Origin of the sequence: Ferrovibrio sp. (genome assembly GCF_025869515.1) — a bacterium.
Taxonomy (GTDB): Bacteria; Pseudomonadota; Alphaproteobacteria; order Ferrovibrionales; family Ferrovibrionaceae; genus Ferrovibrio.
Window position 1 is genome coordinate 2758 of record NZ_JAOZVR010000085.1, and the last position, 49909, is coordinate 52666.

Consider the following 49909-nt stretch of genomic DNA (forward strand, 5'->3'; position numbering starts at 1 on the left):
GTGCAAAAGCTGTTCGCTGGCCAGCGTCGTGCTGCCGGCCGCACCGTCGGTGATCGCTGATGGCGCCTATCACGACTATCAGCCGGCCCGTGTCCTTGTGCCGGCCGGCATCACACCCGCCCAGCCGAACGAACCCCCCCGCCTCTGACGTGCAACTCCCCTGCGGCTGCTGACACAACCGTCAGTCGTCGCACCGTCGTATTGCACAACGTGGCGAGGATGGTTCCATGGTTTCGAGCTTTCACAGAGCAGCGATAGCGCTGCTGATCGCGGCCCTGCCGCTGACGGCGCGGGCGGTTGACCCGGCCGATCCCGCGGTTTCGGTGCCGCAGCCGGAGTATCGCTCGGCCTTTTCCGGTTACCGCAAGGCTGGTTTCGACGAAAAGCGCGACTGGCGCGAGGCTAACGACACCGTGCGCGCGCTCGGCGGCCATGCCGGTGCCCTGAAAGACGGCCCGGCCGCAGAGGCTGCGCCGGCCGCGCCGTCGATGCCCGGTCCAATGATGCCCGGCCCGATGATGCATGGCCCGCATGGCCACGGTCCCGGAGGGCAGCGGCAATGATCCGTCTCAAGCAGAGCGCGGCGCTGCTCGCGCTGGCCGCCGTCACCGCCGCCTGTGCCGGACCGGTGGCCGAGCGCGCCTTCAACGATGTGGCCACCACCGCCGAGCAGCGCATCGGCCAGCGGCCGGCCTGGATCAAGAGCGAGGAGGACGAACGCGCGGTGCGCGACACGCTCGATCGCCTGCTGGCCCGGCCGCTCAGCGCCGACGATGCCGTGCAGATGGCGCTGCTCAACAACCGGCGCCTGCAGGGCAGCTTTGCCGACCTCGGGATCGGCGCTGCCGATCTGACCTCATCCTGGCGGCCGGGCAATCCGGGTCTCAGCTATGCCCGGCTGCGCCGCGGCGACGAAACCGAAATCGAACGCGGCATCAGCATCGATGCCTTCAGCCTGCTGCTGCTGCCGTTTGCCGCCGGCATCGAGGAGCGTCGCTTCGAAGCGACCAAGCTGCGTATCGCGACGGACATCCTGCAGCTCGCCGCACAGACGCGCAAAGCCTGGTACGAGGCGGTGGCGGCCGAACAGACGGCAGTCTATGTCGGCCAGATTCGCGATGCGGCCGACTCCCAGGCCGAGCTGGCGCGGCGCATGAAGCAGGTCGGCAATGCCAGCACGCTCAAGTTTCTGCGCGAACAGATTTTCTATGCCGATGCCACGGCGCGGCTGGCGAAAAGCCGGGTCATGGCGGTGGCGGCGCGCGAGCGCCTCACCCGGCTGATGGGCCTGTGGGGCAAAGACACGGCGTTCCGGCTGCCCGATCGTCTGCCCGAGATACCGCCGGCGCCGCGCAGCGTCGAGAATATCGAGGCGCAGGCGATTGCCGGGCGGCTGGATGTGCAGATGGCACAAGCCGATCTCGTTGCCACCCGCAGGGCCTATGGCCTGACCAATGCCACGCGGTTCATCAACGTGCTGGAGGTGGGATACCGCCGCAACAGCGAAACCGGCAGGCCGGACCAGAGAGGCTACGAGATTTCGCTGGAGGTGCCGCTGTTCGATTTCGGCGACGCCAAGGCGACGCGCGCCGAGCACAGCTACCTGCAGGCGGTCAACGCCCTGGCCGATACCGCCGTGCAGGCGCGCTCGGCGGCGCGCGAAAGCTATCTGGCCTACCGTGCCGCCTACGACCTGTCGCGGCATTACCAGGTCGAGATCATCCCGCTACGCCAGAAGGCCAGCGAGGAGATGGTGCTGCGCTACAACGGCATGCTGATCAGCACGTTTGAGCTGCTGGCCGATGCGCGCGAGCAGATCGCCGATGTCTCGGCCGCGCTGGAAGCCCAGCGCGATTTCTGGCTCGCCGATACCGATCTCAGCTTCGTCACCATCGCGCCGGTCGACAGCGGCGGCACGTCAGGCAGCAGCAACGGCCTGCTGCCCCGCCGTTCGTCTTTGGCCGCGCATTAAGGAGAGCAGCCATGTTTACCAGACGCAACCTGATTGCCGCCGCATCCGGCGTTGCCGCCGCCACCGTCGCCCGTTCCGCGCTCGCAGCCCTGCCCGAACCGGCCACCTCGCCCGGTCCGAAGATGGTGCCGCCGCCGCTGCCCGGCAGCGGCCGGCCGTTCCATCCGGTGGTGACGCTGAACGGCTGGTCGGCGCCCTGGCGCATCAACGGGCAATGGAAGGAATTCCATCTGGTGGCCGAACCGGTGGTGCGCGAAATCGCGCCCGGGATGAAGGCCAATCTCTGGGGCTATAACGGCAGCAGCCCGGGCCCCACCATCGAGGCGGTGGAAGGCGACTTCGTGCGCCTCTTCGTCACCAACCGGCTGCCCGAACACACCACCATTCACTGGCACGGCATGCTGCTGCCCAGCGGCATGGACGGCGTCGGCGGCCTGACCCAGCCACAGATCAGGCCGGGCGAAACCTATGTCTACGAATTCCAGCTGCGCAAATCCGGCACCTTCATGTATCACCCGCATGCCGACGAGATGGTGCAGATGGCGATGGGCATGATGGGTCTGTTCATCGTGCATCCGCGCGATCCGGAGCAGTATCGCGTCGATCGTGATTTCGCCTTCCTGATCAACGCCTATGACATCGACCCGGGCGCGGCGACACCGAAAGTGGCCGAGATGCTGAACTTTAATCTGTGGACCTGGAACAGCCGGGCCTTTCCCGGCATCGATACCCTGCCGGTGCGGCTCGGCGACCGCGTGCGCATCCGTTTCGGCAACCTGACCATGACCAACCACCCGATCCATCTGCATGGCCACGACTTCGCCGTCACCTGCACCGATGGCGGCTGGGTGCCGCCCTCGGCGCGCTGGCCGGAAGTCACCATCGATGCGCCGGTCGGCGCCATGCGGGCCTTCGAATTCGATGCCAATGCACCGGGCGACTGGGCGTTTCACTGTCACAAGTCGCATCACACGATGAATGCCATGGGCCATGACGTGCCGACCATGATCGGCGTCGACCATCGCGGCGTCACGCCGCGGCTGGTCTCGCTGATCCCCGATTACATGACCATGGGCGAACGCGGCATGGCCGATATGGGCGAGATGGAAATGCCGCTGCCCGACAACACGCTGCCGATGATGACCGGCCAGGGCCCGTTCGGCCCTATCGAAATGGGCGGCATGTTCACCGTGGTGAAGGTGCGCGAAGGCCTGGCGCGCGGCGATTACCGCGATCCCGGCTGGTACAGGCATCCGCCCGGTACCGTGGCCTATCGGGTCGACACGGCGGCGGCTACGCCGTCACCGGCGGTCAAGCCGGCGGCCAAGACTCCCCCGATCTCATCCGAACACAAGCATTGAGGAACAGAGCGATGGCTTCCGTATTTCTGAACACAGCCCTTGCCGTCGCCGCGATTGCCGGCCTGCCGCTGGCCGCACTCGCGCATGGTCCGGAACAGCATTCGCCGATCGGCGAACCCGGCACTGCAACGGCCGTATCGCGCACCGTCGCCATCACCATGAACGACCAGATGCGGTTCGTGCCGTCCAACATTGCGGTGAAGCGCGGCGAAACCGTGCGCTTCGTGGTGAAGAACGCCGGCGGGGTGCCGCACGAATTCATGCTGGGCGAGATCAAGGCGCTGAAGGAACATGCCGAGGTGATGCGCCAGCATCCGACCATGGAACATGACGAACCCAATGCGATTACGGTACAGCCCGCCGGGACCGGCGAGCTGATCTGGCGCTTCACCACCGCCGGCCGGGTCGATTTCGCCTGCCTGGTCCCCGGTCATTTCGAACAGGGCATGAAGGGCGGCATCCAGGTCGGGAGGTAGCAACGATGATCAGGACGACGATGGCGGCCGGTCTGTTGATCATGCTGGGTGCGGTCGGCGCGCTGGCGCAGACCGGCAGCACCGAAGGCGAAATCCGCAGGGTCGACAGGGAAACCGGCAAGATCACCCTGCGTCATGGCCCGATTGCCGGCGACCTGGAGATGCCGGCCATGAGCATGGTGTTCCAGGTCAAGGACCCGGCGCTGCTCGACAAATTGCAGCCCGGCGACCGCGTGACGGCCACGATCCTCAAGGAAAACGGCGTCTTCTATCTCCAGTCGGCGGAGAAGCAACAGCGCTGAAAAAGAAAAACGGGATGGCAGTTATCCTGCCATCCCGTTTCATGTAGCTGCGGCTGATTACCGGTCGAGGAAGCCGCGCACCAGCGCCACCGTCGCCTTCGGATTCTCTTCCATGATCCAGTGGCCCGACTCCGGCACCACGCCTTCAGTGACATTGTCGGCGGCGGCGCGCATCACCACGGCCATGGTCAGGCCGAAGCTCTTTTCGCCACCCAGCGCCAGCACCGGCATTTTCAGCTTGCCGCCGGCCGCCAGCATCGCCTTGTTGTCGATCGCATCCTGGTCGAAGGCGGCGAACTGCGCGAAGCCGGAATGCATCGCGCCGGGCATGGCATAAAGCTTTGCATAATGCCGGCGCGAGCTTTCACTGAAGCGCTTTGGGTTGGCCGAGAATTCATTCCAGAAGCGATCGAGATAGATGCGCTCGCGGCCCTTCACCAGACGTTCCATGTCCGGCCCGCCGAAGCGGAAATGCCACAGCAGGGGATGCTTGAGGATTTCGTCCCACGGACCGATGCCCGGCACCGGCGCATCGATCAGCACGAATTTCCTCACGCGGTCGGGGTACTGCGCGGCGAAGGCATAGCCCACCATGTTGCCGATATCATGCGTGATCAGATCGGCATTGGTGATCTTGAGTGTATCCAGCACGCCGGCCACGTCATGGGCCTGGGTCTTCTTGTCGAAGCCGGTCCGGGGCTTGGCCGAGAGGCCGAGGCCGCGCAGGTCGGGCACCACCACGGTGTGATCACGCGCCAGCTCAACGGCCAGCGGCACCCACATGTCGCCGGTCTCGCCATAGCCGTGCAGCAGCACGGCCGCCGGGCCCTTGCCGCCGACACGCACATGGATCGTCGTGCCGTTGGTGGCGATGGACTGGGTCTTGAAGCTTTTTGGATAGGTGACGGCCTGATCCGATGCAGCAAGCGCCGGCATGGCGATGGTGCTGATGGCGGAAAGTGCCAGCGCACCGGTCAGCAGGCTGCGACGCGGAAGAGAGGGGATCATGATCTGGAATCCTTCTGTATGAGAGATCGGGCTCAGAGGTTGCTCATGCCGCCATCGATGATGAGCTCGCTGCCTACCGTGAAGGCGGATTCATCGGAGGCGAGAAAGACCACCGCCTTGGCGATCTCGGACGGCTGGCCGAAGCGCTTGGCGGGAATCTGGTCCATGATGCCGCTGGCCATCGCCTTCAGATCGGCTTCCGACAGGCCCAGCTTGCCATAGAGCGGCGTCGAGATGGGGCCGGGGCTGACGGCATTCACGCGGATGCCGCGGCCGATCAGTTCACCCGACAGCGTGCGCGCCAGCGAGATCAGGCCCGCTTTGCTGGCGGCATAGACGCTGGAATTCGGCATGCCGATGCGCGCATTGATCGAGGTGTTGAGCACCACCGAGGCCGGATTGCTGAAGACCGGCAGCAGGGCCTGCACCAGGAAGAACGGGCCTTTCAGGTTGACGGCTACCGAGCGGTCGAAACCCGCCTCGTCCCAGGCCTCCACCGGGCGGAAGTCGGCCACGCCGGCATTGACGAACAGGATGTCGAGCTTGCCGAAGGCCTGCTGCACCTGGCGGGCGATGTCCTGCTGGCCGGCGATATTGCCGGCATCGGCCTGCAGGATCAGCACCCCGGGGCCGAGGGCGGCGCGGGCGGCTTCGATGGTGGCCGGGTTGGTGCCGGTGACGGCGACGCGGGCGCCCTCGGCGACGAACTGGCGGGCGGTCTCCAGGCCGATGCCGCTGGTGCCACCGGTGATAAGCGCAGTCTTGTTGGTCAGGCGGGTCATGATGGGTTCCTTCGGGGGTGTGTTTGGCCTGGTCCGAAGGTGATCCAGTCTGTGAAGAATGGAAATTATTGATATTGAATATTATCCATGCATTTATGCATGGATGAGCGGGCCGGCACTGGAATGGAGCGATCTGCGGGTTTTCCTGGCGATTGCCCGCGAGGGCACGCTGGGGGCGGCGGCGCGCAAGATCGGCCAGACCCAGCCCACCATGGGGCGTCGCCTGCGCGCGCTGGAAGCCGCGCTCGGCCATGTGCTGTTCCAGCGCACCGCCGCCGGCTTCGTGCTGACCGATGAAGGCGGCACGCTGCTCAGGCATGCCGAACGCATCGAGGCGGAAACACTCGCCGCGCAGCGCCAGCTGGCCGCCGGTGTGCACGACATCGATGGCCTGCTGCGCATCTCCACGCTGGATTGGTTTGCCATCTACATGCTGGCACCGGTGCTGTCGGCATTCGGCCTGCAGTATCCGAAGGCGGGCGTGGAACTGCTGACCGATGCGCGGCTCTACAGCCTGCCGCGCCGCGAAGCCGACATGGTGATTCGCATGCGGCCGTTCGACGAGCCCGAAGTGATCGGCCGGCGTCTGGTCACGGTGCCTTATGCACTCTATGCGCCGATCGGCAGCCCGGTGCCGGTCTTCGGCGACGGTGCGGGCCTGCGGGTCGTCACCATGCACGAAGCCTATGCCGGCCGTCCCGATGTGCTGTGGCTGCAGCGCGCGCTGCCCCATGCGACAGCTGGCTTCAGCAGCAACAATCTCGCCGTGCAGGCCCAGATGTGCGCCTGGGGCGCGGGCTATACCGTGCTGCCGCGGCCGGTCGGCGATGCCACGCCGGGCATTGCCGCAATTGATCTGGGTGAACCTTTGCCGGGCCGTGAGCAATATATCGGCTATCACCGCGACCTGCGCCGGCTGCCGCGTCTGCGGGCGCTGATGGACATGATCGTCGAGCGGCTGGCGGACTGAAGATATTACAGCGGCAGGACATTGCTTGCCGCGCGGGCAGATCGCCGCCCGCTTTTCAGTCCCGAGGATGGATTTTCGGCAGGTGTGGCCGAACAACAGCCGCATTTCTGCGATTTCGGGCCGAGGGCCAGCCGGGCTGCCTCTGGCATGCATCCTGCTAAGACTCCGGCATCCTGCCACCCGTAGGCAGGCCCGCTCCGGAGTCCGCGTATCATGTCTGAGTCAGCTTCCGTCGCCGCCGGCTACGTGCCTGCCACGTCATCCGGACAGGCCGTCACCCTGCCGGCGCGGCCCGAGCCGCTGCGGATCAAGCCGGGTGAAACGGCGCTGATCATTGTCGACATGCAGAATGCCTATGCCTCGCCCGGCGGCTATCTCGATCGCGCCGGTTTCGATATCGCCGGCACCGGCGCGGTGATCGAACAGATCGCCCGCACGGCGGCGGCGGCGCGCGCCGCCGGCATTCCGGTGATCTATTTCCAGAATGGCTGGGACAGGAATTACATCGAGGCTGGCGGCCCCGGCTCGCCGAACTGGCACAAATCGAATGCGCTGAAAACCATGCGGCGCCAGCCGGAACTGGCCGGGCAGCTGCTGGCGAAGGGCGGCTGGGATTATGCGCTGGTCGATGCCCTGGCGCCGCAGCCCGGCGACCTGGTGGTGCCGAAGCCGCGCTACAGCGGATTCTTCAACACCAATATCGACAGCCTGCTGCGCGCACGCGGCATCCGCACGCTGGTCTTCACCGGCATCGCCACCAATGTCTGCGTTGAATCCTCGCTGCGCGACGCCTTCCATCTGGAATATTTCGGCGTCGTGCTGGCCGATGCCACCCATGCGGCCGGCCCCGACTTCATACAGGCCGCGTCGCTCTACAATATCGAGACCTTCTTCGGCTGGGTGTCCACGGTGGCCGATTTCTGCGGCACCGTGGCGCAGAGCCCGCCGGCGCAATCCTGACGCCGCTTTCCCGCGCAAACATTTCCGGAGTTGCTTCATGCCGATGATGGCCATCATTCCGCCCGGTTCGGGCAAACCGCTCGCGCCCTACTCGCCCGGTGCACTGGCCGATGGCGTGCTCTATGTTTCCGGCACCCTGCCGTTCGACAAGGACAACACTGTCCTGCATGTCGGCGATGCCGCGGCGCAGACCCGCCTGGTGCTGGACACGATCAGAACGGTGGTGGAAGCCGCCGGCGGCAGCATGGCCGACATCACCTTCAATTCCATCTTCATCACCGACTGGGCCAACTATGCGGCCGTCAACGCCGTCTATGCCGAGTATTTTCCCGGCGACAAGCCGGCGCGCTACTGCATCCAGTGCGGCCTGGTCAAACCCGATGCGCTGATCGAGATCGCCAGCATCGCCCATATCGGCAGCAAGGGCTGACGCGCCGTGCAGTATGATGTCCATGGCCGCAAGGATGCGGCGGCTGCCACCGTTCTGCTGTCGGCCGGTCTCGGCGGTCTCGGCAGTTTCTGGACGCCGCAGCTGGCCGCGCTGGCCGAACAGTTCCGCGTCGTGCTCTACGATCATCGCGGCACCGGCCGCAATGCAGGCCTGCTGCCGGAAGATCACGATATCGCCGCCATGGCCGATGATGTGGTGCAGATTCTCGACGATCTCGGTGTTGCCCGCGTCCATATGGTCGGCCACGCGCTCGGCGGCCTGATCGGCCTCGAACTGGCCTTGCGCGCGCCGGCGCGGCTCGACCGCCTGGTGCTGGTGAATGCCTGGGCCAGGGCGGCGGCGCATACGGCGCGCTGTTTCGCCCTGCGCCGCCAGCTGCTGCTGCATGTCGGCGTCGATGCCTATCTGGAAGCGCAGCCGATCTTCCTCTATCCCGCCGCATGGCTGGCGCAGCGCAATGCGCAGCTGGCAGAGGAGGCGGTGCGGGCGCGGCAGCATTTCCAGGGCAGTGCCAATCTGCTCCGGCGCATCGACGCGCTGCTGGCCTACGATATCAGCGACCGGCTCGACCAGATTGCGCATCCCACCCTGGTGGCGGCCTCGCGCGACGACATTCTGGTGCCCTGGACCGCCTCGCAGACGCTGGCGGCGGGGCTGCCGCAGGCGCGGTTCTGGCTCACCGCCGAGGGCGGCCATGCCTGCACCGTCGCCGATCCGGCGCCGTTCAACCGACGGCTGGTCGAATTCCTCACCGCTGCCTAGCGGCGGCAGAAGGGTCTCGCGGAACTTTTCCGCGGCAGCACGGTTGTCATCTGGTCATACACCGCATGCGGGGATGGCCATCATGAAAACCGATCTGTTGCTCTGCACCGGTCTGGCCATGGTTTTGCTGGCTTTGCCGTCGATTCTGCATGCCGGCGAGGATGGGTCGGGCGGTCGCGCGCCGCTGGCGCTGGGCCAGCCGATGGCAGATTGCGCGCCGCGCGAGCAGGCCGGCGCGAGTACCGAACCGGTCGACCTGCCGGGAAAGGAAGCTATCGCCGCCCCAAAATCGCCGGCCGCCGGCACCGGGCCGGCGCCGCACCGCCTTTCGACGGCAACGCTGCTGACTTTCGCGCTGATCGCTTCGCCCGGTACCGGCCTGCCGCAGACCGGCAGCAACGCGAACGGCCGCTGACCCGGCCCCCCGCCACTGCCGCTTGACCGCAGCCTTAATCTGCTGTGTGCGGCGACGCAACTTGGCTATGGTTTCGACGGTTCCTTCGATTTCGCTTTGGGGTTCTTGTCTTCGGGCTTCGGCACCCGGAAGAGGCCGGGCAGGCAGGACTGAAATTTAAAGGGCGACAGCTCCAGGGGGCGGCTTGCGATGGTCTGCCCGGCGGCATCCAGCAGCACGATGGCCGTTACCTTGGTCCTGCGTATTTGACGCGCCGACATCGGATTGCTGTCTTCCAGATCGATGTAGCTGAATGAAGCGTCGTCATATTTCAGCCCCTCGCTCTTGATCAGGGCCGAGCCTTTCGGCGGCAGAAGCGCCTCACTCCTTGTGTCATCGCCCAGGGTCGCAATCTGCGTCAGAAATCCGAATCGCTCCACGCTTCCTGTCGCAAGGGGAATTTTAAGCGTATCGACAGTGAGATGAACGTATATCCTCTGTTGCTTGCGCAGGAGCAGCGGCCGGTCGGATTCGTTCTGGGCAATGGCCATCACACGGCACTCGCCTGTGATTTTCATGATCGTATCATTGTCCAGACTGCCAAAAGGTCGCGGCTTGCCTGAAGCTGTAACAAACTTGTCCATGCCGTCAACAAAATCGACGGTGCTCAAAATGGTTTCATGTTCCTGCAGAAGCCTTGGCGTGACGATGCCGATACCGCTGCCGAGCACTGTGATGATGAAGGCTGTTGTGGTCGCGCGCGTGGCACTGCGCAGGGATGGGTTGGATATCGCCCCGGGCATCGCGTCGGGTGCTGCGCTGAGCCTGTATACGGACAGCGGCAGCCACAGGAACAGGCCGAAGAGTCCGGCGCCGGCGACACAGGCCATAACGAATGCCAGGATGTAGAGCAGCGGCGCGTCCAGCAGCGCATACAGGCTGAAGAATTCGATGCTCCAGGCATCGAGAAGTGTCTGAATTCTGAAGACGAGGCCGAATACTGCATTGAGGCTGGCTGTCAGGTTTGCACCGATGGCGATGGCGATGCTGACAAAAATGGTGGCGTAGATGATCATCGTGGCCAGAGAAACGATGACCAGGCCGTCATGTAGTGCGTCCATGCTCTTTTCAGTATCGAGATTAAGCCATGCCTCCAGCAATGCGGTTCCGACCACCGCGCCGATCAGCGACCCGATGACCACGGGATCGGTGATCACACCCTTGATCAGCTGTTGCGCGATCTTGGCGGTCCGTTCGGCGGCCTCGGCATCCCTGTCCGGTGTATCGAAGCTGATGTTGGTGACCTCCCATTCCAGCAGATACCCGCCCACCCACTGGTTCAGCGTGTAGATGAACAGCGTCAGGCCCAACAGGAAATACAGCCGCGTCTCGATGAAGCTCTCGCTCTTCGCCGGCGTGCGTTGCGCCTGGGCCATTGCGGGCCATGTGCGCGGCGCGCGGACCGGCACGGCGATGTAGAACAGGATGGCGCCAATGAAGCGCACGATGTCCTGGAACGTCTCGTCCAGCGCCTTCTTGATGTCCATCGGATCCCCCGTTACCCCGACGGGCGCCGCATCCGTTGGCGGTGCCCGGCCCGCGCCGATCCTATGGCAGGGCTTTGCCGGCGGCGACGGGAAGTTTTGTGCGACGGCAGGAATGCAGGAATCTACATAACATCGTAGGTAAGGCCATGAACGCAGACGCGCAAAAACGCAAACAGGCGCGGCTTGCGCCGCGCCTGCGTCTGCTGCGATGAGGCAGTTAGCAACTTCAGTTTCCGGTGAGCTTGTCGCGGATCCGGTCGTGCTGCTCGGCCAGCTCCGGCGTCACCGCCTCGCCGAAATCGGCCATTTCGAACAGCGGGCGGATTTCGAGTTCGCTCGGGCCCGGCATCGGATTGGGGCAGCGCCTGGCCCAGGCCACCGCCTCAGCCATGTCCTTGACCTGCCAGACCCAGAAGCCGGCGATCAGTTCCTTGGTCTCGGCAAACGGCCCGTCGATGACGGTGCGCTTCGGCCCGTCGAAGGCGATGCGTTTGCCCTTCGATGACGGATGCAGGCCATCGCCGGCCAGCATGATGCCGGCATTGACCAGCTCTTCGTTAAACTTGCCCATGGCTTCGAACAGCTCGGTCGTGGGCAGGATGCCCGCTTCGCTGTCCTTGGTCGCCTTCACGATCACCATTACACGCATTGTCTGTCTCCTCTGCTCCGCGGCCTGTGCCGCCTGTCCCTCAAGGACGCCGGTGCGGCGGTGGAACCGACAGCGCGGAAAAATAAAAAACGAAGCTAGGCCGCCACCAGTGCCTCCAGCTTGTCCAGGCTGGTGCTCCAGCCATGCTGCATGCCGCCATGGCGTGCCGCTTCCCATTCGGGCGCGAGCTGCACCAGGGTGGATTCCAGCCGCAGTTTCGTCCTGCCGTCGGGCGTCGCCTCGAAGGTGATGATGTGAAAGCCCTCGACCAGATAGCGGCCGGTATCGTCCTTGACCCAGGTGGTGCAGACGATCTTCGCGGGCGCGTCGATCACATGATAGGTGCCGCCCATCGGCTGCACATGGCCATCAGGCGCCCGCATATGCACCAGCCAGGCGCCGCCTGGCCGCGCATCCAGTTCGCAGACCGGCGCGGTATAGCCTTCCGGTCCCCACCACTGCGCCATCTGCTGCGGATCGATCCAGGCGCGGAAGACGCGCTCGCGCGGCGCGTTGAACACGCGGTTCAGCACCAGATCGGGGGCCTGGTCGGGTTTCGGCATCGTCGACATCGGCGGTCTCCTCTCGCGCTTACGGCTGCTCGGCCATGGCCTTCAGGTCGGCCAGGCCGGCTTCGAAATCGCCGCCGACCATGCGGTCGAAATTGAAGACCAGATGCACGATCTTGAACATCAGGGTCAGCGGGCCGGTCATCGCCCAGGTCACGGTGGTGCTGTCGCCCTGCGGCGCGAGCGTGAAATCGGCCCGGCTGGTGCTTTCGAAGGGTTTGAGGAAATCGAGCCGCACCGCCACTTTGGCATGCGGCACGCTCTCGACGATCTCCAGACTGCCGGCCCCGATATTTTTGTCGCCATCCCAGGCATAGCGCGCGCCCTTGCCGGCGGCTGGGCCGCTGTAGCGGCGCTGCATGTCCGGGTCCTTCTTCTCGAAGGGCGACCAGCCGCGCCAGGCCTGCAGGTCGTTGATCAGCAGGAAAATCTTTTCCGGCGGCGCCTGGATCGTGGTCGCGCGCTGCACGCGGAAGGTATCGGGTCGCGTGCTGGCATAGGCCAGCAGGCCGAGGATGGCGACAACGACGATGGCGGCGGCGATGGCAAGGATTTTCAGCATGACAGGGTCTTTCGAGGATGGTGAGGGCAGAAGAGAAGCGGGCGGTTAGACGACACGGTGTTTCCGGGTGTCAGAGTCCAGGTGGTCGGGTGTCCTTGTGCCGGCCGCCGGGCCCTGCGCCAGGTGCAGGCGGTCCAGATAGACGTGCAGGCTTTGCAGGGTTTCGTCCCAGAAGCGGCGGTAGTCCTCCAGCCAGACGGCCAGGGCGCGCAGCGCCGCCGGCTCCAGCCGGCAGTCGCGCCATTGCGCCCGCCGGTGCCGCGACACCAGCCCGGCGCGTTCCAGCACGGTCAGATGTTTCGATATGGCCGGCAGGCTGAGGCCGAGCGGTGCCGCCAGCTGCCCGACCGGCTGCGGGCCGCGGACCAGCGCGGCCAGGATGGCGCGCCGCGTCGGATCTGCCAGTGCCGCCAGCGTGGCACTGAGAGGATCGGGGGCGGCGGGGTGACGGGTCGCGGCCATCCTGTAATTACCCTATCAGTTAAATAACTGTTGGGTTAAATATAGGCAGGGCCGCTCGCGGTCAAGCCGTCATTGATGACTTGATTTCCGCTTGGCATCGGCAATGAAATGTACTATATATGTTCCTGTTTCAAAACTGCCGCTGCGGCTCGTTTTGCGCTGCTGGACGGGCATGACTTTCAGCGCCAATCCGGGCTGAAACGCGCTTTTGACCCTGGCTTATGGCCAGAATAGAGGGGCTTGCAGGCATGAAATCGGCTATAAATGCCGGATAAGGCCCGGAATCAGGGGCCGGAATCCGCATTTAAGCCTGTTTTTGTTGAAAATGACCTGATTCAGGCCCGAGTTCCCGGCAAAACCGGGTCAAAACCGCGTTTGCAGCAAAAGTGCATCGGCCTGTAAACCCTGCCTTACGGCGCCCGATGGAGCGTGTTCGACCTGACTCGGCACCCAATGGGTCTGACTCCGCATCGAATGGGCCCGAATGAACAGCGAATGGACCTGACTCGACCGCGAACGGACCCAATCGGACCCTCAGGTCATCGGCACCATGATGTGTTTCGCATACCCCGGTCGCTGGCTGAGCCGGTCATGCCAGGCGGCTAGATGCGGCAGGGCGGGCCGGGTGATCGGGAACAACAGCCAGCGCTGCAGCTGGCAGGCGGCCGGAATGTCGCCCATGGTCAGCCGGTCACCGGCCACAAAGGGCCGGGTGGCGAGGTGCGCATCGAGCCGGGCCCAGTAGTCGGCCGCCTGGTCTTCCGCCCGGGTCATGGCATTGAGGTCGGCCTTCACCGGATCGCGCACCAGGCCCCAGAACAGCACGCGCATCGGCTCGCCGAGCAGGCTGGAGGCCCAGTCCATCCAGCGGTCGGCCTGGCTGCGTGCGGCCGGGTCGGCCAGCCACAGGCCGGCGCCGGCGGCGTCATACCGGGCGGCGAGATAGCGCACCACGCTGTTGCTCTCCCAGTGGAGGCTGCCGTCGCTGTCCTGCAGCACCGGGATCAGGCCGTTCGGATTCATCGCACGGTAGGCGGCCGTTTCGGTGCCGCCGAATTTGCCGCCGACATCGATCCGCTCATAGGTCAGGCCCAGCTCGTCAGCCGCCCACAACACCTTCTGGACATTGACAGAACTGGCACGGCCCCAGATTTTCAGCATGGCGATTCGCTGCTCTCTCTCGCTTTTTCATTCGTCCGAATACGACTAGACTCCGCCGTCATGCGCAAGCTGTACCATCTCTGGCTCTCCCCCCAGTCCCGCAAGGTTCGCGTCCTGCTCAAGGAGAAGGGGCTCGAATTCGATCTCGAGGTCGAGAAGCTGTGGGAGCGCCGGCCGGAATTCCTCGCCATGGACCCGAGCGGCAACGGGCCGGTGCTGGTCGAGCATGACGGTCGCACCCTGGCCGACAGCCAGGCGATCTGCGAATACCTGGATGAAGTCTATCCCAACAAGATGCTGATCGGCTTCGATCCGCCGAGCCGCGCCGAAACCCGCCGGCTGGTCTCGTGGTGGGATCACAAATTCGGCCCGGAAGTGTCCGAGCCGCTGGTGTTCGAAAAGGTGATGAAGCGTTTCATGGGCATGGGCCATCCGGAATCGGCCGTGATCCGCATCGCGCACCAGAATATGAAAATCCACCTCGACTACATTGCCTGGCTCACCGAGCGCCGCAACTGGCTCGCCGGCGACGATTTCTCGCTCGCCGATATCGCCTGCGCCTCGCATATCAGCTGCCTGGATTATCTCGGCGACGTGCCCTGGGCCGATCACCCCGGCGCGCATGACTGGTATGCCCGCGTGAAGTCGCGGCCCAGCTTCCGCCCGCTGCTGGCCGACCATATTCCCGGCCTGCCGCCGCCGAAGCACTACGCCGATCTGGATTTCTAAAAACCAAAAACACCAACCCAGGAGACTATCTTATGAGCATCCGTCGCATCGATGTCGGCCCCCGCATGAGCCAGGCCGTGGTGCATGGCAACACCGTGTATCTCGCCGGCCAGGTCGCTGCCGATCCGAAAGCCGGTGTCACCGGCCAGACCGAGCAGATTCTGGCGCAGATCGACCGCCTGCTGAAGGAAGCCGGTACCGACAAGACCAGGATTCTGTCCACCAATATCTGGCTGGCCGACATGTCGACCTTCGCCGAGATGAACAAGGCCTGGGATGCCTGGGTGTCGAAGGGCAACACGCCGGCGCGCGCCACCGTGGAATCGAAGCTGGCGGCACCGGATTACAAGGTCGAGATCGCCTGCATTGCCGCGATCGGTTGAGAGCGCCGATCTGAAAGACCTGATCCGCCGGCGGGCGCTGGCAGAAGGATTCGATGCGGTCGGCTTCACAACAGTCGACCGCATCGGCCCCGAACTGGCCGCACGGCTGGATGAATTCATGGCGCTGCAGCGTCATGGCGAGATGCGCTGGCTGGAAGACAAGGCCGAACGGCGCCGCCATCCCAATGCACTGTGGCCTGAAGCGCGCGGCATCATCGCGCTGGGGCTGAATTACGGCCCCGAGCGCGATCCGCTCGATGTGCTGCTGGAAAAGGATCGCGCCGCGATCTCGGTTTATGCGCAGGGTCGCGACTATCATCTGGTGGTCAAGAAAAAACTGAAAAGCCTGGCCGGCTGGCTGCATCGCCACGCCGGCAACGAGGTGAAGGTGTTCGTCGACACCGCGCCGCTGATGGAAAAGCCGCTGTCAGCCGCCGCCGGCATCGGCTGGCAGGGCAAGCATACCAACCTGGTGTCGCGCGACTTCGGCTCCTGGCTGTTCCTCGGCCTGATCCTCACGACGGCAGACCTGGCACCGGACGATGCCGAAGTCGATCACTGCGGCAGTTGCAGCAATTGTCTCGATATCTGCCCGACCAAAGCGTTTCCGGCACCCTATCAGCTCGATGCGCGGCGCTGCATTTCCTATCTCACCATCGAATATGACGGCGTGATCGACGCGGAATTCGCCGCTGCCATGGGCAACCGCATCTATGGCTGCGACGATTGCCTGGCCGTCTGTCCGTGGAACAAGTTTGCGTCTGCCACGCGAGAAATGACATTGCAGAGTCGTCCGGCGCTGGATGCGCCGCTGCTGCTGGACCTGGCTGCACTGGACGATGCCGGATTCCGCGACCGCTTCGCGACGACCGCCGTGAAACGCATCGGCCGCGACCGTTTCGTGCGCAATGTCTGCATCGCCCTGGGCAACAGCGGCGATGCAGCCGCGCTGCCGATGCTGCAGCAGTTGTCGCAGGATACCGCCGCCGTGGTGCGGGCGCAGGCCGCGCAGGCGCTGAAGCGCCTGACTAGTCCTGTCTGACGTCCATCTGCTCGATATATTGCCCGGCGGAAATCGCCGCCGGTGTATCGGGAGCGATCAACCGCACCTGGATCAGATCGGCGCGCGCGCCGCGCTTGTCGCCCTTGTTGAGCCGCAGGATGCCGCGTTCCAGCAGGGCCTCGGGCAGGCGCGGTTCGATCGCCAGCGCGGTTTCGGCATCTTCTAGGGCGCCATTCATGTCGCCGGTCTGGCGCCGGGCGGCGGCGCGCAGCGCCAGCGCATCCGCGCGCGTCGGATCGGCGCGCAGCGCCACGTCGAGGTCGCGCCGCGCCGCGGCGTAATCGTTCAGCGCCGCCGCAGCCAGCGCGCGGTCGATCAGCAGGTCCGGCGTGTCGGGCGCCGCCTTCAGCGCGATATCCAGCAGCTTTCTGGCCCGGTCCGGCTGTTCGGCCAGCAGCCAGGCATTGGCGGCCTGGTCAAGGATTGCCACCGTCAGATGCGGCGCCTGCTTCTCGGCCAGCGGCAGCAGCTGTTCCAGCCGGTCGGCGGCATCGCCGTAATGCTTCAGTTCCACCAGCGCCAGCGCCGCGCAATGCTGCGCCGGCAGGCCGCCGCCGGTATTCTGCCACAGCTGGGCCTGGGCGAAGCCCTCTTCCGGATTCCTGCGCACCAGAGCCAGGCAATCCTGATAGGCCGCATCCTGCAGTACACTGGAGCCCTGGACCGGCTGCTGCGCCATCGCGCCAGAGGACAGCAGGAGTACGGCACTGGCGAACAGCGTCGGACGCATTATCTTGAAGGCAGGGATCATGGCGCGGCAGAGTGGCGAGGCGCTGTGGCAAAAGCAAGGCATGCGGCCCGAAGGAACGGAATGACCGATACCAGACGCCACGATCCGACTACGGTATGGACCGTCCCGGACGCGTTCCGCAGAATATACAGCCATGCTGTCGAAATCCCGGCCGACACCCGGCTGCTTCTGGTTTCGGGGCAGATCGGCATCGCGCCCGATGGCACGTTGCGGTCCGGCTTCGCGGACCAGTGCGCGCAGGCCATCGCCAATGTCGAGGCGCTGCTGGCGGAGGCAGGACTGCATGTCACCGATATCGTGAAAGCGACATACTACCTGACCCGCGCAACGGACCTGCCGCTTCTGACCGCATTGCGCGAGCAGCGCTGGAGCAGTTCGACCCCGCCGGCCGTGACCACGCTTGTGGTCGCGGCGCTGGCACGGCCAGAGCTTTTGGTGGAGATCGAAGTCATGGCGGCGGCCCAGCGATGACCGGCACGCTGTTCTGCTTCGGACTGGGTTTCAGCGCCAGGGTGCTGGCGGCGCGGCTGCATGCGCAGGGCTGGGGGGTGATCGGCACCAGCCGCAGCCTGGAGAAAGCCGCCGACCTGGCCGCGCAGGGCTATGACAGCCATGTGTTCGACGGCACCGCATCGCTCAGCGATTCTTCCGTGCTGGCACCGGCGACGCATATGCTGATCTCGGTGCCGGCCGATGACGAGGCCGATGCCGTATTGCGCTGGCATGGCGCGCATATTGCGAAACTGCCCAACCTGAAATGGCTCGGCTATCTCTCCACCACCGGCGTCTATGGCGACCGTAATGGCGACTGGGTCGACGAGACCACGCCGATCGCGCCCAACCAGGCGCGCAGCAAGCGTCGCGCCGAAGCCGAAGCGGCGTGGCTGAAACTGTGCCGCGATCACGCCGTGCCGGTGCATGTGTTCCGCCTGGCCGGCATTTACGGTCCCGGCCGCAACCAGCTGGAAGGCGTGAAGCGCGGCACGGCGCATCGCATCATCAAACCGGGCCAGGTGTTCTGCCGCATCCATGTCGAGGATATTGCCAGCGTGCTGGAAGCCTCGATGGCGCGGCCCGATGTGGGCGTGGTCTACAATGTCGCCGATGACGAACCGGCGCCGCCGCAGGATGTGGTGACCTATGCCGCGCAGCTGCTGAACCTGCCGGTGCCGCCGGAGATTCCTTTCGACCAGGCGCAGCTGTCGCCGATGGCGGCGAGCTTCTACGGCGACAACCGCCGGGTGCGCAACGACCGGATCAAGCGCGAGCTTGGCGTGACCCTGAAATATCCGACCTATCGCGAAGGGCTGAAGGCGCTGCTGCCGACGGTCAGCGGCTGAGGCTCAGCACTGTCTCGACCAGCAGGTCGAGGTCCTGCGGTCGCGACAGCCGGTGGTCGCCGTCGCGGAGCAGCGTCAGTCGCGTGTCGCCGCCCTGGAAGGCTGCGGCGGTCTTCACGGCGTGCATGTAAGGCACATCGGGATCTTCCATCCCCTGCAGGATGCGCACCGGCCGGTCATAGACGATGCCGGGCTTGAGGATCATGTGATCGCGACCCTCGGTGATCAGCTTCAGCGTATATTCATAGGGCTGGTCGGAATATTGCGACGGCTCGCGCAACACGCCGTCGCGCAGCAGCACGGCGCGCTGCTGCTCGGTCATGCCGGCCCACATCAGATCCTCGGTGAAATCCAGCGCGGGCGCGATCAGCACCAGCCCGGCGGTGCGGCCGGGCATGGCGAGCGCGGCCAGCGTGGCGAGCCAGCCGCCCATGCTGGAGCCCACGATGATCTGCGGGGCATTGCCGCAGACGTCGCGCAGGATCGCCAGGGTGTCTTCCTTCCAGCGGCCGATGGTGCCGTCGAGGAAATCGCCATCCGACTGGCCATGGCCGAAATAGTCGAAGCGCACGAAGCCCAGGTCCTGCTGCCGCGCCGCCGTTTCCAGCGCGATGGCCTTGGTGCCGGTCATGTCGGAGCGGAAGCCGCCGCAGAACAGGATACCGGGCCGGCTTGCCATGCCCTGGCCGGCGGCCTTGGCCGGGGTGGCGCGATAGGCGAGGCGGGTGCCGTCGGGACGGTTCAGGAACTGGGTTTCGTTCATCCGCCTTATCTAGCGGCTTCCGGCACCGGTTTCCATGCCGCCACACGGCGCATGGCCTCCTGCTGCTGCTCCGGCGGCAGGGTTTTTGCCAGAATCTGCCGGCTGCGCTCGGCCATGGCGACATTGCCGTGTGCCGCCAGGGTGAACCAGACCAGGGCGGCCGTCCGGTCCACCGGCACGCCGATGCCGTCGCGCAGCGCCACGGCGTAATTGTTCTGCGAGACGGCGTGGCCCAGTTCGGCATTGCGGCGATACAGCGCAGCCGAGCGGGCCGGATCGCGCGGCACGTAGCGGCCGCTGCCGAGCGCATGGGCCAGATCGAAACGCGCGATGACATCCCGGGTGGTGGCGGCGCGGTCGATCAGCGCCTGCACGCGCCCGGGATTCTTCGCCATGCCATACCCCTGCCACGCCGCCTCGGCGAGATACATCATCGCCCGCACATTGCCGTTTGCGGCGGCCTTCTCCAGATCGGCGATGGCATCACGCAGAACCGGGGCCGGATCGGTTTTCGGCGGCGCGCGCGGATTGAGCGCGCGACGGTTCGCCTCGATCAGCCCGTCGACCGTCACCAGCGCGGCCAGCCGCGACATCGCCGGCGTGATCCGCGCATCATACAGGCTGCGCAGCATCACCAGATCGGCTTCGGTGAGATCGGAAACATCGGTGCGATAGCTCAATACCGACTGCAGATGATGCGGATGGTTCAGCAGGCCGAAGCCATGCAGGATTTCATGGCGGACGCAACGCTCCAGATCGGGTGCCGCAAGATTGATCTGCAGGGATGCCCACTGCATATGGCCGAGGGTGTTGAAATTGTAAGTCAGGTAGCAGACCGCCTTGCGGTCGCCGAGATCGAAATTGGCGACATTGCGGAAGGCGATGGTGTAGTTGGCTTCGCTGGGCGCGCCGGCCGCGCGCACCGCGATGCCGGCCAGCGCGGCCTGCTGCTTCAGCGTGGCGATGGCAAGGGTGATGGCTTCAGGTCGCGCGCGCAGGCCTTCGATTTTGTAGACGATCGGCTTTTGCCATTTGATGATCATGCCGACCGGATCGTAGCTGCCGCCATAGGCGACATCGTCGCGGCTGGCCGACAGCGCGCTGGCATCGAAGCCGCGCAGGATATCCTCATGGGACGGCGTTCCGGACGGGGTCTGGACCAGCGCAGAGGCGGTGCCGATCCCGGCGCCCAGCCACAGGGCCGCGACCAATACGGTCGCCGATACGGCTCGCCGGATCGGGCTTTTTGCAGGCTGCCTCACCGTATTCTCTGCCTCCATGCCCTTCCGGCCTTGCCAGCCGCCCGGCTTTGCGCTACCCGGCAGGCGGCCTATACTGCCCCGCTCCCCGCCATTCAGCGCCCTGATGTCAGACACTCCGATTTCTACTGCAGACCTGCCCAGTTCGGGAAGACCGCCGGCCGTGATGCAGGTTCTGCCAGCCCTGGTGACCGGCGGTGTCGAACGCGGCACGGTGGATACCGCCAAGGCGCTGGCCAAGGCCGGATGGGTTTCCTATGTCGTCTCCGCCGGCGGCCCGATGGTGCGTGAGCTGGAGCGCGCCGGCGCCAGGCACATCACCCTGCCGATGGCCAGCAAGAATCCTTTCGTCATGCGGCGCAACACCGCGCGGCTGGAAGAACTGATCCGCAGCCTGCCGGTCGATCTGGTGCATGTGCGCTCGCGGGCGCCGGCCTGGTCGGTGCGGGCGGCGGCGCAGCGCTGCGGCGTGCCGCTGGTCACCACTTTCCACAATGCCTACAAGTCGCACAGCTGGTTCAAGAAGCTGTGGGCCAGCCCGATGGCCAAGGGCGATATCGTGGTGGCGATTTCCGATTTCGTCGCCGATTACGCCAACAAGGCCTTCGGCGTGGCCCGCGCCCGCCTGGTCACCATCCCGCGCGGCACCGATCTGGCCAAATTCGATCCGACCCGCATCTATCCAGAGCGCATGTCGAACCTGCAGCAGCAGTGGCGCCTGACCGACGGTCGCCCGGTGATCCTGCTGCCGGGCCGGCTGACGCGCTGGAAGGGCCATACCGTGCTGCTGCGCGCCTTGAAGATCCTCGCCGACCGCCATGGCGAGCAGGATTTCACTGCCGTGCTGCTCGGCTCCACCCAGGGTCGCGAAGGCTATCGCGCCGATCTGGAAAGCCTGATCGTGCAGCTCGGGCTGGACCGCAGCGTGCGCATGCCCGGCGACGGCAAGGACATGCCGGCCGCCTATATGCTGGCCGATGTCGTGGTTTCAGCCTCCACTTTCCCCGAAGGTTTCGGCCGCGTCGCCGTCGAGGCGCAGGCGATGGGCAAGCCGGTGATCGCCAGCGATCATGGCGGTTCGCGCGAAACCGTGCTGCCGGGCGAAACCGGCTGGCTGGTGCCGCCGGGCGATGCCGAGGCGCTGGCGGATGCGCTGGACACGGCGCTGAAACTGACGCCCGGGCGCCGCATGCAGATCGCCGAACGGGCGCGCCGCCATGTGATGGAGCATTTCACCGTGGATGCGATGTGCGAGGCCTATATCAAGGTCTATACGCGTCTGCTGTTTCCCGATCACAGCTGAAAAGCAAATGGCCGGGAAGAATCCCGGCCATCGCGTCGTGCGGATTGATTCTCGTCAGCGCAGCGGGATGGCGTACATCAGGCCGCCCCGGGTCCACAGATCGTTCAGGCCGCGCTCCAGCTTCACCGGGCTGCCTTTGCCCAGGTTGCGCTCGAAGCTCTCGCCGTAATTGCCGATCTGCTTGATCGCCCAGTAGGCCCATTTCTCGTCGAGGCCGAGCGCCTTGCCATAGCCCGGCGTGACACCGAGAAAGCGCTTGATCACCGGGTCCTCGCTTTTCAGCATCTCGTCCACGTTGGTCTGCGTGATGCCGAGCTCCTCGGCTTCCTTCAGGGCCAGCAGCACCCATTTCACCACCTGGTACCACTGGTCGTCGCCCTGGCGGACCAGCGGCCCCAGCGGTTCCTTGGAGATGCGCTCGGGCAGGATGACGTAGTCGTCCGGCGGATTGAGCGCGGTGACGCGGATGGCGGCGAGCTGCGAGGCGTCGGTGGTGTAGACGTCGCAGCGACCGGAGGAGAAGGCCGCAATGTTTTCATCCACCTTCTCGATCACCACCGCCTTGAAGGTCATGTTCGACTTGCGGAAGTAATCCGACAGGTTCAGTTCCGTCGTCGTGCCCGGCTGTACGCAGACGGTCGAGCCGTTCAGCTCCTTGGCCGATTTCACGCCCAGCTTCTTGTTCACGATGAAGCCCTGGCCGTCATAGAAGTTGACGCCGGCCTCGCGCAGCCCGAGCGAGGCATCGCGCAGCAAAGTTTGCGTCACGTTGCGGGTCAGCACGTCGATCTCGCCCGACTGCAGGGCGACGAAACGCTGCTGCGCGGTCAGCGCGGTATATTTGATCTTGCTGGAATCGCCAAAGACGGCGGCGGCCACGGCGCGGCACATATCCACGTCGATGCCGGTCCACAGGCCCTGGCTGTTCGGGGCGGAGAAACCGGCGACGCTGCCGTTGACGCCGCATTGCACGAAGCCCTTGGCCTTGACGGCATCGAAGGTGGCGCCGGCGAGCGTCGGCGCGGCCAGCCCGGCCAGGGTCAGACCGCCAACGGCAAGTCCGGCAAGAATGGTTCGGATACGCATGGATAAAGCCCCCTGTTGAGCGACGCCCTGTGACGACGGTTGACCCGTCCGGTTATGCGAAGCGCATGCCAGCATATTCCGGGCCGTTCCCCCAGCAGATTCGGTGCCTCCGGGGCGGTATCGGACCGACCTGCTGCCGAAAGCGGCAGGCGCCGTGGCGCCCTGCCCTGAATCGGGCCGGGGAGGCGGCCGGAATGGCCCGGGGCCGGCTTGACAGGGGGGTTTGGGCGGCTAGGCTGCGCCCCCTTGGAGGTCCCCCAAATCATGTCCAACGCCCCTGTTTCTTCTGCCGAAATCCGCGTCACCCTGCCCGATGGCAGCGTGCGAACTTACGCGGCCGGCAGCACCGGGGCGGATGTGGCCGCCAGCATCGGTGCCGGCCTGGCCAAGGCGGCGCTCGCCATCCGTCTGGACGGGGTGCTGAAGGACCTCAAGACGCCGATCCGGAGCGACGCGAAGCTTGAGATCGTCACCCTGAAGGACAGGAACGAGGCCGAGCTGCTCGAACTGATCCGCCATGACGGCGCCCATGTGATGGCACAGGCGGTGCAGGAGCTGTTCCCCGGCACCCAGATCACCTTCGGGCCGGCCACCGAGGACGGCTTCTATTACGACTTCGTACGCGACGAGCCCTTCACGCCGGACGATTTCGGCAGGATCGAGCAGCGCATGGCCGAGATCGTCAAGCGCGACCTGCCGATCGAGCGCGAGGAATGGGCGCCGGAAAAGGCGGTCGCGTATTTCAAGTCGATCGGCGAGACCTACAAGGCCGAATGGGTGGCCGAAATCGCCAAGCGCGGCGAGGCGATCTCGATCTATCGCCAGGGCGACAGCTGGCTCGACCTCTGCATGGGCCCGCATCTGCCTTCGACCGGCAAGCTGCCGCCGGTGTTCAAGGTGATGAAGGTGTCGGGCGCCTACTGGCGCGGCGATGCCAAGAACCGCCAGCTGCAGCGCGTCTATGCCACCGCCTGGCGTGACCAGAAGGAACTCGACGCCTATCTGAAGCGCCTGGAAGAAGCCGAGAAGCGCGACCATCGCCGGCTCGGCAAGGACATGGGCCTGTTCCACCAGCAGGAAGAAGCCGCCGGCATGGTGTTCTGGCATCCCAGGGGCTGGACGCTGTACCGGACGCTCGAACGCTACATGCGCCAGCGCCTGGAAAAGGCCAAGTACCTGGAAGTGAAGACGCCGCAGCTGGTCGACCGCAAGCTGTGGGAAGCCTCGGGCCACTGGGAGAAATTCCGCGAGAACATGTATATCGCGGAAAACGAAGAGGGCCTGCGCGAGTATGCGGCCGATCCGGATGCGCGCATCTTCGCGCTGAAACCGATGAACTGCCCCTGCCATGTGCAGATCTTCAACCAGGGCCTCAAGAGCTATCGCGACCTGCCGCTGCGCATGGCCGAGTTCGGCTCCTGCCACCGCTTCGAGCCGGGCGGCGCGCTGCACGGCATCATGCGGGTGCGCAACTTCACCCAGGACGATGCGCATATCTTCTGCACCGAAGACCAGATCATCTCGGAGAGCAAAAGCTTCTGCGACCTGCTCAAGAGCATCTACACTGATATGGGCTTCACCGATATCCGGGTGAAATTCTCCGACCGTCCGGCCAAGCGCGCCGGCACCGACGAGACCTGGGACAAGGCGGAAGGTGCGCTGAAACAGGCCTGCGAAGCCTCCGGCCTGGACTACACGCTCAATCCCGGCGAAGGCGCCTTCTATGGTCCGAAGCTGGAATTCGTGCTGCGCGACACCATCGGCCGCGACTGGCAGTGCGGCACGCTGCAGGTCGATTTCGTGCTGCCGGAACGCCTGGATGCCGATTATGTCGGTGCCGATGGCGCGCGCCATCGCCCGGTCATGCTGCATCGGGCGATTCTCGGCAGCTTCGAGCGCTTCATCGGCATTCTGCTGGAGCATTATGCCGGCCGGCTGCCGTTATGGATGGCGCCGCTGCAGGCCGTGGTCGCGCCGATCGTGTCGGACTGCGATGCCTATGCTCAGCAGATCGCCGACCAGCTGGATGCCGCCGGCCTGCGCGTCGATACCGACCTGCGCAACGAGAAGATCAATTACAAGATCCGCGAACTCAGCCTCGCCAAGGTGCCGGTCATTCTGGTGGTCGGTAAAAAGGAGGCGGAACAGGGTACCGTCACCGTACGCCGGCTCGGCTCGGAACAGCAGGAAACCATTGCGTTGGCCGACGCGATTGCTAGATTGTCGGCCGAGGCCCGGATGCCCGGTTGAGCCCCAGGACACAGTCCCGAGGTTGATTCCTGCACCACCCGCCTTAACTAATTGATTTTGTTGCAACTACTTTAGGAGCGCGTCATAGCCCGTCCCCCGTTCAATGCCCCGCCGGCGCCGAAAACCGATGGTCCGCGGGTCAATTTCGAGATCGATGTCCCGAACGTCCGCCTGATCGACGCCGTTGGCGAAAATCGTGGTGTGGTTTCCATCCGTGAAGCCCTGCGCCTGGCCGAAGAGGCCGGTCTCGATCTTTGCGAAATCTCGCCCAACGCCGATCCGCCCGTCGCCAAGATTCTCGATTACGGCAAGTACAAGTACGAGGCGCAGAAGAAGGCCGCCGAGGCGCGCAAGAAGCAGAAAATCATCGAGCTGAAAGAGATCAAGCTGCGTCCGATGATCGACACGCATGACTATGACGTGAAGATGCGGGCGATGGTGCGGTTCCTCGAAGAAGGCGACAAGGTCAAGGTGACCCTGCGCTTCCGTGGCCGCGAGATGGCGCACCAGGAGTTGGGCATGAAGCTGCTCGACCGCGTGCGCGAGGATCTCGGCGAGAAGGCCAAGATGGAACAGACGCCCAAGATGGAAGGGCGGCAGATGACCATGGTCATGGCCCCGAAATAACCGGGGCTTCGATATGGCGCCGATGCAAGTCGGCGCCATTTCTGTATCTGCAGCACGATAAAAATCGAGAATTCAGGGAGTGAACAGGATGTCGGCAATCAACGTGAAGGCGATGGTCTGCGAAGCCTGGGGCGGGCCGGAAAGCCTGCAGCTCAAGGAGCTGGCGCTGCCCGCACTTGGCCCGAAGGACGTGCGTATCAAGGTCCATGCGGCAGGGCTGAATTTTCCCGACACGCTGATCATCGCCAACAAATACCAGGTCAAGCCTGCCTTCCCCTTCGCGCCCGGCATGGAATGTGGCGGCGAGATCGTCGCCATCGGCGAGAAGGTGACCGATCTGAAGGTTGGCGACCGTGTGATGGCGACCACCAGCAACGGCGCCTTCGCCGAGCAGATGAACTGTGCGGCGGCCAATGTGTTCAAGATTCCGGCCAGCATGCCCTACGAAATCGCGGCCGGTTTTCCGATCACCTACGGCACCACCTATCACGCGCTGGTCGATCGCGGCCGGCTCAAGGCCGGCGAGGTGCTGCTGGTGCATGGTGCCGCCGGCGGCGTCGGACTCAATGCCGTCGAACTCGGCCGCGAACTCGGCGCCACGGTGATCGGCACCGTGGGGTCGGATGAAAAGGTCGCCATCGTCAAAGAGTATGGCGCCGCGCATGTGATCAATTACTCGAAGGAAAGCATCAAGGATCGCGTCAAGGAACTCACCGGCGGCAATGGCGCCGACGTGATCTACGATGCGGTCGGTGGCGATGCCTTCGACCAGTCACTCCGTTGCATCAACTGGGATGGCCGTCTGCTGGTGGTCGGTTTCGCCTCAGGTCGCATCCCGGAAGCGCCGGCCAACCTGGCACTGATCAAGGGCTGCAGCATTGTCGGTGTCTTCTGGGGCGCCTTTGCCGGGCGCGAGCCGGAAAAGAACCGCGCCAATTTTGCAGCCCTGCTAGCCTTGTACGAGCATGGAAAACTGAAGCCGCATGTCTCGCAGAGCTTCGCGCTCGATCAGGTGCCGCAGGCGATGCAGGCGCTGCTGTCGCGCAAGACCACCGGCAAGGTGGTCATCAGGGTCACCTGACGTTCAGGCGATTTTCGGCGCTATCAGGGTTTGTCGAGATCGGCCAGCCATTGCGGCAGCGGCCCGCCCAGGCTGTAGGTTTCCTGCGCCGTGATGCGGCTGTAATCCGCTTCCGACATTGTGTCCGGCCGTTGCTCCAGGATCGTCAGGTCGGGGAACCGCCTGGTGATCTGGTCCTTGCTCTCGGCATTCAGGATTGCCCAGAGGCCACCGGTGCCGAAGTCATAGGCAACGAGAAAGCTCTTCATCGTGATGGCCTCACCTTTGTCTTTTGCCGGATCGCCGTGGCCGACAGGGGATTGAGCTTGGACTTCAGCAGCAGAAAGGCCGGTGCGGCCTTGCCCGGCAGGGCGGCTGCATCATAGCGCGCCACGCGGTGCCGCGACAGCCATTGGCCGGCCGGGCCCTGCGGGGCGGTCAGATTGAAGCCCGGGCGGTCCAGCACGGCAATCGGCATTGTGTGCGCGATGCCCCGCCAGTCCTGCCAGCGATGGAACTGGGCGAGATTGTCGGCTCCCATCAGCCAGACAAACCGTGCCTGCGGGTAGTGCCGGCGCAGGGCCGCCAGGGTATCCGCCGTATACTGTGTGCCGAGGCGGGTTTCGACGGCGGTGACCAGGATGCGCGGATGCGCCGCAATCGCATGAGCCTGGCCCAGGCGTTTATCCAGCGGCGCCATGCCGCGCAAGGGTTTGAGCGGATTCTGCGGGCTGACCAGCCACCAGACCTGGTCGAGCTTGAGCCGGTGCAAAGCGGTCAGACTGATCTCGCGATGGGCCGCATGGGCGGGGTTGAACGAACCGCCGAGCAGGCCGATGCGCAGGCCGATGGACGAACCGAGAGGCGGAATCATGCGGGGCTTGAATGCTCCGTCGTTATGGCCTGGACAGCCATGATCAGGGCCGGATCTGTCCGTTGCCGTGCACGCGGTATTTGAACGTGGTGAGCTGTTCGACGCCGACCGGCCCGCGCGCATGCATCTTGCCGGTGGCGATGCCGATCTCGGCGCCGAAACCGAACTCGCCGCCATCGGCAAACTGCGTCGAGGCATTGTGCAGCAGGATGGCGCTGTCGAGCCGGTTCATGAAATCGGCCGCATGGGCGGCATCTTCTGTCAGGATCGCTTCGGTATGGCTGGAGCCATGGGTGGCGATATGCTCGATGGCGGCATCCAGGCCGTCGACGACGCGCACCGCGATGATGGCATCGAGATATTCGGTGGCCCAGTCGGTCTCGGTGGCCGGCTTCACGCGCGCATCCACCTTTTGCGTCTCGGCATCGCCGCGCACCTCGCAGCCGGCCTCCAGCAGCATGCTGACCAGCGGCGCCAGATGTGTCTGCACGGCGGCCCGCTCGACCAGCAGGGTTTCGGCGGCGCCGCAGACGCCGGTGCGGCGCAGCTTGGCATTCAGCACGATCTGCCTGGCCATCTCGATGTCGGCACTGGCCTCGACATAGACATGGCAGTTGCCTTCCAGATGCGCGAAGACCGGCACGCGGCTCTCGCTCTGCACGCGGGCGACCAGCGACTTGCCGCCGCGTGGCACGATCACATCCAGCCAGGTCGCCGCCGTCAGCATGGCGCCGACCATGGCGCGGTCGGTGGTGGGCACCAGCTGGATTGACTCTGCCGGCAGGCCAGCGGCTTTCAGGCCTTCGACCAGGCTGGCATGAATCGCCATGCTGGACTGGAAGCTTTCCGAACCGCCGCGCAGGATGCAGGCATTACCGGCCTTCAGGCAGAGCCCGCCGGCATCGGCGGTGACATTCGGACGGCTTTCATAGATCACGCCGATCACGCCGAGCGGCGTGCGCACGCGTTCGAATTTAAGACCATTGGGCCTTGTCCAGCTGGCGATCACGCCGCCGACCGGATCGGCCAGGTCGGCGATTTCGTCCAGCCCCCGCGCGATGGCGGCGACGCGCCCGCCATCCAGCATCAGGCGGTCGAGCAGGGCAGCAGTCAGCCCCTTTGCCTTGCCGGCCGCCATATCCTGCGCATTGGCGGCGAGAATTTTCCGCTCATTGGCGCGCAACGCGGCGGCGGCGGCTTTCAGGGCGACATTCTTCTGCGCGGTCGGCGCGGTGGCCAGCATGCGCGCAGCTGCCTTGGCCGCCGCACCCATCTGGTTCATCAGCGATGCCGTATCGGTGATTGCGCCTGTATCAGCGATGGAAGTATGGGCCGTCATCGCAGCACCAGTTCGTCGCGGTGGATCATTTCGTCGCGGCCACGGTAGCCGAGAATCTCTTCGATGTCGCCGGATTTATGCCCCTTGATGCGGCGCGCATCCTCATCGGCATAAGCCGAAAGTCCAACTGCGATTTCGGCGCCGTCAGCAGCGCATACGCGCACCAGGTCGCCGCGCTGGAAATGCCCCTCAACCGCGGTGATGCCGGCGGGTAGCAGAGAGCGGCCGGAACGCAGCGCCTTTACCGCGCCATCATCCAGCGTCAGCGTGCCCTGCGGATTGAGGTGACCGGCGATCCACTGCTTGCGCGCGGCTGCCGGCGTCGAATGGGCATGGAACCAGGTGCAGCGTCCGCCATCACGCACGCTCTGCACCGGGTGCATCTGTTTGCCGTTGGCGATCACCATGGCGCAGCCGGCGCCGACCGCGATCTTGGCGGCGACGATCTTGGTGATCATGCCGCCGCGGCCAAGGCCCGAGCGCGACACGCCGGCCATCGCCTCGATCTCCGGTGTGATCGCTTCGATTTCCGACAGGAATTTCGCACTGGCGTCGACGCCGGGATCGGCGGTGTAGAGTCCGTCGATATCCGACAGCAGCACCAGGCAGTCGGCCGAGATCATCTGCGCCACGCGGGCGGCCAGCCGATCATTGTCGCCGAAGCGGATTTCGGCGGTCGCCACGGTGTCGTTCTCGTTGACCACCGGCACGGTGCCGAGTTTCAGCAACGTGTTCACGGTTTCGCGCGCATTCAGGTAATGCCGGCGCGATTCGGTGTCGCCCAGTGTCAGCAACAGCTGCGCGGTTTTCAGATCGTGTTTCGCCAGTGCATCCTGCCAGGCGGAAGACAGTCGAATCTGGCCGGCGGCGGCGGCGGCCTGGCTTTCCTCCAGCCGCAGGGCCTTGCCGTTCAGGCCGAGGATGCGTCGGCCGAGCGCGATGGCGCCGGACGACACCACCAGCACCTCCTTGCCGTCGGCGCGCAGCCTGGCGATGTCGTCGACCAGCGCGGCAAGCCAGCTGTCGCGCAGCACATTCCTGTCGGCATCGACCAGCAGCGACGAGCCGACCTTGATGACAATGCGTTTCGACTTCTCGAGGCCGTTACGCATCACCGGTCTCGACTTCGCCAACTTCGATTCCTGCGGCCGCCTTTTCGGCGGCGCGCGCCTCGGCAATGATGGCAAAGAGCTGCGTGGTGACGGCTTCGACACCTTCGCCGGTGACACCGGAGAGGGCAAAAACGGGCCGCTTCGCCGCGCGCTTCAGCTTGGTCATTTTTTCTTTCAGCTCGTCGGCCGGGATCGCGTCGATCTTGTTCAGGCCGATGATCTCAAGCTTCTTGTCGAGGCCGCCGCCATAGGCCTTCAGCTCCTTGCGGACCAGCTTCCAGTCCCTGACCGGATCTTCCGCCGTGCCATCCAGCAGATGCAGGATTACGGCGCAGCGCTCGACATGGCCGAGGAAGCGATGGCCGAGACCGGCGCCTTCGGCGGCGCCCTCGATCAGGCCGGGCAGATCGGCCAGCACGAATTCCTTGTCATTGGCTTTTACGACGCCGAGCTGCGGTTTGAGCGTCGTAAAAGGATAATCGGCGATCTTGGGCTTGGCGCGCGACACGCGGCTCAGGAAGGTGGATTTGCCGGCATTGGGCAGGCCGACCAGGCCGGCATCGGCGATCAGCTTGAGCCGCAGCCAGATCCACTTTTCCTCGCCGGGCCAGCCGGCATCGGCGCGGCGCGGCGCGCGGTTGGTGGCCGACTTGAAATGCTCGTTGCCGAAGCCGCCATCGCCGCCCTTGCACAGCAATACTCTTTGGCCGATTTCGGTCAGGTCGGCGATCAGCGTCTCGTTATCCTCGGCGAAAATCTGCGTGCCCTTTGGCACCTTGAGGATCACGTCGTCGGAATTGGCACCGGAACGCTGGCGGCCCGAACCATGGCCGCCACGGGCGGCGCGGAAATGCTGCTGATAGCGGTAGTCGATCAGCGTGTTGAGACCATCAACGCATTCGGCCCAGACATCGCCGCCCTTGCCGCCATTGCCGCCGTCCGGTCCGCCGTATTCGATGAACTTCTCGCGCCGGAAGCTGACGGAACCGGGTCCGCCCTGTCCGCTTTCAACAAAGACCTTGGCCTGATCGAGAAATTTCATCGGGGTTCACAGACGAGCAGAAATGAAAGGTGCAGAAACGAAAAAGGGGAATGGCCTGCGCCATTCCCCTTGATCGATTGTGATGCTTGCGGGAAAGGCGCGTGGTATCACGCCTCCGGCGGCAGCACCGAAACATACGAGCGGCTGCCCTTGCCCTCGTGGAACTTCACCTTGCCGTCGGCCGTGGCGAACAGGGTGTGATCCTTGCCCATGCCGACGTTCTTGCCGGCATGCACCTTGGTGCCGCGCTGGCGCACGATGATGTTGCCGGCGACGACAGCTTCGCTGCCGTACTTCTTGACGCCGAGGCGCTTGGACTCTGAATCGCGACCGTTACGCGAAGAGCCGCCAGCTTTTTTATGTGCCATGAGGGTATCTCCTTAAATCTTTAGTCGCGCGCTCAGGCGGCGATCTCGAGGATCTTCACCGCGGTGTAGCGCTGGCGATGGCCGTTCTTGCGGCGCGAATTCTGCCGGCGGCGCTTCTTGAAGATGATCAGCTTCGGGCCGCGGGTCAGACCCACCACTTCAGCCTTCACCTTGGCGCCTTCGATGGCCTTGCCCAGCTTGACGTCGCCGCCGTTGCCGATGGCAAGCACCTGGCCGAATTCGATCTTGTCGCCCGCTTCGCCGGCGACCAGTTCGACCTCGAGCACGTCGCCCGCTGCCACCTTATACTGCTTACCGCCGGTCTTGATCACTGCGAACATGTTGATATTCCATAAGAAAGCGGCAGCGCCAGCCGTCCGGCGCCGCCTGAATTCGAGGGGCGCACTATAGCCGGGGCAAAGGGGCTGTCAACCCCGGATTCGGGGCGGGTTTTGCGGCGGTTTGGCGCGGCGCTCCCGCCGCCAGTCCCAGGCCGGTTCAGCCTGCGCCGTCGGGGCCCAGATGCCGGTCCCTAATATCTGGGCCTCCCACTCGGCCGACTCATAGTCCCGGCTGTAGGCCAGGTAGGCCCAGGCCAGCCCGGCCCGCACCATGGCGCGGTTCAGGTCGGTCCCGCCGGCCGAGCAGACCGCCACCACCCGGCCATAGCGGTCACGGTCTTTTTCGGCGCAGGTTACCACCTGGCCGCGGATCAGGCCCCGCAGGTGGCCGGCAGCCTCCTGGCCGCACAGCCAGTCCAGGCCATCCCGTTGGCAGCGCTGGGCTTTTTCCGGGGCGTCGATGCCATGCAGGCGGTAATTCACCCCGGCGATCTTGAGCGTATCGCCATCCAGGACTGTAGCGGCGCCGGTCTGGGCCAGAACCGGGCCTGACAGCAGCGCCAGCAACAGGACAAGCCGAATCGCATACCATGTCATGCATTCGGCTTAGCATACGATCGTATGATAAAGGCAGGGCCGGTGGCGCCCTGTCATAAAACCGTCCCTGCCGCCGGGGGCGAAAATCTGCTATCCGGGCCGCCATGCCTGCATCCCAGCATGCGACCTACCGCCGGCGTCTGCTGGTGATCTACAACCCGACCGCCGGTGCCGGCCAGCTCGGCCGGCGCAAGCGTGCCCGGCTGGAGGCCTATCTCGACCTGCTGGAGGATTCCGGCTGCGCGGTGGAATTCCGCCCCACCACCAAACGCGGCGATGCCGAGGCCTTTGCCGCCGAGGGGGTGTCGGAGCGATACGATGCGGTGGTGGCCGCCGGCGGCGACGGCACCATCGGCGAAGTGGCCAACGGCCTGCCGCAACTGAGCGCGCCGCTCGGGATTTTTCCGCTGGGCACGGCAAATGTGCTGGCGATGGAAATCGGTCTGCCGCTCGATCCGCCCTCTGTCATGCAGGCGGTGCTGCATGGACCGCAGGCGCAGATCTGGCCGGGCTTCGTCAACGATCGCCTCTTCACCATCATGGCCGGCGTCGGTTTCGATGCGCATGTGGTGGCCGACCTGCCGCCGCAGCTGAAGCGCTGGCTCGGCAAGGGCGCCTATGTGGTCGAAAGCCTGCGCCAGCTTGCCGCCTACAAAGTGCCGCGCTATCGCGTCAGCATCGACGGCAAAGAGTATGACTGCGCCTCAGCCGTCGTTGCCAAGGGGCATTTCTATGGTGGCAAATTCGTCTGCGCGCCGCATGCACGGCTCGACGATCCGGCTTTCGAAATCTGCCTGTTCAGGATGGGCGGCCGCATCGGCGCGCTGCGCGCCACGGTCGCCCTGACGCTGGGCCTGCTGCAGAAGCTGCCGGAGATCGAACTGGTGCGCGGCCGCGAGGTGACGATCTCAGGCGCCGATGGCGAGCCTGTGCAGGCCGATGGCGATATTGCCGCCAGGCTGCCGGCAAGCGTGCGGATCGGGTCGCGCGCCATTCCGCTGATCGTGCCCAAGGGCAGCGCGCTGGCGGTGACGGCGCTGCGCAGCGCGGCAGAATAAGCGGATCGGTTCAGGCCTTGGACAGGTCGCCCGGCAGGCGCTTGTAGCGCACGCCGGCGCCGCGTTCGATGGCGGCGGCATGCAGGCGCTCGACGCGCAGTTCATGGCGCAGCATTTCCAGCCAGCGCAGTTCTTCCTGCCGGCCATGGCCATCCACGGCAACGATATCGCAGGCCAGCGCGTAAGCCGTCTCGCACCAGTCGGCCGGCAGCGCTTCCTTCACCAGGCCCAGCGCTGCATCGACGCCGTCGTCCTGATCCAGAAGGGCGACGCAGTCGCCGACCGCCACCTGCATGGCATCAAGGCCGTAACCGCGGAAGATTGGCAGATGGCGCACGGCAGCGTCGATGGCGGAAACTTCCGTATCCTTCAGTTTGCCGTCGGCCACGGCGGCAATCACCATGGCATAGATCAGGGCATTCTGAGGCGTGATGGTCGACATATGCGGGTGGCCTTCGGGGCGGGAAGCGTGGGAACAGGAGGCTTTCGGCTAGCGGCAGAATGCGGCGAAAGGATGACGCTGGTACATTAAGCCAGATTCTGCTGTTCGCCAGTGCCGGCCCGCATCGTATTGAGAAAAGCCGCGGTTTCCGCCACGGCCTCCCTGATGCCGAGCCGGCGCACCTCGACGCTGGCCGGGAAAGCCGAGAGCAGGCGCGACGGCAGCTGCGCATCCAGCACGACAAAGACGCCGTAATCCTCGGCACGACGCAGCAGGCGGCCATAGGCCTGCTTCAGTTTCAGCCGCGTGAGCAGGTCGTCATAGGCCTGGCCGCCGAAAGCCGTCCTGCGCGCCTTGTGCAGCAGGTCAGGTCGCGGCCATGGCACGCGGTCGAAGACGGCAAGACGTAAAGACGCGCCCGGCACGTCGACGCCGTCGCGCATCGCATCGGTGCCGAGCAGGCAGGCATGCTCCTCGGCGCGGAAGATATCGACCAGCGTGGCGTTATCCAGCGGATCGACATGCTGCGCGTATAATGGCAGGCCGGCTTCGGCGAGCGGCTGCAGGATGCGTTTCTGCACGGCGCGCAGGCGGAAGATCGCCGTGAAGAGTCCCAGCCCGCCGCCACCCGATGCAAGGAAGAGTTCGCGATAGGCGGCGGCCACCTGGTCCATCGCATCGCGGCGCACATCGGTCACGACGAAGACGCGTGTGCGGTTGGCATAGTCGAAGGGCGATGGGAATGCCGCGCGGCGCGCCGGCTGCGGCAGGTGGCGCGCGCCGCTGCGGATTTCGGCGCTGTTCCAGGCTGCCTCCGGCGCGGCATCGGTCTTGGCCGGTGCAATATCGCGCAAGGTGGCCGACGTGATCGCCACGCCATGCGCGGGTTTCAGCACGGCAGCGGCGAAGGGCAGCATCGGATCGAGGTAATGGCGATAGAGGCCGAGATCGAGATCGCGGCCATCAATGCGTTCCAGCCCGAACCAGTCGACGAAGGTCGATGGCGTTTCGGTCTGCAGGTCGAGCAGCATGCTGCGCCACGCGTCCAGAGTCAGCTTCCGCCGCAGCAGGCCGCGCAGCGCACCCTCGATGCGCGACCGCGTCGCCGTATCCAGCTCGGCTGTCTCGTCGGCCAGCATGTCGCTTAAGGATTTGCTCAGACTGTTGAGCGGTTCCAGCACGCGCTCGATGCCGCGGGCGAAGTCCAGCGCGGCATCGATCAGGCCGCTGACCGGCTCCCTGGTCGGGCATTCTAGGCCATAGGGAGAATCCGGCTGCGCACTGCGGGCCAGAATCTGCTGCCGTGCCCGGGCCAGGAATTTCTCGCCCTGGCCGTTGGCATTGCCCTCGCCCAAACGCGTGAGCCAGCCCTCGCCCGGCAGGCAGCGCGCCGCTTCCACCACGGCTTCCAGCGCGGTCCTGCCGCGTTCATCCTGCGCCACCAGATCGCCGATGCGGTTGGCAATGCCGCGCGCGCGGCTGCGCCGGCCGCCCTCGGGCCCGCGCAGCCAGCGCCGCAGGTCGACGCCTTCCATGCCGGTGAGATGTGCGGCGAAAGCACTATCTGCTGCTTCAAAGAGGTGGTGGCCTTCGTCGAAGACGTAGCGCAGCGGTTTCTGTGAATCGTCTTCACCCATCGCTGCCTGGATCATCACCAGCGCATGATTGGCGATCACCATCTCGGCCTTGCGCGATTTGCGCACGGCGCGCTCGATGAAGCATTTGCGATAATGCGGACAGCCGGCATGTATGCATTCGCCGCGCTGGTCGGTCAGCCCCAGCGTGCGGTTGCGGCCATGCAGGTCGGCGGCCCAGGCCGGGAAATCGCCGCCGGCCAGATCGCCGTCGCGCGTCGCGCCGGCCCAGCGCGCGATCAGGCTGAGCGGCACCAGGTCCTGCGGCCGCGCCGCGCCGCCCTGTGTCGCGTCTTCGAGATTGAGCAGGCAGAGATAGTTTTCGCGGCCCTTTCTGATGACGACCTTGCCCTGCTTTTCCGCTGCATTGGGGAACAGGCGGTCGAGTTCGTGATCGAGCTGGCGCTGCAGGTTCTTGGTGTAGGTCGACAGCCACACCGTGCCGCCGTTCTTTTCGGCCCAGACGCTGGCCGGCGCGATATAGCCCAGTGTCTTGCCGATGCCGGTGCCGGCTTCGGCCAGCACCAGTTCCGGCATGCCGATCATTTCACGCGGCGCGAAGGCCTGCGCCACGGTGGCAGCGTAATCGGCCTGCGTCTCGCGCAGTTCGGCCGTGGTGCCGAGCAGCTGCGCCAGCCGTTCGCGTGCCTCCGCGGGCGATACGCTCTGGGTATCCGGCGGCGGCGGCGGTGCGTAATCCACCCATTCGGGCAGTTCCTGCCAGATATCCAGGCCGCCGGCGCCACCGCTCGGCGCATTGGCCGCATCGGGTCCCAGCGCCATCAGCAGATAGGGCGCCCAGGGCCAGCCGGCCTTCTGCAGCGTCTGCGCCAGCCGCATGGAGCGGCGAAGCGTGCGCGGCTGCTGGCGCGGCAAGTCTTCCAGCAGCAGCTGCGCCGCGTGATGCAGATACTGTGCGGCTTCCTCGTCGTCGGCGGCATCGAGATTGATGCGGGCCAGCAGTCCATGCGGCGTGGGCAGGCAGAAGCGTGCCGGCCGCACGAAAGCGAAGAGATCGAGCAGGTCATAGGCCGCGAAGGGCTCGACGCCGAGCCGCGCGGCCGTTGCCTTGGCATGCACCAGCAGCGGCGGCGTGGCGCGTGCCCGCCGCGCGGCGGCGTCGGGCGACAGTTTCTCAAGATGTCCGTTCTCGAACCACCAGGCGACACCGCCGCCGGCGACCAGCGCCGGCAGTCGCCCCAGAGCAGCAGAGAGACTTGTCTCGGTCATCGATACATCAGGAAATTGGCGGCCTTGCCGAAACGCGACAGGCTGGTGCCGTAATCGATCACTGCAGCCTCTACCAGCCCGTCGTTGCGCCGTCCATCGGCCGGCGCGATGAAGATGCGGCCATCGCGGTCGGTCGGATTCTGGTACTGCCGCAGGTCGGGTGAGCGGAGGCTGACATCGAAGGTGAAGACCGGGCTGTTTTCCGCAATAAACCAGTGCGCATTGTCGCAATCGTCCGACATGCTGACGGTTTCACCGACATGGAAGACGGCATCCATATTCGGTTTCAGCACCATGCGGCCGGGAGCATCTTCCACGCGGTCGAAGGTGCGGGCGCGGAAGCGGCCCTGCAGCACCAGATGCGCGGTGGCCAGGTTGTTATGGGCATGCGGCGGAATCGCATCGCCCTGCGGCAGGATGAAAATCGCCGTCCAGATCCGTTGGCCGCTGGTTTCCAGCGGCGGCAGCCGCACGCGCTCGAAATGCTCGCCTGGGCCTCTGCTTTCCAGCGCCGTCTTCAGTCGTGCGAAATCGATATAGGACAGCAGTTCATGGATCGGCACTGTTGCATTCAGTCCGGCAATGGCCTGCTGCCATTGCAGCGGCGACAGGCTGCGCTGCCGGAAATCGCGGGCAAGATCGGCCACGCCGCCCGCCCATGCCTCAGTCAGCGGTTTGACGGCGGCGGCAAAAGCGTTGCTGCCCAGTGCCAGTCGCAGGAAGCCCAGAGTCGCAGCGGTCTGCAGCAAGCCTTGCGTGACGTGCCGCCGGGTCGGTGCCGCCGGGTCCATTGCGCGATCTATTGCGCCGCCCAGACAATGCGGGCGATCCAGGCAATATCCTGCACGTCGAAGCCGCGTTCGGGATAGGCGGGATTGAACGAGGCCAGCTCGATGCGGGTCAGCGTGCGGCGCGACAGCAGCTTGCACATCACTTCGCCCTGCACGGTCTTGGCGATCACGCGATCGCCGCGCCGCACATTGGCGGCCGGCGAGACGATGACGATATCGCCGTCGCGATAGACCGGCAGCATGCTGTCGCCGCTGATCTCCAGCGCATAGGCCTGCGGATCGCCGATCTCCGGGAAGGGGACCTTCTCCCAGCCTTCGCCGGTCGGGAAACCGGCATCGTCGAAATAGCCATCCTTGCCGGCCTGGGCCAGGCCGATCAGCGGCACGCGCTGGGTGCTGCGCGGCACACCACCGGATTCGCTCAGCAGATCCATGAACTCCGGCACGCTGGCACCGGTCGCCTCGATCACCTTGGCGATCGATTCCGTCGAGGGCCAGCGCTGCTTGCCATCGCGCGAGATACGCTTGGAGCGATTGAAGGTGGTGGGGTCGAGTCCGGCCTTGCGGGCCAGTCCCGAGGCCGTGAGGCCATAGCGGTCGGCAAGACCGTCGATGGCGGCCCAGATCGCACGATGTGTCAGCATGGGAAGATTGTCTTGCAAATCGGTGGATTTGCCTACAGGAATATTCTCTGATTACGCGTTTGACATGAGAACATATAGGGAAATATGATGTCTCTTTAGGCGCGAATAACGCCTGTGTTCTGCTCGCATCGGGTCTGGATGTGAAACAGATGAGCGAAAATCCAGCTAAACCGGGATTTCAATCGCCAGCTCCGGCTGCGCTCGTCCCCGCCCGACCGGACCGGGCGGTGGTGGTCTTTGCCGAGGAAACCCGTCTGCCGAAGCTGCGCCGGCTCAAGCCGGGCTTTCGTCACTGCTATGCCTATATGGCCATGCCAGGCGGCTGGGTGGGCATCGACCCTTTGGCATATATGACTGAAATAAAAGGATTTTACGACTGGCCTGCGGATGCGGACCTGGCGACGCATCTGCGCGGCCTGGGGCAATGCGCCCTGACCGTGCCGGTCCTGCAGCCGCCGCGCCGGCTGGCGCCGCCGCTGCCGTTTTCCTGTGTCGAAGTGGTCAAGCGGCTGATCGGTTTGCAAAGCTGGTCTATAAGAACGCCATGGGAACTATTTCTGCATTTGCGGAAAATATGCCTTGACGATGGATTTGTTTCGTTCTATATTCCTTTTCGATAGGAACAAATAGCAAACACCAGAAGTCGATATTTAAAAGGGATTTGCCGCCATGGGTGGGATTTTCAGCTCTCCGTCACCGCCGCCGCCTCCGCCCCCGCCGCCCCCCGCGCCGGAACCGACCGAGAGCGAGGCCGAGCTGGCGGAGAAGGCGGCGCGCGAACGCCGCCGCCGCTCCCAGGGCGAGACCATCGCCACCTCTTGGCGTGGCGTCGATGACCCCAACACCGAAACCCTCACCGGCAAGGCGGGCAAGCGCCTGCTCGGCGAATGAGGACAGGTCCCATGCCGAGACACGATCACATGACAGTCGCGCAAAAGCCTGAGCACGATCCGCTGCGTCCCGAAGCACTGCGCCGCCGCTACGAGCGAATCCGCGGTCAGCGTGGCGCCTGGGAAGCGCTGTGGCAGGACTGCTACGACTATTCCCTGCCGGCGCGGCGCCCCGGTGGTCTTTCCGGTGGCCTGGGCGGAGGTGGCAATGCCAGCCGCGTCAACGAACGCCTGTTCGATGCCACGGCTGCCGATGCCGCCGAGCAGCTCGCTGCAACTTTGCTGGCGCAGCTCACGCCGCCCTGGTCGCGCTGGTTCGCGTTCCGGCCCGGCCGCGACGTGCCGCAGGAAAATCACGGCGCCATGGCCGGCGAACTGGATCGTGCTGCTGAATTGCTGCAGGCCCAGTTCGATCGCAGCAATCTCGCCGTGGAGCTGCACCAGGCGATGCTCGATCTCGTGGTTGCCGGTACAGCCTGCCTCGCCTGTGAGGAAGCGCCACTGGGTGAGGCGAGTGCCTTTCGCTTCAGTGCCGTGCCGCTGAACGATCTGGCGCTTGATGAAAGCGGCAGCGGCCGGCTCGATATCGTGTTCCGTCGCCAGGAACTGACGCTGGAACAGCTCGGCCAGCGTTATCCGGTACTGGAGCAACAGGCCTGGTTCACCACGCGGCGTCAGCGCGAGCCGGATGCAAGGCTCGGCCTGCTCGATTGCCTGCTGCCGGCACCGGCACCGCAATATGGCTATCTGTTTGCCACCGTCCTGGAAGATGGCGCGCTGAATGAGGATGCCAGCCTGCTCGGCGCGGGTCGCTTCGAGCAGCCTCCCTTCATTGCCTTCCGCTGGCTCAAGGCGCCGGGCGAGGTCTATGGCCGCTCGCCGGTGATGAAGGCGCTGCCCGATATCAAGACGGCGAACAAGGTGGTCGAACTCGTGCTCAAGAATGCCTCGATCGCTGTCACCGGTATCTGGCAGGCCGACGATGACGGCGTACTCAACCCGGCCAATGTGAAACTGGTGCCCGGCGCCATCATTCCCAAGGCGGTCGGCTCCTCGGGTCTGACGCCGCTGGCCGCGCCAGGCCGGTTCGACATTTCGCAGATCGTGCTCGACGACCTGCGTGCCCGCATCCGTCATGCCCTGCTGGCCGACCGGCTCGGCCAGATCGATGCGCCGCGCATGACGGCAACGGAAGTGATGGAACGCGCCGCCGAGATGGCGCGCCAGCTCGGCGCCACCTTCGGACGGCTGCAGTCCGAACTGCTCACGCCGCTGGTGCTGCGCAGCGTCGCCATCCTGCAGCGGCGCGGCGAAATTCCGCGCTTTGCCCTCGATGGCCGTGAAGTCGCATTGGTGCAGCAGTCGCCACTGGCGCGGCTGCAGGCCCAGGGCGACGTTCAGAGCGTGCTGACCTGGCTGCAGCAGCTGCAGGCGCTCGGGCCGGCGGCATTGCAGGTGGTCGATACCGTCGCCGTGGCACGCTGGCTCGGCCGCACGCTCGGCGTGCCGGGCGAATTCCTGATCGAGGCCGGCGAAGCACCGGCGGGCGGCGGCGCGGCCCTGCCGCAGCAACTGGCCCAGACTCTTACCGGGGCCGCCCCGCAACTGCAGCAGATGCTGCAGCAGCTGGCCGGTGCCCAGCAGACGACAGGCGCGGTGCAATGAGTGAGACAATGACCGATCCGATGCAGGGTGATCTCACCGCGGCGTTTGCGCGCTGTTTCCGCGGCAATGACGGTGAACGCGTGCTGGCGCATCTGCGCCGCATCACCATCGAGCGGCGCCCGGCACCTGATTGCAGCGATGCCGAACTGCGGCATCTCGAAGGCCAGCGTCATCTCGCCGCCTATATCGCGCAGCTGGTGACGCGCGGGCAGCTCGGCTCGTGAAGTTTATCGGAACATTTCAGGATCAGTGAAGAGATATTGGGAAAGGGAAATGCGATGACAGCCAACCTGCTTGATGCAGAAACGCATGACGATGCGGGCATCGATGCCGTGCCGGAGAAATTCCGCGACCCGCAGACGGGTGCGCTGCGCACCGATCTGCTGCTGAAATCCTATCGCGCGCTGGAGCAGAAGCTGGCCGGCATGGTGGTCCTGCCCGGCGACGACGGCGACGAAGATGCGCGGCTGCGTTTCCATCGCGCCCTCGGTGTGCCGGACTCACCCGATGGCTACGAGATCACACTCGGCAATCCTGCGCTGTCGACCGATCCGGATGTCAACCGCCGCCTGCACGAAGCGGGCTTCACACCTGCCCAGGCGCAGCTGGTCTACGATCTGGCCTGCGACCACGTGGTGCCGCAGCTGCATCGCATGGCCGGCGAATACCGCCTGCGCGGCGAACGTGATCGCCTGATGCAGCGCTATGGCAGCGAAGCGCGTTTTGCCGAGACGGCGCGCGCGCTCGAAGCCTGGGGTCGCCGCAATCTGCCCGAGCCGGTCTTCAACGCACTCGCATCGTCCTACGAGGGTATCGTGGCGCTGGAATCGATGATGCAGAACGGCGATCCGGCACTGACCCGCGGCGAAGGCGGCGGCGATCCCGCACTCAATGAAGATCAGCTGGTCGGCATGATGCGCGACCCGCGCTACTGGAAGAAACGCGACCCCGAGTTCCTCGCCAAGGTGACCGACGGCTTCAAGAGGCTGTACCCGGGCTGATCGCGTACGGCTGGCGCTCGCGACAGCCGCGATGGTCGCTCCATCGTGGCACCGCAGATGCCGGCCGACGACATTCCCGCCAACCGACAACCGCGAACCGGGCTTTTCCGGCGCGGCCGGCCGGCGCGGCGGCGACGGCGCCCCGTTTATTTCAGCGGGATAACGCCGCGGGCCGCATGAACCCGGCCGGACAACCGGCCCCGATAACTTTGACGAAAGGAGCGTCTGATGACGCCGACGATTGAACAATCCTTCGTCCGCCAGTTCGAGCATGAGCTGAACAAGATCGAGGCGGCACACCGCTCGGTGTTTGTTGCCGGCTGGCGGCCCGCCGTGGGCTGGATCTGCGCCGCCGGCGTCGGCTGGGCCTATCTCGGCCATCCGCTGTTCCTCTGGGCGGCGGCCCTGTGGTCGCCCGGCCTCAAACCACCGGAGATCCAGATCGACAGCCTGTTCGAGCTGGTACTCGCCATGCTCGGCATGGCGGGCTTACGCAGCTTCGAGAAGAGCACCGGACGGGCGAAGTGAGCGAGAACGTACACCACATCGTCACCCTCGGGCTTGTCCCGAGGGTCCATCTGCGTGTTCCGATGCGCGGAGGGTTGGGATGGATCCTCGGGACAAGCCCGAGGATGACGGAGTTTTTCCGGAAGGCTCCCGGTTGCGGCCGGATCATGCTATTTCCAGCCGATGACCGTGATCTACCGCATCATCTCGGAAACCGACTGGGCCGCGGCGCAGACTGCCGGTGCCTTTGCCGGCACCGCGCATGATCTCCGCGACGGCTTCATCCATTTCTCCACCGCCAGCCAGGCGGCCGAAACCGCGGCGAAGCATTATGCCGGCAAGACCGACCTGCTGCTGCTTTTCGTGCATGAGCAGGCCCTCGCATCCCCGCTTAAATGGGAACCCAGTCGCGGCGGCGCGCTGTTTCCGCATCTCTACGGCGCGCTGCCGGTATCGGCCGTGCATCGCGTCGAAACCCTGCCGCTCGGACCGGCCGGCCGGCATGTCTTTCCGGAGTCCATGCCGTGAGCGGTTTCCTGCGAGACCCTTTCTGGAACCGCCCGCTGGTCTCCTACACCGTCATGGCGATGCTGGACCCGGTGGCGCGCGACGCCTGCCTGCAGGTGCTGCGGCAGGTCGCCACCATTGCCGGGTCCGCCGACCGCCTGCTGGTGGCGCCGCCCGAAACGTTCCATCTCTCACTCTATGCCATCGCGCCGGTGCGCTCTGATTTCGACAAGGATGCCTGGTGGGCACAGCATGGCGAACAGGCCCTGGCCGTGTTTCGCCGCTGGTGTGATGCCCAGCCGGCCACCCTGCTGCATTTCCGCCAGCTGCGCGCCACGCCCACGGCGGTGATCGCCATCGCCGAACCGGACGATGCGGTCTGGAGCCTGCGCCGCATGCTGCGCGCCGACGTGCCACAGCCGCCGGGAGGCACGCCGGATTACGACATGATCCACATGACGCTGGCGCGCTATGCGCAGCCGGCGCAGCTGCCGGCGGATTTCGCGGCAAAAGTGGCGGCCTTGCCGCTGCAGATTGACGTATCGTTGCATCAGGCCTGTATCATGCGGGAAACAGCTTATCCGCTGCTGGGTGGCGAACCGGTCGAAACCCGCGCCCTGCCGGCGCCGGAGAACGTCTCATGAGCCTGTATCGCAATCTGGTCTTCCCGCTGGTTCGCCATGTCGATGCCGAGACCGCGCATCGTGCCACGCTAAAACTGCTGCGCTGCGCCCCGTTGCCGCCGCCGGCTGCCGACGATCCGGTGCTGGCCACCACGCTGTTCGGCAAACGCCTGTCCAACCCGGTCGGGCTGGCGGCCGGTTTCGACAAGAATGCCGAGGTGCCCGATGCCATGCTGCGGCTCGGCTTCGGCTTCGTCGAGGTCGGCGGTGTCACGCCGAAACCGCAGCCGGGCAATCCGCGCCCGCGCGTGTTCCGTCTTCCTGAAGATCGCGCGGTGATCAACCGCATGGGCTTCAACAACGAAGGGCTGGACGTCGCCGCGCAGCGGCTGGCGGCGCGCAGGGGGCGGCCGGGCGTGGTGGGGGCCAATCTCGGCGCCAACAAGGACAGCGCCGACCGGCCCGGCGATTATGCGATTTCCTACGAACGCCTGGCGCCTCTGGTCGATTTCGCCGTGGTCAATGTGTCGTCGCCAAACACGCCGGGTCTGCGCAACCTGCAGGGCCGCGAGGAGCTGGCCGCCCTGCTGGCGCGGCTGCAGCCGCTGCATGACAGGCTGAAAACGCCTCTGCTGGTGAAGATCGCGCCAGATCTGGCCGATGAAGACATCCAGGCGGTGGCCGAACTGGCGCTGCAGTTCAAACTCGACGGCATCGTCGCCACCAACACCACGATTGCGCGGCCGGACAGTCTGCGCAGCCCCAGTCGCGGCGAAACCGGCGGGCTCTCCGGCGCGCCATTGTTCGCGCAGTCCACGGCCGTGCTGAAACAGCTTTATGCCCATGTCGGCGGCCGACTGCCGCTGATCGGCGTCGGCGGTATTGCGTCGGGCGCGCAGGCCTATGCCAAGATCCGCGCCGGCGCCTCTGCCGTGCAGCTGTATTCGGCGCTGGTCTATGAAGGGCCGGGGCTGGTGTCGCGCATCAAGCGCGACCTGGCGGCCCTGCTGAAGCGGGATGGGTTCAGGTCAGTAGCCGACGCTATTGGCGTCGAGGCTCGTTAGAACTCTGCCGTCACCCTCGGGCTTGTCCCGAGGGTCCATCCCGTGGTCATGACATGCGGGATGGGGCAGATGGATGCTCGGCACAAGGCCGAGCATGACGGTTTATGGGAAAGAAAAAGCGCGACGCTTTCAGGCGCCGCGCTGTCGTAAACTGGAATTTTGTACCCGCTTACCCGTTCTTCACCGGATTGCGCAGCAGGCCGACCTTCTCGATCTCGATCTCGATGATGTCGCCATCCTTCATGTAGACTGGCGGGTTGCGCTTGGTGCCGACGCCGCCCGGGGTGCCGGTGGCGATCACGTCGCCAGGCTGCAGCGGCGTGAAGGTGGTCACATACTTGATGATCTTGCGGATGTTAAAGGTCATCAGCTCGGTGTTGGAAGACTGCATCACCTGGCCGTTCAGGCGGCTCTGGATCGCCAGCGCCTGGGCATCGGGGATTTCGTCCGCCGTCACCATCCACGGGCCGAAGCCGCCGGTGGCGTTGAAGTTCTTGCCCGGGGTGAACTGGCCGGTATGGGTCTGCCAGTCGCGCACCGAGCCGTCGTTGTAGCAGCTGTAGCCGGCGACGATGGAAAACGCGTCGGCTTCGCTCACCTTGTAGCCGGTCTTGCCGATGATCACGGCCAGTTCGGCTTCGTAATCCAGCTTGTCGGATTCGGCAGGCTTCAGCAGGGGCTGGTCATGGGCAACCTGGCTTTCCGGGAAGCGCACGAAGATGGTGGGATGGCCCGGCGGTTCGCGGCCCATCTCGCGGCGGTGCTCGTCGTAATTGACGCCGACGCAGACGATCTTGCCCGGATTGGGAATCACCGGCAGCAGCGTGGTGCCGGCCAGCTTCGCATCTGCAGCAACACCTTTCGCTGCCGCCTCCACCTCGGCCAGCGCACCGGCCTTCAGCACGGCCACCAGGTCGGGGTATTTGGCGCCCAGCCTGGCGCCCATATCGACGATGCCGTCACCGCTGACGACGCCATACGAGCTCTTGCCATTACGGACGAAGCTCACCACTTTCATCAGACTGCTCCCTGCCGGAAAAAAAGGACACGCGCTATAATCGGGGCAGACGATACGCTCGGGCCCCTGTTCAAACAAGTAGCGCCCCGACCGGCATGCCCCGCCTCAGTCCGCCCAGCCTAGTCCAGCCCCGAATGTCTGCCCAGCCATGACCACCTTGAAAAAATCGCTAGCCGCCTTGCTGATTCCGCGACTCTGGCCGACGGGGCGCCCCGACCTGCGCCGGCGGGTGGTGATTGCCTTCGTCTTCCTGCTGCTGGCCAAGCTGGTCAATGTCACGGTGCCGTATTTCTTCAAGCAGGCGGTCGATCTGCTCGACCGTGGCCTCAGCGCGGACCAATTGGCGATTGGCGCGGTACTCGGCATGGTGCTGGCCTATGGCATCGCCCGCATGCTGGCCCAGGGCTTCGGCGAACTGCGCGATGCGGTCTTTGCCAAGGTGGCGCAGGCCGCCATCCGCAATCTGGCGCTGGAAACCTTCAATCACCTGCATGCGCTGTCGCTGCGCTTTCACCTGGAACGCCAGACCGGCGGCCTGTCCCGCGTGATCGAACGCGGCACCAAGGGCATCCAGTTCGTGCTGCAGTTCATGACCTTCAACATCGTGCCGACGCTGGTCGAGATCGGCCTGGTCGGCGGTGTGCTGTGGTGGCTCTACGGCTGGGCCTTTGCCGCCATCACGGTGGCCACCATCGGCGGCTATATCTTCTATACTCTGGCGATCACCGAATGGCGCACCAAATACCGCCGCCAGATGAACGACGAGGACCAGCGCGCCAATACCCGTGCGGTCGACAGCCTGCTCAACTACGAGACGGTGAAGTATTTCACCAACGAGGCGCATGAGGCGCATCGCTTCGACGATGCCATGATGCGCTACGAGCGCGCCGCGGTGAAAAGCCAGACCTCGCTGGCCTATCTCAATCTCGGCCAGGGCGCCATCATCGCCGTTGGGCTGATCGCGGTGATGAGCCTCGCCGTGCTCGGCGTGCGCGACAAAACCATGACGCTCGGCGACCTGGTCGTGGTCAATGCCTATCTGATCCAGCTCTACCTGCCGCTCAATTTCCTCGGCTTCGCCTATCGCGAGATCAAGCAGGGCCTGATCGACATGGAGGCGATGTTCAAGCTGCTCGACGTGCCGCAGGAGGTGCAGGACAGGCCGGGCGCCCCGGCGCTGTCGGTCGAGCGCGGCGAAGTTGTCTTTGACGAGGTGCGCTTTGCCTACGATCCGCGCCGCGAGATTCTGAGCGGCGTCAGTTTCCGTATCGCGCCGGGCCGCAAGGTCGCCGTGGTCGGCGCGTCGGGTGCGGGCAAGTCGACACTGTCGCGCCTGCTCTACCGCTTCTACGACATCGGCGGCGGCAGCATCAGAATCGACGGCCAGGATATCCGCGAGGTCACGCAGCTCAGCTTGCGCAAATGCATCGGCATCGTGCCGCAGGATACTGTGCTGTTCAACGACACGATTCTCTACAACATCCGCTACGGCCGGGTTGAGGCCAGCGACGCCGATGTGGCCGAGGCAGCAAAGCTGGCGCAGCTCGATCACCTGATCGCGCGCCTGCCGGACGGTATGCAGACGATGGTGGGCGAACGCGGCCTGAAGCTGTCGGGCGGCGAGAAGCAGCGCGTGGCGATCGCCCGCGCGCTGCTGAAGAATCCGAAGATCATGGTATTCGACGAAGCGACCTCGGCGCTCGACACCCATACCGAACGCGAGATCCAGGCCGCGCTGAGCGCCGCCGCCGAAGGCTGCACCACGCTGGTGATCGCGCACCGGCTGTCCACTGTGGTGGATGCTGATGAGATCATCGTGCTCGATGAAGGCCGCATCGCCGAACGCGGCCGCCATCAGGCCCTGCTGGCGCAGGACGGGCTTTATGCGGCGCTGTGGCAGAAGCAGCAGCAGGCCCGCGAAGAAGAAGAAAAGGCCACCGGCGAGACGGTGGCCGTGCTGTCGGCCGCGGGGGATTAGGCCCAGCTGCCCGTTTCGATCAGCTGCGGCGCATAGGCCGGGTCGCTCCAGCGTAAGGGGAGGCCGCCTTCGATGATCTGGCCTTCCGTGACATGCAGGCGCAGCAGGCGCAGCGCGCCTTCGAAGGCCTCCACCTCCGGCCCGTCCCAGATCAGTTCGGCCCGCGCGGTCAACTGCAGCAGGTCGCCGGTGGCATAATCCACCACCAGGATACCGGCGCGCGCATCCAGCGCGATATTGCCCAGCGTGTTGAAAAAATTGTTGCCGCGGAAATCCGGTGCGGTCAGCACGCTGATGCCGTCGCGCTGCTCGACCTTGACGAAGCCCGGCTTGCCGCCGCGATGCGACACGTCGACGCCTTCGCCGCTTGCATGGGTGGCGATGAAGAAAGTGTCGGCTGCCGCGATCATGGCGGCGGCGCGATCCGACAGCAGCGCGCCTTCCGGCCGGCGCGGCGGCTGGCCGGCGGTGCCGACCAGGCGCGGCGCGCGGGCCTGGATATATTGCGGGCAGTTGCCGAAACTCTGCTCGACATGAACCGTGAAACCGCTGTCGTCCAGGGCGGTGACGCGGCCGTTCATGCGGTTGCGCCGCCGCGTTTCGGGCTGCAGGCCGAGGATGCCGAGCGGCGCGCCGGGCCGCAGGTGATGCTGCAGCAGATCGCCCGCCACCGGCTTCGCTGCCACATGCAGCGTCACCGGATCGGGCGACAGCACGAAGCCCGGCCGGCCGGCCAGCATCGAGGCCCAGGGCCGGCCGCGCTCGTCGACGCTGCCGACCACCAGCGTCGGCAGCAGGGCGAAGAAATCGCGATGCTGCTCGGGCATGAAGTCGCGCAGCACGACTTCCGCCGTCTTCTGCATGCGCTGCTGCAGCACCGGACTCACCCGCCGCTGCAGCGCCTGCTCGCCTTCATGGAAACGGCCCATCGCTAGGCCGCCATCGCGGTCTTGGGCATCGGCACGAAACCGGGCAGCGCCTCGATGCGGGCGAGCCAGGCGCGGATATGCGGCCAGGGCTGCAGCGACACGCCGCCCTCGGGCGCATGCGCGGTGTAGGAATACAGCGCCACATCGGCAATCGTCGGCGCGTTCCCCACCAGGAAGGCCTGCTGCGCCAGATGCTGTTCCAACACGGCGAAGAGCTGTGCTGCGATAGCCTTGGCGCGGTCGTGATCGAGCGGCGCCTTGAACAGTGTCACCATGCGCGCTGCCGCCGGCCCGCTCGCCAATTGCCCTGCGGCGACCGAGAGCCAGCGCTGCACCTGCGCCGCCTGCGCCGGATCGACGGGCAGCCAGCGGCGATCCTTGTCATAGCGGCTGGCGAGATAGACCAGGATGGCATTGCTGTCGGAAATGACAGTGTCGCCGTCTTCCAGCACCGGCACCTGGCCGAAGCTGTTCATGGCCAGGAAGGCCGGCTGCTTGTGTTCGCCGCCGCGCAGGTCGACATCGACCAGCTCGGCCTTCAGGCCGAGCAGGGCGAGGAAGAGTTCGGCGCGATGGGCATGGCCGGAGAGGGCGAAACGGTGCAGGCGGAGGGTCATGGCGGGGGTCCTTGTTTAAAGATGACACCGCCAATCTGGCATTTCCTCTGGAAAACAGAATAACCCGCTTTCGCAAGTCACTATTTCAGATTATGAAATAATGCCATGGACCGGCTGGACGCCATGCGCATCTTCATCGCGGTTGCCGAGAAAGCCGGCTTCGCCGAGGCGGCGCGGCAGCTGCGGCTGTCGCCGCCCTCGGTGACCCGGGCGGTGGCGAGCCTGGAGGAGCGGCTCGGCACCAGCCTGTTCCAGCGCAGCACCCGGCATGTGCGGCTGACCGAAGCCGGCGCACGCTTCCTGACCGATGCCCGCCGGATTCTCGCCGAACTGGCCGAGGCCGAAGCCTCGGTCCTCGGCGAGCATGGCGAGCCGCGCGGCGAACTGAGCATCACCGCCTCGCAGATGTTCGGCCGCATCCATGTGGCGCCGCTGGTGCAGGACTTCCTCAACCTGCATCCGGCGGTGAGCGCCCGCCTGCTGCTGATCGATCGCGTCACCAACCTGATCGAGGATGGCTTCGACATCGCGGTGCGCATCGCCAACCTGCAGGATTCGAGCCTGAGCGCGATCCGCGTCGGCCATGTGCGCCGCGTCGTGGTGGCATCGCCGGACTACCTGGCGCGTCATGGCGTG

General features: G+C 65.3%; 58 protein-coding genes. 31 read left to right on the forward strand and 27 right to left on the reverse strand.

Annotated features, from left to right (window positions below; translation table 11 throughout):
* Positions 1 to 227 precede the first annotated feature (227 nt).
* The 5 genes from OJJ21_RS13560 to OJJ21_RS13580 are packed head-to-tail and all read left to right on the forward strand — an operon-like array spanning position 228 to position 4111.
* Entirely contained in the window at positions 228 to 563 is a 336-nt protein-coding gene (locus OJJ21_RS13560) for a hypothetical protein (RefSeq protein ID WP_297687110.1), read from the forward strand.
* A complete protein-coding gene (locus OJJ21_RS13565) occupies positions 560 to 1972 on the forward strand; it encodes a TolC family protein (RefSeq protein ID WP_297687111.1) in 1413 nt (470 codons plus the stop codon). Before OJJ21_RS13560 ends, OJJ21_RS13565 begins: the two co-directional genes overlap by 4 nt.
* Before the next feature lie 11 nt (positions 1973 to 1983).
* Positions 1984 to 3333, forward strand: coding sequence for a copper oxidase (locus tag OJJ21_RS13570; RefSeq protein ID WP_297687112.1), 1350 nt, complete (start codon positions 1984 to 1986; stop codon positions 3331 to 3333).
* Positions 3334 to 3344: 11 nt separating this feature from the next.
* Positions 3345 to 3809: a cupredoxin family protein gene (locus tag OJJ21_RS13575; RefSeq protein ID WP_297687113.1), complete on the forward strand. Its 465-nt coding sequence runs from the start codon at positions 3345 to 3347 to the stop codon at positions 3807 to 3809.
* Between the two features lie 5 nt (positions 3810 to 3814).
* A complete protein-coding gene (locus OJJ21_RS13580; protein WP_297687114.1) occupies positions 3815 to 4111 on the forward strand; it encodes a copper-binding protein in 297 nt (98 codons plus the stop codon).
* 57 nt (positions 4112 to 4168) lie between these two features.
* Here OJJ21_RS13580 and OJJ21_RS13585 read toward each other — a convergent pair whose 3' ends face one another.
* Together OJJ21_RS13585 and OJJ21_RS13590 are read right to left on the reverse strand one after the other, a co-directional pair.
* Positions 4169 to 5119, reverse strand: coding sequence for an alpha/beta hydrolase (locus tag OJJ21_RS13585; protein WP_297687115.1), 951 nt, complete (start codon positions 5117 to 5119; stop codon positions 4169 to 4171).
* Positions 5120 to 5151: 32 nt separating this feature from the next.
* Positions 5152 to 5901: an SDR family oxidoreductase gene (locus tag OJJ21_RS13590; RefSeq protein WP_297687116.1), complete on the reverse strand. Its 750-nt coding sequence runs from the start codon at positions 5899 to 5901 to the stop codon at positions 5152 to 5154.
* A gap of 103 nt (positions 5902 to 6004) precedes the next feature.
* On the opposite strand from OJJ21_RS13590, the gene OJJ21_RS13595 reads away from it, so the two are divergent.
* The 5 genes from OJJ21_RS13595 (at position 6005) to OJJ21_RS13615 (ending at position 9459) form a co-directional block, all read left to right on the forward strand.
* On the forward strand, positions 6005 to 6871 hold the full coding sequence (locus OJJ21_RS13595) for a LysR family transcriptional regulator (RefSeq protein ID WP_297687117.1): 867 nt from the start codon (positions 6005 to 6007) through the stop codon (positions 6869 to 6871).
* A 213-nt stretch (positions 6872 to 7084) separates the two neighbouring features.
* Positions 7085 to 7831, forward strand: a complete 747-nt coding sequence (gene rutB / locus OJJ21_RS13600) for a pyrimidine utilization protein B (protein ID WP_297687118.1) — start codon at positions 7085 to 7087, stop codon at positions 7829 to 7831.
* A 37-nt stretch (positions 7832 to 7868) separates the two neighbouring features.
* The gene (gene rutC / locus OJJ21_RS13605) at positions 7869 to 8261 is read left to right on the forward strand and encodes a pyrimidine utilization protein C (RefSeq protein WP_297687119.1); all 393 of its coding nucleotides are present in this window, start codon (positions 7869 to 7871) and stop codon (positions 8259 to 8261) included.
* A gap of 6 nt (positions 8262 to 8267) precedes the next feature.
* Positions 8268 to 9044, forward strand: a complete 777-nt coding sequence (gene rutD / locus OJJ21_RS13610) for a pyrimidine utilization protein D (protein ID WP_297687120.1) — start codon at positions 8268 to 8270, stop codon at positions 9042 to 9044.
* Between the two features lie 82 nt (positions 9045 to 9126).
* Complete coding sequence (locus tag OJJ21_RS13615) at positions 9127 to 9459, forward strand: hypothetical protein (protein WP_297687121.1); 333 nt, start codon at positions 9127 to 9129, stop codon at positions 9457 to 9459.
* 65 nt (positions 9460 to 9524) lie between these two features.
* Here the strand turns inward: OJJ21_RS13615 and OJJ21_RS13620 are convergent, their stop codons facing one another.
* The 6 genes from OJJ21_RS13620 to OJJ21_RS13645 all read right to left on the reverse strand — a co-directional run bounded on the left by OJJ21_RS13620 (position 9525) and on the right by OJJ21_RS13645 (position 14388).
* Complete coding sequence (locus tag OJJ21_RS13620) at positions 9525 to 10985, reverse strand: hypothetical protein (protein ID WP_297687122.1); 1461 nt, start codon at positions 10983 to 10985, stop codon at positions 9525 to 9527.
* A 226-nt stretch (positions 10986 to 11211) separates the two neighbouring features.
* Positions 11212 to 11634: a YciI family protein gene (locus tag OJJ21_RS13625; RefSeq protein ID WP_297687123.1), complete on the reverse strand. Its 423-nt coding sequence runs from the start codon at positions 11632 to 11634 to the stop codon at positions 11212 to 11214.
* A 95-nt stretch (positions 11635 to 11729) separates the two neighbouring features.
* On the reverse strand, positions 11730 to 12206 hold the full coding sequence (locus OJJ21_RS13630) for an SRPBCC domain-containing protein (RefSeq protein WP_297687124.1): 477 nt from the start codon (positions 12204 to 12206) through the stop codon (positions 11730 to 11732).
* 19 nt (positions 12207 to 12225) lie between these two features.
* Positions 12226 to 12765, reverse strand: coding sequence for an SRPBCC family protein (locus OJJ21_RS13635; RefSeq protein ID WP_297687125.1), 540 nt, complete (start codon positions 12763 to 12765; stop codon positions 12226 to 12228).
* A 45-nt stretch (positions 12766 to 12810) separates the two neighbouring features.
* Complete coding sequence (locus OJJ21_RS13640) at positions 12811 to 13227, reverse strand: metalloregulator ArsR/SmtB family transcription factor (protein ID WP_297687126.1); 417 nt, start codon at positions 13225 to 13227, stop codon at positions 12811 to 12813.
* Between the two features lie 534 nt (positions 13228 to 13761).
* On the reverse strand, positions 13762 to 14388 hold the full coding sequence (locus OJJ21_RS13645; protein WP_297687127.1) for a glutathione S-transferase family protein: 627 nt from the start codon (positions 14386 to 14388) through the stop codon (positions 13762 to 13764).
* Between the two features lie 60 nt (positions 14389 to 14448).
* Here OJJ21_RS13645 and OJJ21_RS13650 point away from each other — a divergent pair, with 60 nt between their 5' ends.
* The 3 genes from OJJ21_RS13650 to queG are packed head-to-tail and all read left to right on the forward strand — an operon-like array spanning position 14449 to position 16542.
* Positions 14449 to 15117, forward strand: coding sequence for a glutathione S-transferase family protein (locus OJJ21_RS13650; RefSeq protein WP_297687128.1), 669 nt, complete (start codon positions 14449 to 14451; stop codon positions 15115 to 15117).
* Between the two features lie 32 nt (positions 15118 to 15149).
* Positions 15150 to 15500: a RidA family protein gene (locus OJJ21_RS13655; protein ID WP_297687129.1), complete on the forward strand. Its 351-nt coding sequence runs from the start codon at positions 15150 to 15152 to the stop codon at positions 15498 to 15500.
* Positions 15484 to 16542, forward strand: coding sequence for a tRNA epoxyqueuosine(34) reductase QueG (gene queG / locus OJJ21_RS13660; RefSeq protein ID WP_297687130.1), 1059 nt, complete (start codon positions 15484 to 15486; stop codon positions 16540 to 16542). The genes OJJ21_RS13655 and queG overlap by 17 nt, the downstream gene beginning before the upstream one ends.
* On the opposite strand, the gene OJJ21_RS13665 is transcribed toward queG, so the two are convergent.
* Positions 16529 to 17293, reverse strand: coding sequence for a tetratricopeptide repeat protein (locus OJJ21_RS13665; RefSeq protein ID WP_297687131.1), 765 nt, complete (start codon positions 17291 to 17293; stop codon positions 16529 to 16531). The two genes, queG and OJJ21_RS13665, sit on opposite strands and share 14 nt — an antisense overlap.
* Positions 17294 to 17374: 81 nt before the next feature.
* On the opposite strand from OJJ21_RS13665, the gene OJJ21_RS13670 reads away from it, so the two are divergent.
* Positions 17375 to 17785, forward strand: a complete 411-nt coding sequence (locus OJJ21_RS13670; protein ID WP_297687132.1) for a RidA family protein — start codon at positions 17375 to 17377, stop codon at positions 17783 to 17785.
* Positions 17782 to 18654, forward strand: coding sequence for an SDR family oxidoreductase (locus OJJ21_RS13675; RefSeq protein ID WP_297687133.1), 873 nt, complete (start codon positions 17782 to 17784; stop codon positions 18652 to 18654). Before OJJ21_RS13670 ends, OJJ21_RS13675 begins: the two co-directional genes overlap by 4 nt.
* On the opposite strand, the gene OJJ21_RS13680 is transcribed toward OJJ21_RS13675, so the two are convergent.
* Positions 18644 to 19417: an alpha/beta hydrolase gene (locus tag OJJ21_RS13680; RefSeq protein WP_297687134.1), complete on the reverse strand. Its 774-nt coding sequence runs from the start codon at positions 19415 to 19417 to the stop codon at positions 18644 to 18646. The genes OJJ21_RS13675 and OJJ21_RS13680 overlap by 11 nt on opposite strands.
* A gap of 5 nt (positions 19418 to 19422) precedes the next feature.
* The gene (locus OJJ21_RS13685) at positions 19423 to 20628 is read right to left on the reverse strand and encodes a DUF2927 domain-containing protein (protein WP_297687135.1); all 1206 of its coding nucleotides are present in this window, start codon (positions 20626 to 20628) and stop codon (positions 19423 to 19425) included.
* Between the two features lie 214 nt (positions 20629 to 20842).
* Here OJJ21_RS13685 and OJJ21_RS13690 point away from each other — a divergent pair, with 214 nt between their 5' ends.
* Positions 20843 to 21979 carry a glycosyltransferase family 4 protein gene (locus tag OJJ21_RS13690; protein WP_297687165.1) on the forward strand — a complete coding sequence of 379 codons (1137 nt, stop codon included), beginning with the start codon at positions 20843 to 20845 and terminating at the stop codon, positions 21977 to 21979.
* Between the two features lie 54 nt (positions 21980 to 22033).
* On the opposite strand, the gene OJJ21_RS13695 is transcribed toward OJJ21_RS13690, so the two are convergent.
* Complete coding sequence (locus OJJ21_RS13695) at positions 22034 to 23065, reverse strand: amino acid ABC transporter substrate-binding protein (protein WP_297687136.1); 1032 nt, start codon at positions 23063 to 23065, stop codon at positions 22034 to 22036.
* Positions 23066 to 23329: 264 nt separating this feature from the next.
* On the opposite strand from OJJ21_RS13695, the gene thrS reads away from it, so the two are divergent.
* The 3 genes from thrS (at position 23330) to OJJ21_RS13710 (ending at position 27023) form a co-directional block, all read left to right on the forward strand.
* Positions 23330 to 25315, forward strand: a complete 1986-nt coding sequence (thrS, locus tag OJJ21_RS13700; RefSeq protein ID WP_297687137.1) for a threonine--tRNA ligase — start codon at positions 23330 to 23332, stop codon at positions 25313 to 25315.
* Positions 25316 to 25399: 84 nt separating this feature from the next.
* Positions 25400 to 25942 (forward strand): translation initiation factor IF-3, encoded by a 543-nt coding sequence (gene infC / locus OJJ21_RS13705; protein ID WP_297687166.1) that lies wholly within the window; start codon positions 25400 to 25402, stop codon positions 25940 to 25942.
* Positions 25943 to 26045: 103 nt separating this feature from the next.
* Positions 26046 to 27023 carry an NADPH:quinone oxidoreductase family protein gene (locus OJJ21_RS13710; protein WP_366092986.1) on the forward strand — a complete coding sequence of 326 codons (978 nt, stop codon included), beginning with the start codon at positions 26046 to 26048 and terminating at the stop codon, positions 27021 to 27023.
* Between the two features lie 23 nt (positions 27024 to 27046).
* Here the strand turns inward: OJJ21_RS13710 and OJJ21_RS13715 are convergent, their stop codons facing one another.
* From OJJ21_RS13715 to OJJ21_RS13750, 8 genes are all read right to left on the reverse strand, one after another.
* Positions 27047 to 27271 carry a hypothetical protein gene (locus tag OJJ21_RS13715; protein WP_297687139.1) on the reverse strand — a complete coding sequence of 75 codons (225 nt, stop codon included), beginning with the start codon at positions 27269 to 27271 and terminating at the stop codon, positions 27047 to 27049.
* A complete protein-coding gene (locus OJJ21_RS13720; RefSeq protein ID WP_297687140.1) occupies positions 27268 to 27876 on the reverse strand; it encodes a nicotinate-nucleotide adenylyltransferase in 609 nt (202 codons plus the stop codon). Before OJJ21_RS13720 ends, OJJ21_RS13715 begins: the two co-directional genes overlap by 4 nt.
* A gap of 43 nt (positions 27877 to 27919) precedes the next feature.
* Positions 27920 to 29215, reverse strand: coding sequence for a glutamate-5-semialdehyde dehydrogenase (locus tag OJJ21_RS13725; protein ID WP_297687141.1), 1296 nt, complete (start codon positions 29213 to 29215; stop codon positions 27920 to 27922).
* A complete protein-coding gene (gene proB / locus OJJ21_RS13730; protein WP_297687167.1) occupies positions 29212 to 30327 on the reverse strand; it encodes a glutamate 5-kinase in 1116 nt (371 codons plus the stop codon). The genes OJJ21_RS13725 and proB overlap by 4 nt, the downstream gene beginning before the upstream one ends.
* Positions 30320 to 31369, reverse strand: a complete 1050-nt coding sequence (gene obgE, locus OJJ21_RS13735; protein ID WP_297687142.1) for a GTPase ObgE — start codon at positions 31367 to 31369, stop codon at positions 30320 to 30322. The genes proB and obgE overlap by 8 nt, the downstream gene beginning before the upstream one ends.
* Positions 31370 to 31476: 107 nt before the next feature.
* A complete protein-coding gene (gene rpmA / locus OJJ21_RS13740; RefSeq protein ID WP_297687143.1) occupies positions 31477 to 31737 on the reverse strand; it encodes a 50S ribosomal protein L27 in 261 nt (86 codons plus the stop codon).
* Between the two features lie 32 nt (positions 31738 to 31769).
* Positions 31770 to 32078: a 50S ribosomal protein L21 gene (gene rplU / locus OJJ21_RS13745; protein ID WP_297687144.1), complete on the reverse strand. Its 309-nt coding sequence runs from the start codon at positions 32076 to 32078 to the stop codon at positions 31770 to 31772.
* An 87-nt stretch (positions 32079 to 32165) separates the two neighbouring features.
* Positions 32166 to 32675, reverse strand: coding sequence for a thermonuclease family protein (locus tag OJJ21_RS13750; protein ID WP_297687145.1), 510 nt, complete (start codon positions 32673 to 32675; stop codon positions 32166 to 32168).
* Positions 32676 to 32779: 104 nt separating this feature from the next.
* Here OJJ21_RS13750 and OJJ21_RS13755 point away from each other — a divergent pair, with 104 nt between their 5' ends.
* Positions 32780 to 33733, forward strand: a complete 954-nt coding sequence (locus OJJ21_RS13755; RefSeq protein ID WP_297687146.1) for a diacylglycerol kinase family protein — start codon at positions 32780 to 32782, stop codon at positions 33731 to 33733.
* Between the two features lie 10 nt (positions 33734 to 33743).
* Here the strand turns inward: OJJ21_RS13755 and OJJ21_RS13760 are convergent, their stop codons facing one another.
* From OJJ21_RS13760 to OJJ21_RS13775, 4 genes are all read right to left on the reverse strand, one after another.
* On the reverse strand, positions 33744 to 34175 hold the full coding sequence (locus OJJ21_RS13760; RefSeq protein WP_297687147.1) for a tellurite resistance TerB family protein: 432 nt from the start codon (positions 34173 to 34175) through the stop codon (positions 33744 to 33746).
* An 86-nt stretch (positions 34176 to 34261) separates the two neighbouring features.
* The gene (locus OJJ21_RS13765; protein ID WP_297687148.1) at positions 34262 to 37039 is read right to left on the reverse strand and encodes an ATP-dependent DNA helicase; all 2778 of its coding nucleotides are present in this window, start codon (positions 37037 to 37039) and stop codon (positions 34262 to 34264) included.
* Positions 37036 to 37788 (reverse strand): hypothetical protein, encoded by a 753-nt coding sequence (locus OJJ21_RS13770; protein WP_297687149.1) that lies wholly within the window; start codon positions 37786 to 37788, stop codon positions 37036 to 37038. Before OJJ21_RS13770 ends, OJJ21_RS13765 begins: the two co-directional genes overlap by 4 nt.
* A 50-nt stretch (positions 37789 to 37838) precedes the next feature.
* Positions 37839 to 38474: a helix-turn-helix transcriptional regulator gene (locus OJJ21_RS13775; protein ID WP_297687150.1), complete on the reverse strand. Its 636-nt coding sequence runs from the start codon at positions 38472 to 38474 to the stop codon at positions 37839 to 37841.
* Positions 38475 to 38623: 149 nt separating this feature from the next.
* Between OJJ21_RS13775 and OJJ21_RS13780 the strand changes: the two genes are divergently transcribed.
* The 9 genes from OJJ21_RS13780 to OJJ21_RS13820 all read left to right on the forward strand — a co-directional run bounded on the left by OJJ21_RS13780 (position 38624) and on the right by OJJ21_RS13820 (position 44731).
* A complete protein-coding gene (locus tag OJJ21_RS13780; RefSeq protein ID WP_297687151.1) occupies positions 38624 to 39094 on the forward strand; it encodes a hypothetical protein in 471 nt (156 codons plus the stop codon).
* Positions 39095 to 39143: 49 nt separating this feature from the next.
* Positions 39144 to 39365, forward strand: coding sequence for a hypothetical protein (locus tag OJJ21_RS13785; protein ID WP_297687152.1), 222 nt, complete (start codon positions 39144 to 39146; stop codon positions 39363 to 39365).
* Between the two features lie 29 nt (positions 39366 to 39394).
* On the forward strand, positions 39395 to 41029 hold the full coding sequence (locus tag OJJ21_RS13790) for a portal protein (RefSeq protein WP_297687153.1): 1635 nt from the start codon (positions 39395 to 39397) through the stop codon (positions 41027 to 41029).
* Positions 41026 to 41253 carry a hypothetical protein gene (locus OJJ21_RS13795; RefSeq protein WP_297687154.1) on the forward strand — a complete coding sequence of 76 codons (228 nt, stop codon included), beginning with the start codon at positions 41026 to 41028 and terminating at the stop codon, positions 41251 to 41253. The genes OJJ21_RS13790 and OJJ21_RS13795 overlap by 4 nt, the downstream gene beginning before the upstream one ends.
* A gap of 54 nt (positions 41254 to 41307) precedes the next feature.
* Positions 41308 to 42030 (forward strand): hypothetical protein, encoded by a 723-nt coding sequence (locus OJJ21_RS13800; protein ID WP_297687155.1) that lies wholly within the window; start codon positions 41308 to 41310, stop codon positions 42028 to 42030.
* Between the two features lie 228 nt (positions 42031 to 42258).
* Positions 42259 to 42558 carry a 3TM-type holin gene (locus tag OJJ21_RS13805; RefSeq protein ID WP_297687156.1) on the forward strand — a complete coding sequence of 100 codons (300 nt, stop codon included), beginning with the start codon at positions 42259 to 42261 and terminating at the stop codon, positions 42556 to 42558.
* A 162-nt stretch (positions 42559 to 42720) separates the two neighbouring features.
* Positions 42721 to 43065, forward strand: coding sequence for a DUF952 domain-containing protein (locus tag OJJ21_RS13810; protein ID WP_297687157.1), 345 nt, complete (start codon positions 42721 to 42723; stop codon positions 43063 to 43065).
* The gene (locus OJJ21_RS13815; protein WP_297687158.1) at positions 43062 to 43688 is read left to right on the forward strand and encodes a 2'-5' RNA ligase family protein; all 627 of its coding nucleotides are present in this window, start codon (positions 43062 to 43064) and stop codon (positions 43686 to 43688) included. Before OJJ21_RS13810 ends, OJJ21_RS13815 begins: the two co-directional genes overlap by 4 nt.
* Positions 43685 to 44731: a quinone-dependent dihydroorotate dehydrogenase gene (locus tag OJJ21_RS13820; RefSeq protein ID WP_297687159.1), complete on the forward strand. Its 1047-nt coding sequence runs from the start codon at positions 43685 to 43687 to the stop codon at positions 44729 to 44731. The genes OJJ21_RS13815 and OJJ21_RS13820 overlap by 4 nt, the downstream gene beginning before the upstream one ends.
* A 169-nt stretch (positions 44732 to 44900) precedes the next feature.
* Here OJJ21_RS13820 and OJJ21_RS13825 read toward each other — a convergent pair whose 3' ends face one another.
* On the reverse strand, positions 44901 to 45749 hold the full coding sequence (locus OJJ21_RS13825) for a fumarylacetoacetate hydrolase family protein (protein ID WP_297687160.1): 849 nt from the start codon (positions 45747 to 45749) through the stop codon (positions 44901 to 44903).
* Positions 45750 to 45897: 148 nt separating this feature from the next.
* Here OJJ21_RS13825 and OJJ21_RS13830 point away from each other — a divergent pair, with 148 nt between their 5' ends.
* A complete protein-coding gene (locus OJJ21_RS13830; protein ID WP_297687161.1) occupies positions 45898 to 47727 on the forward strand; it encodes an ABC transporter ATP-binding protein/permease in 1830 nt (609 codons plus the stop codon).
* On the opposite strand, the gene OJJ21_RS13835 is transcribed toward OJJ21_RS13830, so the two are convergent.
* Together OJJ21_RS13835 and OJJ21_RS13840 are read right to left on the reverse strand one after the other, a co-directional pair.
* Complete coding sequence (locus OJJ21_RS13835) at positions 47724 to 48656, reverse strand: pyridoxamine 5'-phosphate oxidase family protein (protein ID WP_297687162.1); 933 nt, start codon at positions 48654 to 48656, stop codon at positions 47724 to 47726. The two genes, OJJ21_RS13830 and OJJ21_RS13835, sit on opposite strands and share 4 nt — an antisense overlap.
* A gap of 2 nt (positions 48657 to 48658) precedes the next feature.
* The gene (locus OJJ21_RS13840) at positions 48659 to 49273 is read right to left on the reverse strand and encodes a glutathione S-transferase (RefSeq protein WP_297687163.1); all 615 of its coding nucleotides are present in this window, start codon (positions 49271 to 49273) and stop codon (positions 48659 to 48661) included.
* 105 nt (positions 49274 to 49378) lie between these two features.
* Between OJJ21_RS13840 and OJJ21_RS13845 the strand changes: the two genes are divergently transcribed.
* The coding region (locus OJJ21_RS13845; protein ID WP_297687164.1) for a LysR family transcriptional regulator at positions 49379 to 49909 on the forward strand (531 nt) is incomplete at its 3' end.

Excerpts from the sequence above, each read along its gene's own strand:
- OJJ21_RS13560 (WP_297687110.1), top strand. The coding sequence starts at position 228 with ATGGTTTCGAGCTTTCACAGAGCAGCGATAGCGCTGCTGATCGCGGCC.
- OJJ21_RS13565 (WP_297687111.1), top strand. The coding sequence starts at position 560 with ATGATCCGTCTCAAGCAGAGCGCGGCGCTGCTCGCGCTGGCCGCCGTC.
- OJJ21_RS13570 (WP_297687112.1), top strand. The coding sequence starts at position 1,984 with ATGTTTACCAGACGCAACCTGATTGCCGCCGCATCCGGCGTTGCCGCC.
- OJJ21_RS13575 (WP_297687113.1), top strand. The coding sequence starts at position 3,345 with ATGGCTTCCGTATTTCTGAACACAGCCCTTGCCGTCGCCGCGATTGCC.
- OJJ21_RS13580 (WP_297687114.1), top strand. The coding sequence starts at position 3,815 with ATGATCAGGACGACGATGGCGGCCGGTCTGTTGATCATGCTGGGTGCG.
- OJJ21_RS13585 (WP_297687115.1), bottom strand. The coding sequence starts at position 5,119 with ATGATCCCCTCTCTTCCGCGTCGCAGCCTGCTGACCGGTGCGCTGGCA.
- OJJ21_RS13590 (WP_297687116.1), bottom strand. The coding sequence starts at position 5,901 with ATGACCCGCCTGACCAACAAGACTGCGCTTATCACCGGTGGCACCAGC.
- OJJ21_RS13595 (WP_297687117.1), top strand. The coding sequence starts at position 6,005 with ATGAGCGGGCCGGCACTGGAATGGAGCGATCTGCGGGTTTTCCTGGCG.
- rutB (WP_297687118.1), top strand. The coding sequence starts at position 7,085 with ATGTCTGAGTCAGCTTCCGTCGCCGCCGGCTACGTGCCTGCCACGTCA.
- rutC (WP_297687119.1), top strand. The coding sequence starts at position 7,869 with ATGCCGATGATGGCCATCATTCCGCCCGGTTCGGGCAAACCGCTCGCG.
- OJJ21_RS13615 (WP_297687121.1), top strand. The coding sequence starts at position 9,127 with ATGAAAACCGATCTGTTGCTCTGCACCGGTCTGGCCATGGTTTTGCTG.
- OJJ21_RS13620 (WP_297687122.1), bottom strand. The coding sequence starts at position 10,985 with ATGGACATCAAGAAGGCGCTGGACGAGACGTTCCAGGACATCGTGCGC.
- OJJ21_RS13625 (WP_297687123.1), bottom strand. The coding sequence starts at position 11,634 with ATGCGTGTAATGGTGATCGTGAAGGCGACCAAGGACAGCGAAGCGGGC.
- OJJ21_RS13630 (WP_297687124.1), bottom strand. The coding sequence starts at position 12,206 with ATGTCGACGATGCCGAAACCCGACCAGGCCCCCGATCTGGTGCTGAAC.
- OJJ21_RS13635 (WP_297687125.1), bottom strand. The coding sequence starts at position 12,765 with ATGCTGAAAATCCTTGCCATCGCCGCCGCCATCGTCGTTGTCGCCATC.
- OJJ21_RS13640 (WP_297687126.1), bottom strand. The coding sequence starts at position 13,227 with ATGGCCGCGACCCGTCACCCCGCCGCCCCCGATCCTCTCAGTGCCACG.
- OJJ21_RS13645 (WP_297687127.1), bottom strand. The coding sequence starts at position 14,388 with ATGCTGAAAATCTGGGGCCGTGCCAGTTCTGTCAATGTCCAGAAGGTG.
- OJJ21_RS13650 (WP_297687128.1), top strand. The coding sequence starts at position 14,449 with ATGCGCAAGCTGTACCATCTCTGGCTCTCCCCCCAGTCCCGCAAGGTT.
- OJJ21_RS13655 (WP_297687129.1), top strand. The coding sequence starts at position 15,150 with ATGAGCATCCGTCGCATCGATGTCGGCCCCCGCATGAGCCAGGCCGTG.
- OJJ21_RS13665 (WP_297687131.1), bottom strand. The coding sequence starts at position 17,293 with ATGCGTCCGACGCTGTTCGCCAGTGCCGTACTCCTGCTGTCCTCTGGC.
- OJJ21_RS13670 (WP_297687132.1), top strand. The coding sequence starts at position 17,375 with ATGACCGATACCAGACGCCACGATCCGACTACGGTATGGACCGTCCCG.
- OJJ21_RS13675 (WP_297687133.1), top strand. The coding sequence starts at position 17,782 with ATGACCGGCACGCTGTTCTGCTTCGGACTGGGTTTCAGCGCCAGGGTG.
- OJJ21_RS13680 (WP_297687134.1), bottom strand. The coding sequence starts at position 19,417 with ATGAACGAAACCCAGTTCCTGAACCGTCCCGACGGCACCCGCCTCGCC.
- OJJ21_RS13690 (WP_297687165.1), top strand. The coding sequence starts at position 20,843 with ATGCAGGTTCTGCCAGCCCTGGTGACCGGCGGTGTCGAACGCGGCACG.
- OJJ21_RS13695 (WP_297687136.1), bottom strand. The coding sequence starts at position 23,065 with ATGCGTATCCGAACCATTCTTGCCGGACTTGCCGTTGGCGGTCTGACC.
- thrS (WP_297687137.1), top strand. The coding sequence starts at position 23,330 with ATGTCCAACGCCCCTGTTTCTTCTGCCGAAATCCGCGTCACCCTGCCC.
- OJJ21_RS13715 (WP_297687139.1), bottom strand. The coding sequence starts at position 27,271 with ATGAAGAGCTTTCTCGTTGCCTATGACTTCGGCACCGGTGGCCTCTGG.
- OJJ21_RS13720 (WP_297687140.1), bottom strand. The coding sequence starts at position 27,876 with ATGATTCCGCCTCTCGGTTCGTCCATCGGCCTGCGCATCGGCCTGCTC.
- OJJ21_RS13725 (WP_297687141.1), bottom strand. The coding sequence starts at position 29,215 with ATGACGGCCCATACTTCCATCGCTGATACAGGCGCAATCACCGATACG.
- proB (WP_297687167.1), bottom strand. The coding sequence starts at position 30,327 with ATGCGTAACGGCCTCGAGAAGTCGAAACGCATTGTCATCAAGGTCGGC.
- obgE (WP_297687142.1), bottom strand. The coding sequence starts at position 31,369 with ATGAAATTTCTCGATCAGGCCAAGGTCTTTGTTGAAAGCGGACAGGGC.
- rpmA (WP_297687143.1), bottom strand. The coding sequence starts at position 31,737 with ATGGCACATAAAAAAGCTGGCGGCTCTTCGCGTAACGGTCGCGATTCA.
- rplU (WP_297687144.1), bottom strand. The coding sequence starts at position 32,078 with ATGTTCGCAGTGATCAAGACCGGCGGTAAGCAGTATAAGGTGGCAGCG.
- OJJ21_RS13750 (WP_297687145.1), bottom strand. The coding sequence starts at position 32,675 with ATGACATGGTATGCGATTCGGCTTGTCCTGTTGCTGGCGCTGCTGTCA.
- OJJ21_RS13755 (WP_297687146.1), top strand. The coding sequence starts at position 32,780 with ATGCCTGCATCCCAGCATGCGACCTACCGCCGGCGTCTGCTGGTGATC.
- OJJ21_RS13760 (WP_297687147.1), bottom strand. The coding sequence starts at position 34,175 with ATGTCGACCATCACGCCTCAGAATGCCCTGATCTATGCCATGGTGATT.
- OJJ21_RS13765 (WP_297687148.1), bottom strand. The coding sequence starts at position 37,039 with ATGACCGAGACAAGTCTCTCTGCTGCTCTGGGGCGACTGCCGGCGCTG.
- OJJ21_RS13775 (WP_297687150.1), bottom strand. The coding sequence starts at position 38,474 with ATGCTGACACATCGTGCGATCTGGGCCGCCATCGACGGTCTTGCCGAC.
- OJJ21_RS13780 (WP_297687151.1), top strand. The coding sequence starts at position 38,624 with ATGAGCGAAAATCCAGCTAAACCGGGATTTCAATCGCCAGCTCCGGCT.
- OJJ21_RS13785 (WP_297687152.1), top strand. The coding sequence starts at position 39,144 with ATGGGTGGGATTTTCAGCTCTCCGTCACCGCCGCCGCCTCCGCCCCCG.
- OJJ21_RS13790 (WP_297687153.1), top strand. The coding sequence starts at position 39,395 with ATGACAGTCGCGCAAAAGCCTGAGCACGATCCGCTGCGTCCCGAAGCA.
- OJJ21_RS13795 (WP_297687154.1), top strand. The coding sequence starts at position 41,026 with ATGAGTGAGACAATGACCGATCCGATGCAGGGTGATCTCACCGCGGCG.
- OJJ21_RS13800 (WP_297687155.1), top strand. The coding sequence starts at position 41,308 with ATGACAGCCAACCTGCTTGATGCAGAAACGCATGACGATGCGGGCATC.
- OJJ21_RS13805 (WP_297687156.1), top strand. The coding sequence starts at position 42,259 with ATGACGCCGACGATTGAACAATCCTTCGTCCGCCAGTTCGAGCATGAG.
- OJJ21_RS13810 (WP_297687157.1), top strand. The coding sequence starts at position 42,721 with ATGACCGTGATCTACCGCATCATCTCGGAAACCGACTGGGCCGCGGCG.
- OJJ21_RS13820 (WP_297687159.1), top strand. The coding sequence starts at position 43,685 with ATGAGCCTGTATCGCAATCTGGTCTTCCCGCTGGTTCGCCATGTCGAT.
- OJJ21_RS13825 (WP_297687160.1), bottom strand. The coding sequence starts at position 45,749 with ATGAAAGTGGTGAGCTTCGTCCGTAATGGCAAGAGCTCGTATGGCGTC.
- OJJ21_RS13830 (WP_297687161.1), top strand. The coding sequence starts at position 45,898 with ATGACCACCTTGAAAAAATCGCTAGCCGCCTTGCTGATTCCGCGACTC.
- OJJ21_RS13835 (WP_297687162.1), bottom strand. The coding sequence starts at position 48,656 with ATGGGCCGTTTCCATGAAGGCGAGCAGGCGCTGCAGCGGCGGGTGAGT.
- OJJ21_RS13840 (WP_297687163.1), bottom strand. The coding sequence starts at position 49,273 with ATGACCCTCCGCCTGCACCGTTTCGCCCTCTCCGGCCATGCCCATCGC.